Below are 57,671 nucleotides of genomic sequence, written 5' to 3'. Positions count from 1 at the left end.
CCTTGGCGTTCAGCGTATCAAAAATGGTTTCGACCAGAAGCGCATCTGCCCCGCCATCAAGCAAACCCTTGGCGGCTTCCTTGTAGGCGTCTTTGAGCTGATCAAAGGTAATTGCACGGAAGCCGGGATTGTTCACATCCGGTGAGATCGAAGCGGTACGGTTGGTCGGGCCGATGGCACCATTTACAAAGCGCACATCGCCGGGATGGGCGGCTTCCCACTCATCGCACGCCTGTCGCGCAATCTTGGCACTTTCGAAATTGATCTCGTAAGCCAGATGTTCCATGCCGTAATCGGCCTGGGCAATCGTCGTCGCACTAAAGGTATTGGTTCCCTGAAGGTCCGCTCCGGCTGCGATATATTGCAGATGGATGTCCTTGATGATGTCCGGCCGGGTCAGTGACAACAAATCATTGTTACCTTTGACATCCTGCTTCCAGTCGGCAAACCGTTCCCCGCGGTAATCTTCCTCGGTCAGTTTGTGTTTCTGGATCATGGTTCCCATGGCGCCATCAAGGATCAGTATCTTTTCCTCGGCCCGTTTGCGTAACAGGGCGACGCGTTCCTTGCGATCATTCATCTTTTTCATCCAGTCTTTCAGTCATGCATTGCAAAGTGGGTGTTCGGAGCTCAGGCAGCAGCCTTGTCCGTCCCGCGAATACCCAGCGCATGACAGATGGCATAGGTCAGTTCGGCGCGGTTGAGGGTATAAAAATGGAAGTCGCTAACACCTTCCTTCATCAAACCTTCAACCTGCGAGATGGCTTCGTGGAATGCAACCATGCGGCGCGTTTCCGGGTCTTCATCCAGACCATCAAAACGCCAGTGCAACCGTTCGGGAACAGAAGCACCACACATATCGGCGAATTTCAACAAAGATGCGAAGTTTGTAACCGGCAAGATACCCGGAACAATCGGCGCATTGATGCCAGCCGCATCACATTTATCACGGAACCGAAGATAGGTTTCGTTATCAAAGAAAAACTGCGTAATGGCGCGATTGGCACCGGCATCAATCTTGCGTTTCAGATAATCAATCTCGAAATCGGCACTTGGTGCATCGGGATGCATTTCCGGATAGGCCGAAACCGAAATATCAAAATCGGCAATTGCCTTAAGCCCCGCAACCAGATCAACCGCATATGGGTAACCGCCCGGGGTAGGCGTATAGACACCACCGGCATCGGGCAAGTCACCGCGAAGCGCCACAATCGAACGAATGCCTTCGTCCCAGTATTTGCGAGCGATTTCTTCGATCTCTTCTTTGGTATGACCAACACAGGTCAGATGGGCGGCCGCCGGAATACCGGTTTCGCCCTGAATACGGGTGACGCTGCCATGGGTGCGATCACGCGTCGTGCCACCAGCCCCATAGGTTACAGATACGAATGACGGGTTCAACGGCGCAAGCCGATGGATCGAGCGCCACATGGTTTCTTCCATCTTCTCCGTTTTAGGGGGGAAGAATTCGAACGAAACCCGCAGATCGTTGTGTGCTGCCTGTTTTTCTTGAACCGTCATCATATCAATCCTGTCTTCACTTTCCCGTGTATCGGGATGTTCTTATTTAGGTCGGGTAACGCGGACTATTCCGCCGCCTTGTCTGTGCTATTCTTTGGTACCTGTTCGGTCACACGTGCCGCAGCATGTGCAACCCAGATTCTGACAGTCAGTGGTTTGCCGGGCAGGTTTATGACATCGTCAAAGACAAGTTCACATGCGCGAAACCACGTACTGATCGACGAATCCTCAAAACCAAGGCGACGATGAGCATGTTCCTCGCGCAGCTCGTCGCGGTCATGAGGCGCAAAGTCGACCACTACAAGCTTTCCATTTGGCGCAAGAACGCGCGCAGCCTCGGCAATTGCCGCATCCGGCTTTTCTGCGAAATGCAGAACCTGATGCAGGGTCACGACATCAAACATGCCGCCCGGATAAGGCAGTTGATACATATCAGCCTGCCGCACCAGACAATTTGAAAGATCGGCTCGTTGCAAGCGCGCACGCGCAACGGCCAGCATCTCGCGCGACATATCAACGCCAACACCTTCTTCGGCATTCTTGCCAAGAAGTTCAAGGATACGTCCGGTACCGGTACCGATATCAAGTATCCGTCCGCCCCCCAGATCACCGACGGCATCAAGCAATGCCTGTTCGACAACGGCCTCGTCGATATGCAGGGAACGGATTTGATCCCAATCTTCGGCATTGGCGCGAAAATATTCAGTGGCGATTTTCTCGCGCTGGGCTTTGACCTGTTCAAGGCGAGCACGATCAAGCGACAGAATCTCGTCATCAACTGGCAACAACGCCAGAACCGGCTGCACCAGATCGGCCCCAGGACCGGAATGTGGCGTCCGATAGAAAACCCAGGTCCCTTCGCGAAAACGGACCAGAAGGCCTGCTTCGCACAATAACTTCAGATGGCGGGAAACGCGGGGCTGGCTTTGGCCAATGATCTGGGTGATCTCGCTGACGGTCAGTTCGCACTCGGCACAAATGGCAAGCAGGCGAAGCCGTGTCGCTTCAGCCGCCGCGCGCAATCTTGCCAGAACCTGTTCCATATCGATATCTCCCGTCTGATAAAAACAGATATAAAGATATGTTTATATTTAATCAATATCTATTTTCCTACCCAAAGGGGGTATGGTAAAAACATCACACGGCAAAACAGCTTGATCCCTTTCAACTTTTTGTATGCTGGCGTTTAATTTCACCCTATGCTAACCACATAAATATTCGAGACGTACACGATACATGATCGGACTTCGCGAGCAGGAAGTTGATCGGTAACGTTTTTTGGTGTTCCCGCACGAGAAACGTCTTGGGTCAAGGAAGTCTATGTATCGAACATCGGTTGGCTGAAAATAATGAAGTTTCGAGCTCTACTTTCACTCTGTGCTGCTGGTTCGCTGTCCTTGTTGACGGCTTGTGCATCAACAGAACCTGCACAGGACATGAGTGATTTTGACCCGATTGAACCGGTAAACCGTGTTGTTCACGGCGTGAACGGCGCAGTCGATTTCATGGTTCTTTACCCTGCTGCCATGTGGTACCGGGACATCGCACCGGAACCTGTAAAAACCTCGGTCGCAAGCTTTGTGCGCAACATCAATGAGCCGTTGAACTCTCTCAACGCGTTGCTGCAGGGCGACCCGGATCAGGCAGCTGCCTCTTTCCAGCGTTTCATCATGAATACGACGCTGGGCTTCCTCGGATTTAACGACGTCGCTGCCGATTTCGGCATTCCGTATCGTCGTGAAGATTTCGGTCAGACTCTGGCGCATTATGGCGTTGGCGCCGGTCCGTATATCGTGCTTCCGCTGTTGGGCCCGTCCAACCTGCGTGATGGCATTGGTCTTGGTGTAGATTATGTTGCCAACCCGCTGACCTGGGGTTCGCAAAACAGTGACACAGCCGAGGCACTTTACCTTGGCTCGATCGGTCTGAGTGCACTTCACTATCGCTATTCAACGGTCAATCAGCTGAACGAATTGCAGAAGTCGTCCATCGACTACTATGCCGCACTGCGCAGCCTCTATCGTCAGCAGCGTAACACCCTGATCCGCAACGGTGCCCCGGCACCAGCATCCGAGATCGAGGGTGAAAGCGCCGAGTTCAGCTTTGACGATGCCGTTGAAGCTGCCAGCCAGTAAGAGTACGTCATGACCAAGCGCAAGATCATCATCCCCGCAGCAGCCGCTTTCATTGCCGTTGCTGCGGCGTGGTCGGGTCCAGCCGTTGCGACAGGTGCTTCTGCGCCTGTGCTGGCGGAAGTTGCCGTTGATCAAAGTGCCGCAAACGTCATTCAGGCCCTTGCCGATCAGGCGATGACCGAATTGACGGACCAGACTCTTGCAGACGATGTCCGTCGTCAGAAATTCGTTGCCCTGATGGATCGCTATTTCGAGATGGACGTTGTGTCGCGTTTTGTGCTCGGCCGCTACTGGCGCTCCATCTCCAAGGAGGAGATCGGGGAGTTTTCCAAACTTCTCCAGAATTACCTGGCTCTGAACTATGCCAACCAGTTCAAGGCCTTTAACGGTGAACAGTTCGTCGTCGGTAACGAAACCGAGAAGAACAAGGACACATTCGTCAATTCGCAGTTTGTTCGCCCGGATGGCCCGCCTGTGAATATTGTCTGGCGGATGCGCGTCTTTGACGGCCATTACAAGATCATTGATGTCTCCATCGAAGGTCTGAGCATGGGCATCACACAGCGTGACGAATTCACCGCCGTGATCCAGCAGAACAATGACGATGTCGGCGCACTGACCGCAGCCCTTAAGGCAAAAACCGGTCTCTGATCATTCGATCATCGCAATCGCCTTCAAAAGCCACCGCCCCAAGGGCCGGTGGCTTTTTCTTTGTTCGAACACACCCCATCCAAAACAAAAAGGCCACCCGAAGGTGGCCTTTTGCATTTCAAAGCGACGAATACCCGGATTAACGGGTAAGCGGCTTGTACTTGATGCGGTGCGGACGGCTGGCTTCTTCGCCATAGCGACGCTTATAATCCGCTTCATATTCCTGATAGTTACCTTCGAACCATTCGACGTGCGAATTGCCTTCGTAAGCCAGAATATGGGTCGCAATACGGTCAAGGAAGAAGCGATCGTGCGAGATAACCACAGCACAACCGGCAAATTCCAGAAGACCTTCTTCCAGTGCGCGAAGCGTATCAACGTCAAGATCGTTGGTCGGTTCGTCAAGCAGCAGGACGTTCGCGCCGGATTTCAGCATCTTTGCAAGGTGAACGCGGTTACGTTCACCACCTGACAGCTGACCGACTTTCTTCTGTTGATCAGCACCTTTGAAAGCAAATTGCGATACATAGGCACGCGAGCTCATCGGGCGTTTGCCCAGCAGGATTTCGTCAAGGCCGTCGGAAACTTCCTGCCAGACAGTCTTGTTCGGATCAAGCGAGTCACGCGACTGATCGACATAGCCCATCTTGACCGTTTCACCGATCTTGAGCGTTCCGGAATCCGGAGTGTCGCTACCGGTCAGCATTTTAAACAGCGTGGTTTTACCTGCGCCGTTCGGGCCGATAACACCAACGATACCACCCGGCGGCAGACGGAAGTGCAGATCATCAAACAGAAGTTTGTCACCAAATGCCTTGGTCAAACCTTCAGCGGTGATGACTTCGTTCCCGAGACGCTCGGCAATCGGAATAACGATCTTGGTCGAATCCGGTACGGCCTTTGCTGCTTCGGCAACGAGATCGTCATAGGCACGAACACGGGCCTTGGATTTTGCCTGACGACCTTTCGGGTTCTGACGAATCCATTCCAGTTCGGATGCCAGCTGTTTCTGACGGCTACCTTCCTGACGGGCTTCCTGATCCAGACGCTTCTGCTTCTGTTCAAGCCAGGACGAGTAGTTACCTTCATACGGGATGCCCTGACCACGGTCGAGTTCAAGGATCCAGCCCGTAACGTTATCGAGGAAGTAACGATCGTGGGTAACCAGAATAACGGTACCCTGATAATCTTCGAGGTGACGTTCAAGCCAGGCAACCGATTCAGCGTCAAGATGGTTGGTCGGTTCGTCAAGCAGCAGAATGTCGGGCTTCGCCAGAAGCAGACGGCAAAGTGCGACACGGCGGCGCTCACCACCCGAAAGCTTGGTGACGTCCGAATCTTTCGGCGGGCAACGCAGCGCATCCATGGCGATTTCAAGCGTGCGCTCAAGATCCCAGCCATTGGCGGCATCGATTGCTTCCTGAAGTTCACCCTGCTCGGCAAGGAGATCATTCATTTCGTCATCGGTCATCGGTTCGGCAAACTTGGCGCTGATTTCATTGAAGCGCGCCAGATCGTCCACAACCTTGCCACACCCTTCCATGACGTTGCCAAGAACATCCTTTTCCGGGTTCAGCTGTGGTTCCTGTTCAAGGTAACCGACACGAACGCCTTCTGCGGGCCATGCTTCACCGGCGAAATCCTTTTCAATGCCGGCCATGATTTTCAGCAGGGTCGATTTACCTGCGCCGTTGTTCCCGAGAACACCGATCTTCACACCCGGCAGGAAGGACAAGGTGATGCCCTTGAAAAGTTCGCGACCGCCCGGAAGGATCTTGGTCAGGTCCTTCATGACGTAAATATACTGGTAGGATGCCATTAAATTCCCCATCCAAAAATGTCGTTGGGTCCGCCCTGCTTGAGGACGGATCACTACGGCATGCAAGAAACCATGCCTGAAATACTGTGCCCGTTTGTAACCGACGTGCTTACGGTTAACAACTTCAAACCGCACATGGCGCCATGCAGAGCTGTTACTTGCCTCAGACCGTCGAAAACAACTGCAATATCAATCCGTATCCTGCCAGCTGTTTTGGACAGCTTTGATTTTTCCGCCCCGGAGTTAATGCGTGGATCTCATGACTGCAAAAGCTTTATTCTTACGTATAAAATCGATTCAAATCACAACAGAGACATCAAAAACAGAAACTTTGACGATTTTATTGATATCAATCTTCAACTCAAAATACCGCAGCGCACACATGAAAAAGTGGCGGAAATCTTCGATATTTCATGCCTTAAGTTCAAACAAGCCTCTCCTAAGGCCCTGTTTCATACGACTAATGATTAGCTTCTGGGGAATCTCGAAAACTGGTATCGAGCTTAGAAGACAAAAAGTGTGTCATCGCACTCTGTTGTCTTTCATACATGCGGCCGACTGACAAAAACACAACAAGTGGTCGGCAGGGGAAGTTATCAATTCTAGGAAGGAGACGCGCGATGGATGAACAAAGCGCAGCCTACTGGAAGAGAAACGTGAAACTGGTCGCAAGTCTGATTGTGATCTGGTTCATCGTTTCCTACGGTTTCGGCATTTTGTTTGTCGATGCCCTCAACAGTATCGAAATAGCGGGCTTCCAGCTTGGTTTCTGGTTTGCTCAACAAGGGTCCATCTATGTCTTTGTCGCACTGATTTTCGTCTATGTGTCAAAGATGAACAAACTGGACCGCGAGTTCGACGTTCACGAAGACGACGATTGACGCAGGATCTGGGGAGACAGACAAAATGGATCTTACTACCCTTACATATATCGTCGTTGGCTTGAGCTTCGCGCTGTATATCGGCATCGCGATCTGGGCCAAGGCGAGCACCACCGGCGAATTCTATGTCGCTGGCAAAGGTGTTAACCCGGTCGTCAACGGTATGGCGACCGCAGCAGACTGGATGTCTGCTGCTTCCTTCATCTCTATGGCTGGCCTCATTGCCTTCCTTGGCTATGGCGGCTCGGTTTACCTGATGGGCTGGACCGGCGGCTACTGCCTGCTGGCAATGCTTCTGGCACCTTACCTGCGCAAATACGGTAAGTTCACCGTGCCGGAATTCATCGGTGACCGCTATTATTCCAAAGCAGCCCGTATCGTTGCTGTTATCTGCCTGATCTTTATCTCGTTCACTTATGTGGCAGGCCAGATGCGCGGCGTTGGTATCGTGTTCTCGCGCTTCCTTGAAGTCGAAATCCTCACCGGCCTTATCGTTGGCATGGGCATCGTCTTCATCTACGCCGTTCTTGGCGGCATGAAGGGCATTACCTATACCCAGGTTGCTCAGTACTGCGTTCTGATTGTTGCCTATACCATTCCGGCGATCTTCATTGCCTTCCAGCTGACCGGCAATCCGCTGCCGCAGCTGGCATTCGGCTCGACCGTCAATGGTACAGGCGAATATATGCTTGAACGCCTCAATACCGTGGTTACGGAACTCGGCTTCCTCGAATATACCACCACCAACAAATCCACGATTGATGTCTTTGCTATCACCGCGGCTCTGATGGTTGGTACTGCCGGTCTTCCGCACGTTATCGTTCGCTTCTTCACCGTGCCGAAAGTGCGTGACGCACGTTCCTCGGCTGGTTGGGCTCTGGTCTTCATCGCGCTTCTTTACACCACTGCTCCGGCAGTTGGTGCAATGGCACGTCTGAACCTGACCGAAACCATCCAGACCGGCGAAGTTGGTGCCGAAGATGGCAACCTGTCCTTTGAAGAACGTCCAGACTGGATGAAGCGCTGGGAAGCTACCGGCCTTCTGAAGTTCGAAGACAAGAACGGTGATGGTCGCATCCAGTACTATAACGATGCGAACAAGGACTTTGCTGCCAAGGCCACTGAATATGGCTGGGCTGGTAACGAACTGACCGTTGACCGTGACATCATGGTTTTGGCCAACCCGGAAATTGCACAGCTTCCGAACTGGGTCATTGCACTGGTTGCAGCAGGCGGCATTGCTGCTGCGCTGTCGACCGCTGCCGGCCTGTTGCTTGTGATTTCCTCTGGTGTGTCGCATGACCTTCTCAAAGGTACTTTCACACCGGACATGACAGAAGGTCAGGAACTTATGGCCGGTCGTATCGCAGCAGCTGTTGCGATCCTGATCGCAGGCTATCTGGGGTACAACCCGCCAGGCTTTGTGGCACAGGTTGTGGCCTTTGCGTTCGGCCTTGCTGCGTCGTCTCTGTTCCCGGTAATCATCATGGGGATCTTCTCCAAGAAGGTTAACCGCGAAGGTGCGATTGCTGGCATGTTGACCGGCCTGATCTTCACCATGGGCTATATCCTTGCCTATAAAGGTGTGTTCTTTGATCCGATCATTGCCAATACGCCCGACAACTGGCTGTTCGGCATTTCGCCGGAAGGTATTGGTACCGTTGGTATGGTTCTGAACTTCATCGTTGCTTTCGCCGTGTCGAAAGTCACCGCTGAACCGCCAGAGCATATCCAGCACATGGTCGAAGATATCCGCGTTCCGAAAGGGGCCAGCGGCGCGGTTGACCACTAATCGGTCAATCGGTTTACCAAATCTGTTGCAGGCCCCCGGATCATTGATCCGGGGGCTTTTCTTTTTGCGCATTGTCAGGCAACAATGGCCGAGCGGAGGAAATAGGAATGAGCATCGAACTCGAAGAAATTGCTGAATTTTTAAAACAGCATCACCCTTTTGACCTGTTACCCGACGATGAAATCAATACCCTGCCCAAACGGCTGACGGCGCGTTATTTCCGGGCCGGAACCAAGGTCCTTTCCCCCGAACAGCAATGCCTTCACCTGTATATTATCCGAACGGGCGGCACAGAAACCCGCGATCCGGATGGGCTGCTGCTTGCCCGCCTGTCCGAGGGCGAATGCTTTGGCGTGCGTGCGATGTTCCGTAACGGCAAGGCCGCCAACAATATCACGACGCTTGAAGACAGCCTGTGTTACCTGCTACCCGAGAAGGATTTTCACTATCTGGCCGGGAAATATCCCCAGTTTAACTACTTCTTTGCCCAGATGGGCGGGGAGCGGCTGCGCAGTGGTATGCAGCTGATTGAAAGCCGTGATGACGACCAGCTCAAACTGATGAGTGTCAGGGTTGCTGATCTGATTGCACGCAATCTGGTCAGTATCGACAAATCTGCGACCATTCTGGATGCAGGCAAACTGATGAGCAAGGAACGGGTTTCCTGCCTTCTGATCACCGAGGGTGACGCCGAAGTCGTCGGCATCATGACCGATCGCGACTTGCGAAACCGTGTCGTTGCACAAGGTCGAAGCTATGACGATCCGGTTACCGAAATCATGACCGCAAACCCGATATCCATTCACCCCGACGAATATGCATTTGATGCGCTTTTGACCATGACGCGTCACAATGTACGTCATCTGCCGGTGATGAAGGATGGCAAGGCTGTCGGCGTGATCACCACCAACAACCTGCTTGCCCGTCAGTCATTGTCGGCTGTCTATATGGCCGGGCGGATTGGCAAGCTGACCGATCCGGCGGATATGGCCAAGGTCATCAAACAGGTTCCTGAACTGCTCAGTCATCTGATCGAAGCCGGAGCAACATCACAAAATGCCGGACATATCGTAACCACCCTTTCGGATGCCGCGACGGTCCGTCTGTTGCAACTGGCCGAAGAAAGGCTTGGCCCGCCACCGGTTCCCTATGTCTGGATGGCAGGGGGATCACAAGGCCGTCAGGAACAAACAGCCCTGTCCGATCAGGATAACTGCCTGATCATTGATGATGCCTATGATCCGGAACAACACGGAGAATGGTTCAGGGCGCTGGCAGATTTTGTCTGTGATGGTCTCAACACGGTTGGTTATGTTTATTGCCCTGGCGATATGATGGCAAAAACCGACCAGTGGCGCCAACCCGTGCGTGTCTGGCAGCAATATTTCAACAAATGGATCGAACAGCCCGAACCCAAATCTCTGATGCTCTGTTCTGTGTGGTTCGACTTGCGCCCCATCCACGGCACCAAAAGCCTGTTTGACAATCTCCATCGCCTGATTGTCTCCAAGGCGCGCGACAACCGCATTTTCCAGGCCTATATGGTTGGTAATGCCCTGAGCCATCATGTGCCGCTTGGCTTCTTCAAGAACTTTGTGATGATCCGGGGCGGCGAACATGACAGCACCCTTGATCTGAAACATAACGGGGTTGTGCCGATTGTTGATCTGGCCCGTATTCACGCCCTGGCCAACGGGGTTGAAGCTGTCAATACATTTGAACGACTTCATGCCGTCAAATCACTGCCCTCGATCAGCAAACAAGGGGCGTCGGATCTTCTTGATGCCTTTGAATTTATCAGCATCACGCGCCTGAAACATCAGGTACGGCAAATCCGGCGCGGGGATGCCCCGGACAACTTCCTGCATCCCGAAAGCCTGTCTGCCTTTGAACGCAGCCATCTGAAAGACGCCTTTTCGGTGATCAAGAACCTTCAAAATGCGCTCGAAAATGCCTTTGGCAAAAGCGGGACCTGATCAGTATGGGATTGCGTCAAAAAATCGTCGACAGTCGCCTTTACCGGGATTTCATCCAGCGCAAGGCAACGGGCCCCTTGCGGGCCTATTATGATATCCCGCCAGCGGATCCACATCGCCCGGTCGGTGAAACCGAGTTCATCGCCCTTGATCTGGAAACCACCGGTCTTGATCCCAAGCGCGACGAGATCGTCAGTCTGGGCTGGGTGATCATCCGGCAGCTTGGTGTTGATTTCTCAAGCTGTGAACATATTCTGGTCCGCCCGACGCAGGAACTTAGTGAAAGCTCGGTCGTGGTCCATCGCATATTTGATAGCGACGTCGCCAATGCACCCGATATCAAAACCGCACTTGAACATCTGTTACCCCAGATGGCAGGTCGGGTTCTGATATCCCATCACGCCCCGATTGAACTGGGTTTTCTGGGTCAGGCATGCAAACAGTGTTTTGGTGCCCCTTTGCAAATTCCGACGGTCGACACACTGGTTCTTGCCCTTCGCGATCTGCATCGCAGTGGACAGCCGATGAAATCTGGGGCACTGAAACTTGATAGCTTGCGGCGCAGCCACAACCTGCCGCCGTTCCGCGCACATAACGCATTATCGGATGCGATTGCCGCATCGGGGCTGTTTCTGGCCCAGATTGCCAAGCGTGATCCAAAAGGTGAACTTGAGCTCAACCGGATACTGCGCTAATCGGATTACAGGGCATCAAAAGCCCAAACAAATATAACAGGGAACCGGGGGTCACGGCCGCATGTATGTCTTTATTTTCACAACGGTAGTTGTCGGCTTTGCTGCTGCCGGGGTAGTGATGCTGCTGTTCCGTCTTTGGGGCCGCAAAGCACCGAAATATGTCGTTCCCTTTGTCGCCGCCGTTGCGATGTTTGGCTATATGATCTGGGATGAATATAGCTGGTTTGATCGCTATGATGCGCGGCTTCCGCAAAATATCGACGTGATCCAGATCTTTACCGACGAAAACCCGTTTGCGCCCTGGACCCTGATTTCAGCGCCAATCAACCGGTTTACAGCCATTGATCGTGACAAGCTCGTACCCAATCCGGCAAATCCGGATGAAAGGCGCGTTACAACGCTGCTTCTGAAAAAGGGGGCTGAAACATTGGCGCTGACCCATCTGGTTGATTGCACCACTGGCAAGCGTGGCTACATCACGCCCGACAACAATCTTGATGATAACGGCTTTCCGACCGACATGAAGGAATGGTTCGACATGGATGCGGACGATCCGCTGCGCGCTGCTGTGTGCCGGTAAGCATACACTCACCAGTCTTGCTCTCTCCACAGCCCGCCATTGGCGGGCTGTTGTTGTTTGAGCTTGGCCAATGTTACGATCCGAAATTCCCTTCGTCTCGAAACTGCATGGCATCAATTACTTGACCTATCGTTGTATCCATTAAAATATAGCGATAGGTCAATGCCACAAGGATCCCACCATGCGCCGCCTTGCCAGATATCTTGCCCTGCCAGTTTTGCTGTTCACCGCCATTAATGCTCATGCCGAAGACATCACTGTTTTTGCCGCTGCCAGCCTGACCAACGCCGTTACTGCTGCCGCAAAAGCCTATGAACAGCAATCCGGTGATCGCATCGAGATATCATTTGCCAGTTCATCAACCCTTGCCCGCCAGATTGCTGCTGGTGCACCAGCAGACATTTTCATCTCCGCCAATCAGAAATGGATGGACTGGTTATCTGAGCAGGACATGATCGAAGCTGACACCCGCAACAATATGGTCGCCAACGGACTTGTCGTAATAGCCCCCAACGACAGTGCCATTAACGCCATTTCATTGACCAAAGATACCGACATCACAGCACTTCTTGGTAACGATGATCGCATCGCAGTCGGCGATCCGGACCACGTTCCCGCCGGTATCTATGCCCAACAGGCACTGAGTTATCTCGGCCAATGGGAAACACTTGCCCCCCGTCTTGCCCGTGCCGACAATGTGCGCGCAGCACTTGCACTGGTCGAACGGGGTGAGGCCCCGCTTGGCATCGTCTATCGTACGGATGCCGCGATTACACAGGGTGTCAAAATCGTTGGCACGTTCCCTGATGACAGCCATCCGCCAATCACCTATCCAGTCGCCCTGATCAAGGATACCGGTAACGACAGCAATGCCAATTTCCTTACCTGGCTTTTGGGGGATGACGCAGGCAAGATTTTTACCGATTATGGATTTGATCAGATACAGGCAACCAATACAGGCACAGCAAAGTAATGATCAGTTTGACGCCAGCAGAGATCGAAGCCCTGTTGCTGAGTTTGCGCATTTCGGGCGTCGCTGTTGCCTGTGCCCTGCCCTTTGCCATTCTGGTCGCAACCGCATTGGCACTTGGGCGGTTTCCCGGACGCTTCATTCTTGATGCCATAGTGCATCTGCCGCTGATCTTGCCGCCGGTCGTGATGGGCTATTTGCTACTGATCGGCTTTGGCACCCGCGCCCCGCTTGGCGCTTGGCTTTATGAAACCTTTGACATTCGCTTTGTCTTCAGCTGGACGGGGGCGGCACTGGCGTCAGCCATTGTCAGCTTCCCGTTTCAGGTCCGCGCCATCCGGCTCAGTCTTGAAAACGTCAATAGCGGCTTGTATCAGGCGGCTGAAACGCTTGGCGCCGGGCCGATTGACCGGTTCTTTTCGCTAACCTTGCCCTTGGCTTTGCCCGGTATCATTGCCGGTGCGATTACTGCCTTTGCTGCAAGTCTTGGGGAATTCGGGGCCATCATTACCTTTGTTTCGAACATTCCGGGTGAAACGCGGACATTACCCCTTGCGATCTATACCGCAATCCAGACCCCCGGCGGCGAACTTGCCGCAGCACGACTTGCCGCACTCTCCATCGGGCTTGCCTTTGGCGGACTGCTCCTGTCCGAGATTGCCATGCGCCATATCCGCAAAAGGGCCACGGCATGAGCATCCATCTTTCGATCCGACACAAGATTGGCAAGCTTGACCTTGATGCGGATTTCCACATCAAGGAACCCGGTATCACGGCCCTGTTCGGCCCGTCAGGAAGTGGCAAAACCAGTCTGATCAATATCATCGCCGGACTGGAACGCCCCGACACGGGGCGCATCGAGATAAGCGAACATGTTGTTTTCGATCATGCCCGGCAAATCAACCTGCCGGCGCGACACCGGCGCGTTGGTTATGTGTTTCAGGATGCCCGCCTGTTTCCCCACAAGACCGTCAGCGAAAACCTTTATTTCGGGGCACGTCGGAATGCCGACAAACTGAACCGCGAAGAACAGACTGCCATTCTCGAGATGCTCGGCATTTCTCCCTTGATGGGGCGCCGTCCCGCGGCCCTTTCCGGTGGTGAAAAGCAGCGTGTGGCACTTGGCCGCGCCTTGCTTGCAAATCCCGATATCCTGCTTCTGGATGAGCCGTTATCGGCGCTTGATCATGCCCGCAAACAGGAAATCCTTCCCTATTTCGAGTGGCTGCGTGACCACCGCAGAATCCCGATCCTGTATGTCACCCATGCGATCGACGAAGTCGCCCGCCTTGCCGACCATTTGGTGGTGATTGATCAAGGGAAAACACTGGCCAGCGGTTCGGTGTTTGACATGCTGGGCCGTAGCGACCTGCCCCCGCTTGCCGGACAGTTTGACGCCGGAACGGTTCTGCCTGCCCGGATCGTCAGTCGCGATCCCAAGGCCGAGGTAAGCTTCCTTGAATGCGCCGGACAGCGCATTGTCGTCCCGTATCTTGGACGCCCGGCCAGCCATCAGGTACGCCTGCATATCCGCGCCCGTGATGTCATGATTGCGCGGACGGCACCATCGGGAATCAGTGCCAATAACATTATCCCGGTGACCATTACCGACATTAGTGATCTGGACGGGGATACGGTCGATATCAGCCTGTGCTTTGGCCATGATGCCGATGCATCACTTTTCGCCGCCACCAGTGGACGACCGACCTTGCATGCGCGTATCACGCGATGGTCTGCCGGGCGGCTCAATCTTGAACGTCATCAAAAGGTCTTTGCGGTGATAAAATCTGTGACAGTGGATGGTCAGCTGTCTGACCATTCGCTTTGACAGAATTCCGGCCACAATCCCCAATCCGTCAGTCAGCTTGGGGGTTCTCTGCCAATGACGCAGCCAGTTGATCCAGTTCGTCCTTGATGGCGTCCTGCACCTTGTCACGGGCTGTTTGATAAATCTCGATGATCCGGATGCCGGTTGGCGTCAGGGTCGCGCCACCATGCGCACGTCCGCCGATACTGGTTTCGATTACAGGCTCTCTGAAACACTTGTTTAGCTCGTCAATCAGCAGCCATGCCCGGCGATAGGACATCCCCATCGACCGTGCTGCGGCCGAAATCGAACGATGCTCTTCGACCGCGCGCAACAGATCTACCTTGCCATAGCCAAGGCGCACTGCGCCGGGCAGTTCAATTTTCAGTCGGACTTTAAGATCATCACCAGTCATTGCGACACAATATCCCGACCGGCATTTGACCGCCAAGATCAAAGATCGTCATGCGCCGCGCCAAATGGTGAATATGTGTCGTCAGGCAACCGGCGTGATCAGTTCACCGCGATCATCCCAGGCGTTGAGATTATCGACAACAAGCTGTGCCATTGCGTCGCGTGTTTCAACCGTGCCGCTGGCGTGATGCGGATAGAGGACAACATTATCAAGCGCGGCAAAGGCGCGGTCCATATGCGGTTCGTTGTAAAACACATCCAAACCCGCCCCTGCGATCACTTTATTCTGCAAGGCGTCTATCAGTGCCGGCTCATCGACAACCGAACCGCGTGCAATATTAATTACAAAGCCATCTGCCCCCAATGCAGACAGAACATCGGCATTGATGATGCCCTGTGTCGCAGCCCCACCCGGGCAGGACAGCATCAGAATATCTGCCCAACGCGCCAGTTCGACAAGATCGTCAAAGAACTGGTAATCGACCGGCTTGGGGTTGCGGCCAAAATAACCGATCTCAAGCCCGCTTGGTTCTGCCCGCGATGCAATCGCTTGCCCGATCCGGCCAAGCCCGACGATGCCGAGCTTCTTACCCCGCACAGACCGGGTTAGTGCCATCAGCCCGTTGGCAGACCATTTGCCACTGCGTGCCCAATCGTCACCTGCCACCAGATTGCGCAAAGCCGCGTGCATCAGCATGATTGCGGTATCGGCCACATCATCGGTCAGGATATCGGGGGTGGTTGAAACCCGAATACCGCGCGCACGGCAGGCTTCAAGATCAATCAGATCATGTCCAACACCGAAACTTGTGATGACTTCGAGATTGGGAAGCCGGTCCATCAATTCGACAGACAATCCAAACCGCGCCGAAGTCACCACCGCAGTGATCTTGTCCCCCGTCTCATTCAGAAAAGCCTCGGCATCTTTGATAAGATCAAAACGATGCAGATCATACCGCCCGGCAAGCAGGGCGGTATAGGCCGGACGAATGTCGGTGATGGCAAGCACGGATCGGATCATGGTCAGGCTTTCGTTGGGGCAACCAAGGTTCGAAGCTATCCAAATCAACCTTGTGAAACAAGTTGATAAGGAAAACAACAGCACCCCGAAAATGCGTTTAACAATTCTCTCTTAACAAGAAAGTTCCACGCCATCTGATATCCGCCATGACGCGACAGGTTTCTGGCATCCTGATGAAAAGAAGGTTTTCACCTATGGCCATCCTGCACCTTTACGAGTTTGCGAAAGCCCCGACGACCATAGATCAAACATAAAGAAGCCCGACCACCGGACGAAACGGGTGATCGGGCGAGGAATAAGGGAAACTTTTATTGTGGTTTCTTGGGGGAGGTTAACCTTGCTGGCGCACGGCATCGGCGATTGCCTTGCCGCAGGTTACGGTATTTGCCGTACCGCCAAGGTCGCCGGTGCGCAGTTCCTTGGACAACAGAACCTGTTCAATTGCCCGCATGATCCCGTCATGGGCATCGGTATGACCAAGATGATCAAGCATCATTGCCCCGGACCAGATCTGGCCAATCGGGTTGGCAATGCCTTTGCCCGCAATATCCGGTGCCGAACCATGGACCGGCTCGAACAGGGACGGGAATTTGCGTTCCGGATTGATATTGCCCGACGGGGCGATACCAATCGTTCCGGTACAAGCCGGACCAAGGTCAGACAGGATATCGCCAAACAGGTTGGACGCGACAACAACGTCAAAGCGATCCGGATTCATGACAAACTGGGCGGTCAGAATATCGATATGATATTTGTCCCAGCTTACATCCGGATAGGACTTTGCCATTTCGATAACGCGCTCGTCCCAATATGGCATGGTGATCGAAATGCCATTGGACTTGGTCGCCGATGTCAAATGCTTGCGCGGGCGTTTCTGGGCCAGTTCGAACGCGTATTTCAGGATGCGATCAACACCGACACGCGACATGACGGTTTCCTGAATGACAATCTCGCGATCTGTCCCCGGATACATTTTCCCGCCGACCGAAGAATATTCACCTTCGGTGTTTTCGCGAACCACATAGAAATCAATATCACCCGGCTTGCGACCGGCAAGTGGTGAAGGCACACCGGGCATCAATTTGGCCGGACGCAAATTGACATACTGATCAAAATCCCGCCGGAACTGGATTAGCGACCCCCACAGTGAAATGTGATCGGGAACCGTATCAGGCCAGCCCACTGCACCAAAGAAGATGGCGTCATGATTGCCAATCTGACTTTTCCAGTCATCAGGCATCATCTGACCATGTTTAAGATAATAGTCACAGGATCCGAATTCGAACGTATCAAATGTCAGACCAATCCCGTAGACCTCGGCAGCGGCTTCAAGAACGCGCACGCCTTCGGGCATGACTTCCGTGCCGATACCATCACCGGCAATCACCGCGATCTTATGTTTGTTACCAGCCATTTGAACTTTTCCTCCTCTGAATATCGTCAGGTCGTCGGCACGCTTTGACAGGTGGAAACCGGCCTTATTCGTTGGGGCTACCCTGCTGCGCAGTTGTCACCACATCCGAACCTGCGATGTTTTTCCGAACAATATGTGCAGTGTAGATTTTTTAATTATTCAGTATAATTTCTGATTATTTATTTCATTCTGTCGCACAGGTTAATAATGTCATCAGATAGTGATCTCGGGTTTTTCGTCCTTCTGGTTCGCAAGGGAAGCCTGAGTGCCGCAGCCCAGGAGCTTAATCTGTCTCCGCCTGCTGTCAGCAAACGGCTGGCAAAGCTTGAAGACCGGCTGGGCGTGCGATTGCTGAACCGCACGACACGACGGATCAGCATGACCAGCGAGGGCGAAGCCTATTATCAAAGCGCCATCCGGATCATGCACGACATCGAGGAACTCGAAGAACGGGTTTCGCATGCAAGCGAAAACCCCAGCGGTCTTTTGCGCATTAATGCCACCTTCGGCTTTGGTCGCAAATATGTCGCCCCGGTAATCGCCGAGTTTTCCCACCTGTACCCCAATGTCGAAGTACAGCTTCTTTTGACAGACGCCCCGATGAATATGGTCGAAGAAGGCATTGATCTTGGCATCCGTATCGGTGGCTTGCCCAATTCACGTATCCGGGCCCGCAAGCTTCTGGATAACCGGCGCTTTCTATGTGCGGCACCGGCCTATATCGAAAAGCACGGCATGCCGCGTAATCTGACCGATCTGATCAACCACAATTGCATCATCCTGCGTCAGGACAATGATGTTTATGATGTCTGGAAATTACAGCGTGGTCAGCATTCCGAAACCGTCAAGGTTCACGGCACACTCAGCAGCAATGATGGCGAGATCGCGCTTGGCTGGGTGATGGACGGGCTGGGCATCATGCTGCGTTCCGAATGGGATATTGCGCGCCACGTCAATGCCGGTCGCCTGCAACTGGTCTTGCCGCACTATGCTCATGTCGATGCCGATATTTACGCTGTCTATCCGGAACGTCATAACCTGTCGGCAAAGGTCCGTATTTTCATCGACTTCCTGCACCGGAACTTGCGCAGGAATGCGACAGCATCCATTCAATAGATGTGACGCCAAATGGCGGATACCGAACAAAAAACGGGCACCCGCAGACGAAGCTGACGATGCCCGGAGAGTGGGAAGAATGAAAAATCCGACGATTACTTGCTGAGATCCTCAAATAAGCGGGCGACGGCTTCTGCTCCCGGGTCGATGTGACCTTCCAGCTGCTGGGCATTGATATAGGACGCACGCCCTGCCTTGGCCTTCACGATGGTCGAGGTATGAACAGCCCCTTTGCGCGCAGCATAGGCCGCAGCCCCCATGCCCTTGGCCTCAAGTGCATCGAGGGCAGGTTTCAGGGCATCGACCATGGTGCGATCCCCCAATTGCGCACCACCGATTTGCTGCATGCGTTCCAACCCGTCCTTCAGGGCTGATACCATCGAACGGCCGCTTGATGCCGCATCACCGGCAGCGGTAAAGAAAATCGCCAGAAGTACGCCCGATGATCCGCCCATTGTCTGGCTCAACTCCTGCCCGATGGCGCGCAGAAGCTGGGTGTGATCTGCCAGCGGCAAACGATCCAGCGCCCCCATCAGTGCCCTCGCCGCACCGGCCAATGTCGATCCGGTATCGCCATCCCCGGATTTGGCATCAAGAGCATTCAGATCGCTTTCTGCATCAATCAGCACGTGACAGCATTGCGTCAGAAACGCTGCGGTCTGGCGATGTTCCGACGGGATCGGCTGGATCGGCGTAAGACCATCAGGCAGTTCGACAATACTCACCGGCTTGATCGGATGGCATCCGGGCCAGGCCGCAGGCGCGCAGGGGGCAGAAAGCCACGCATGATCCTCGGCACTCAGCGGATAGACCGAAACCGAAAAACCGCGCATATCAAGTGACGTCATCATTGCCGCCGGACCGACAATGAATTTCAGGTTCTTGGCAATGGACGAATTGGCCAGATCATTGGCAAGGATCGCCATTTCAAGCACCGAAGTTCCGCCAAGATTATTGAGCAACACCACATGCGGCTTGTTTTCCACCACTGCCGCAAGTTTCGCCGTGACGGCCGCCATAGCCTGTTCGGCATTGTGATAATCAATCTGCTGAACGCCCGCCTCGCCGTGAATGCCAAGACCAAGTTCGGCCTTACCGGCCTCGATCCGGTTTTCCTTGGGAGACCCCGGCACCGTACATGTATCAAGCGACATACCGATCGACTTTGTTCCGGCGATAACCCGCTCCGCAGCTGCGGTTACATCCTCAAGGGATGCACCACTTTCGGCCATCGCACCGGCGATCTTGTGCACGAACAATGTGCCCGCAACGCCGCGCGGCTGTGGAAGATCGGGCAAGGCAATATCATCATCGACAATGACAATATTGACCTTAAGCCCAAAGGCCCGCGCCCGTTCAGCCGCTAGACCAAAATTAAGCCGGTCACCGGTATAGTTTTTGACAATCAACAGACATCCGGCCGGGCCCGTTACTGACAGAATACCGGCAAGGACGGCGTCAACGGACGGGGATGCAAATACATCACCGCACACAGCAGCTGTCAGCATACCCGCACCGACAAAACCGGCATGGGCGGGTTCATGACCGGAACCACCCCCTGAAACCAGTGCAACCTTGGACTTGTCCCAGTCATTGCGCACCACCACGCGAATATGTGGATAGCCGTCAATTCGGGCCAGTCTGCCACCTGATGCCTTGATTACACCGTCGATGGCCTCGGTTACGATTGCGTCTTTATTGTTTATGAATTGGGCCATATTGAACTCCTTCAGGCCACCCGAGCGCCGTCGGCGCCGAAGTAGAATGGTTTGCTCGGACGAATTTTAACGATGTCACCGTTTTTAAGTTCGGTATGCGCATCTGTGACCGTAATCAGGTCATGCGACTTGAATGTCAGATGAAGCCGGGTCTGATCCCCCAGATGCTCCACCCTTTGAACAAAGCTGTCCTCACCCTCGCCCTGAATGATCTGTTCGGGGCGCAGGCCGATATTGACGGCGCCGGTGGGCGCACCGGCAAAAACGTCAGCTGGCAGAACGTTGATGCGCGGCTGGCCAAGACGACTGGCCGCATAGATGCTGACCGGGTCTTCATAAATCTCGCGCGGGGAGCCGAACTGCACCAGCCGCCCGTGATCTAGCACCCCGACATGGGTTGCCATGGTCATGGCTTCGATCTGATCGTGAGTAACATAAAGCAATGTTGCCCCTGAATCCGCCTGAATGGATTTAAGCTCCACCCTGAGGTCCGCACGCAATTTCGCATCCAGAGAACTCAGTGGTTCATCCATCAGATAGACCGAAGGTTTACGGACCAGTGCACGACCGATTGAGACGCGCTGCATTTCACCACCTGAAAGCTCGGTCGCCTTATTATCAAGCTTGTGCCTGATCTGAAGGATGTCGGCGATTTCATCGACCTTGCGCCTGATCTGATCTTGCGGGGTTTTCAGGATCGGGGATTTCAGCGGGAATTCCAGATTTTCACGCACCGTCATATGCGGATACAGCGAATATTGCTGGAACACCATGGCGACATTGCGCTGGGCGGGTGTCAACCCGGTCATGTCACGCCCGCCGATCATGATGTGGCCGGCATCAGGTACATCAAGCCCCGACACCATTCGAAGTGTCGTTGTCTTGCCCGCCCCGGTCGGCCCAAGAAGAACCACAAACGACCCGTCGGGAATTGTCATTGTGACATTATCAAGTGCCACATCAGCACCAAAACGCTTGGTGACACCGCTTAGACTTACCTCAGCCATGACGAAGTACTCCTTCGTTTCCTTCTGACCGCAATGCTCGTCCCTGCCGGGCGTCAAACAAGGTGATCGTTCTTGGATCAAACCCAAGGCCTACCAATTGTCCGTCATTGACAACTTCATGACTTGCGACCCGTGCCTTGAGCAGCCCGTTGGGCGTATCAAAAGTCACGATCTGGGTCGTTCCAAGATATTCGGTTGCGATCACGCGCCCCCGATAGTCCGCCGTGTCATCAAACTTCACATGTTCTGGCCGCACACCAAATGTCAGTTTGCCATTGGCACCTTCGCGACTTGCGGGCACCTGGATGGCAACATCATTAAGCCGGACTTCCGTACCACCGGTGCCAATCATGCCCTCGAACTCAAGAAAATTCATCGGAGGCGATCCGATAAACTGGGCAACAAACTTGGTTGCGGGCCAGTCATAAATGTCCTGAGGAACACCAAACTGCTCAACAACACCGTGATTCATCACGACAATCTTGTCGCCCATCTGCATCGCTTCGAGCTGGTCATGGGTGACATAAACGGTGGTCGCCCCCATCCGGTCATGCAAGGCACGCAGCTCTTCTGCCATATGTTCACGGAACTCGGCGTCAAGCGCCCCAAGCGGTTCGTCCATAAAGAATGCTTTGGGATCACGCACAATCGCACGCCCCAGCGCCACACGTTGACGGTCACCGCCCGAAAGACCGCCCACTGGACGATCAAGGATGTCGTTGATGCCAAGAATTTCGGCGACCTCGCCGACTTTCTTGTTCACATCCGCAGACTTCATTCCCTGACTTTTAAGCGGATAGCTGATATTGCCCCGTACATTCATGTGCGGATAAAGTGCGAACATCTGAAAGACAAAGGCAATATCACGCTGACTTGCCGGTTTCTGACCGACTTCCTCGCCATCGATATAGATCTGTCCGCTTGTCGGCAGCTCAAGCCCGGCCATCATACGAAGCGTTGTGGTCTTGCCACAGCCTGACGGGCCAAGAAGCATAAAGAATTCGCCATCTTCAATGGTAAAACTCGAAGACTGAACCGCTGTAAATGCCCCGAATTCCTTGCGCACGTTTTCAATTCTTATCTGTGCCATGGGTCACTCCGGGAAGTGGCTGACGACGATGAACATTACAGTTCCCGTCAGCGTGATAATGAAAGAATAGGTATATAGCGTGATCGCAACAGGCTGCATCAGCATGATCACGCCGAGTGCGATCAAAACCGATGCCACCATTTCCCAGGGCCCGCGGCGCATTCTAAATAATCCGTTGATGAAATCATTCATTTGCGTACCGCTCCGAAGGTGATCCCGCGCAACAGATGTTTGCGCAGCAAAATGGTAAAGACCATGACCGGCACAAGGAAGATGGTGGCACCCGCCGCCACCGCGGGCCAATCCTTGCCGCCAACACCAATGATTGTTGGAATAAAGGGAGGTGCGGTCTGTGCTGTGCCTGAGGTCAGCAGAACAGCAAAGGCATATTCGTTCCAGGCAAAGATCAGACAGAAGATTGCCGTTGATGCGATACCGGTTGCCGCCTGTGGCAACACCACCTTGTAGAAGGCCTGAAACCGGGTATAGCCATCAATCAGCGCTGCTTCTTCGTATTCGATGGGGATTTCGTCAATGAAGCCCTTTAACAGCCACACCGACAATGAAAGGTTCACCCCGGTATAAAGCAGGATCATGCCCAGATGGGTGTCATTCAGACCAAGGTTCCTGAACATCAAAAAGATCGGAATAGCGACTGCAATAGGCGGCATCATGCGGGTCGACAGGATAAAGAACAGAAGATCATCCTTGAGCGGCACACGGAACCGGCTGAACGCATAGGCCGCAGCCGTCCCGAGGATCATGCAAAGTGCGGTAGAGCCAAATCCGATGATGACGGAGTTCAGAAACCGTTCGCCATAGCGCGACGGACCACTAATGACAGTCCCCTGATCACGCGCAATCTGTTCGTACCAGTTTTTTGGTTCGCCCTGCGCTTCAAGCATGTCGGGCGTTGCACGGGTCCGCTCGGTAAAGAGGTTCACATAGCCTTCCAGTGATGGCTCGAACACAACTTTGGGCGGATAGGCAATGGAATCAGCGGGGGATTTGAACCCGGTCGCAATGATCCAGAGTAACGGGGCGATCGTGATCAAGGCATAGCCGACAACAAGCACCCCGGCGAACCACTTGGTTCCCTTGTTTGGTTCTGTAACAGAAAAACTCATCTTTCTTTTACCTTGTTCAGCGCTTTGACATAGATCGACGCAAGGCCAAACACAGTCACAAACAGGATCACGGCATAGGCCGACGAATATCCCGTGCGCCACTTTTCAAAGGCTTCGCGTTTCAGATCAATTGAGGTCAAGGTTGTCGTATTGCCCGGTCCGCCACCAGTCAGCTGCACCACAAGATCAAACATCTTGAAGTTCTCAATCCCGCGGAACAGGACTGCCAGCATCAGGAATGGCAATACCATCGGAATGGTAATGGTCCAGAACTGACGCCATTTCGAGGCACGGTCGCATTCGGCGGCTTCATAGATGCTGTTGGGGATGGATCGAAGACCGGCAAGACAGATCAGCATCACAAACGGTGTCCACATCCATGTATCGGCAATAATGATCGCCCAAGGGGCAAGATCGACATCCCCGATCATGGAAAAGCTTGCCGGGTCGGCACCGCTAAAGAAGGCAATGACATAGTTGAACAGGCCAATTTGCGGCTGATACAGGAATGTCCAGAAATTGCCGACAACTGCAGGCGACAGCATCATCGGGAAGACGATGATCGTCGTCCAAAGGTCATTCCCCCTGAATTTCTTGTTGATCAGAAATGCCAGCATGAAGCCGATCAGGACCTGCAAGACGATGGTCCAGATCAGGAAATGCGCTGTTGCCTGCATCGTGTGCCAGATGTCGCTGTCCGTCAGGATACGTTCATAGTTGCGCAGACCAACCCATTCGACAGCTCGATTGGGGCGGTTCACCCGGCTGTTAGTAAAACTGAGCCATACGGTCCAGATCAGCGGAAAGATATTGATCGCCAGCAAAAGGAAAATCGTCGGTGCGACGAATATCCAGGCAATGCTTCGATCTGACAGGCCACGAATATGGCGCGCCACGCTGTCTGGCGTTGCCTTGGCGATTTTCTCGATCGGAATATTGTTCATTGTTGATGCCCTTAGCCGCGTGGTTATCCCACACAGTCTCTACTTGGTCGCAGGATTGGTCCCGGCGTGATCACGCCGCGCCGGGACCGGTCCAGATCCAATCGTCCTGGAAAACCGGGACTTAGAGCTTGCCTTCGTCTTCAAAGACTTCGGTCCAGTCCTTGACCAGACCGTCAAGCGCTTCCTTGGCCGTGCCCTCGCCGGCAACGACATAGTTGTGGACGCGCTCCTGCATTGACAAAAGCAAATCGGCATAGGCAGGTTCAGCCCAGAAATCCTTCACGATCGCCATGCTATCAAGGAAGGTCTGCGCATAGGGCTGGCTGCTTGCAAATCCGGGGTCCTCGACCACAGCACGCAGGGCAGAATAGCCACCAAGTTCCCACCAGCGCGCCTGAATTTCAGGCTGGGCGAACCATTTGATATATTCAAGTGCGGCATCCTGCTTGTCGGAATAAGCGACAACAGAAATCCCCTGACCGCCAAGCTGGGCGAACTGACCTGCCGGTCCTGCAGGGTTGGGAAAATAGCCGGACTTGCCATGGCCCACATTCGGGTCGGCCTCGACGCCCGGCCAGATGAAGGCGAAGTTCATCTGAAGAGCGACCTGACCTGATTTATAAGCATCGATATCTTCGCTCATATACCAGTTCGACGATCCCGGAGGGGTCGCGGTGTCATAGAGGTCCTTGTAATATTCAAGACCGGCAACCGCACCGTCGGAATTCACAAAGCCGTCAAGGTCATATGGCTTGTTGGGGTTTTCGTACTGGAAACCGTAGTTATAAAGGGCGTTGGTGACGCCCATTGTGATCCCTTCCGAACCGCGTTCGGTATAGATCGCGGCACCGTAAACAGTGGTGCCATCAATTTCGCGCCCCTGGAAGAACTGCGCAATGTCCTTAAGCTCTTCAAGGGTTACCGGAACACCAAGGTCACGACCGTACTTGGCCTTGAACTCTTTCTGGATTTCCGGACGCTCGAACCAGTCCTTGCGATAGGTCCAGCCAACCACATCACCAAAGGCCGGAAGCGCATAGTAGTTCGGGGTATTTTTCGGCCATTCGGCGTAACCGGTAACTGTTGCCGGAATAAAATCGGCCATGTCGATATTGTTGGCGGCAAAGAAGTCATTAAGTTTGACGTAGTGACCGTTTTCGGCGCCACCGCCAATCCACTGGCTATCCCCGATCATCAGATCACACAGCTTGCCGCCGGAATTAAGCTCGTTGAGCATGCGATCCGCAAACGACGTCCAAGGCACGAATTCGAAATGCATGGTATTGCCGCTTTTGGCTTCGAAGTCTTTGGACAACTCGACCAAGGCGTTTGCAGGATCCCACGCCGCCCAGCACAGGGTCAGATCTTCTGCCGATGCTACACCCGGTAGCGAACCGGCAACGATTGCCGTTGCGGCAAGCGTCTTCAAACCTACTGATTTCATTTTATTTTTCCTCCCGTTGGAATGTCGCGGCTTTTTAGCGACTGACGCACTTCTACCACAAGTTTTTGAGGTACGCACCTCAAAATGAGCATTTTTTGAGTTACGCACCTCAAATTTCTTGCGGAGACGTGCTCAATGGTTGAGGGTAAGATAAGAAAAACAGAGCGATTTGGGCCTGCAAAATAAATGAGACCAACAACTAAAGACCTCGCCAAAGCGGCCGGTGTGAGCCTTGCAACCATTGATCGCGTACTCAATGGTCGATCCGGCGTTCGGCAAAAGACGATCGATGCCGTTAACGAAGCAATTGCGCGTATTGGTTTCGAACGCAATCAGGTCGCTGCAACGCTGGCCCGCCAAAAGGGATATCGCTTCGGCTTTGTCGTTCCGCGCTCTGGCGACGAATTTCTTGATGTGATTCTCAAGCATATTTCCGAATTTGACCAAGCCAGTCGCGCTGAAATGATCCAGACCAAAATTGTGCGCATAGACGAACACGATCCGCACCGTGCTGCCAAAACCCTGTCGCGCCTGTCTGCTGATGATTATGATGGCATTGCGATCATGGCACCTGAAACCCCGCAGATTCGTGATGCCCTGCATCGTATGCGCGAACGCGGGATCGAGACCGTCGCAATCATTTCCAATCAACAGGAAGAAGACAGCCAGTCATTCGTCGGAATCGATAACGTTGCCGCCGGGGCAACGGCAGGTCGACTGATGGCCCGCTTCCTGGGCAATGTCAGCGGATCAATTCTGGTGCTGGCCGAGACCATGCAGGCACGTGACAGCCTCGAGCGTCGACTGGGCTTTGATCGCGTGTTGACGCCGAACTATCCGCATCTTCACGCCTTGCCTACACTTGAAACACACGGCTATCAGGAGCGGACAGGCGTTGTTCTGAAGAACGCTTTTGCCGCCCATGATGATATTGTCGGGCTTTACATCATGGGATCGGAAGCCCGCGTTGCAATCGATTTTGCCCAACAACTGCGTGGGGGCAGCAAGCTGATCACCATTGCTCATGAACGCACCCCCTCGACCGAACAGGCATTGCGTGACAACAGACTGGATGCTCTGATCAATCAAGACCCGGGACATATCGTTCGCAGCGCTGTTCGGACCTTGCGGGCCAAATGCGAAAATCGCGAAACCCTCGCATCACAGGAACGCATTCGTGTAGAAATCCTGCTTGCCGAAAACCTCTAGTCCGATGGCCGCCCTGCTTCCGATCACCACTCAACAGCACTCTGTGCAGGTGCACACACCGGCACAGAGAACACTTGGTGATGCGAACGATCTTCCTGAAACCGGCTGGTAATCAACAAAACCGATCAACAAAAAAAGCGCGGCATCCTTGCGGGCCGCGCTTTTTTATTTGTCATACAATTAGGATCAGTCGTCGTTCACGCAGACCTGACGCTGGGTCCCCAGACCATCAATGCCGAGTTCAACCACGTCTCCGGCCTTCAGATAGCGCGGCGGGGTGAAGCCAAGACCAACACCCGGGGGCGTACCGGTCGAAATGATATCGCCCGGATGCAGGGTGAAGAACTGCGACAGATAGGAAATCAGGTGTGGCACACGATAGACCATGGTCGCGGTCGAGCCATCCTGAACGCGTTCGCCATTCACTTCCAGCCACATGCCAAGATTGTCGAAATCGCCCACTTCATCCGGCGTCACAAGCCACGGACCGGTCGGACCGAAATTGTCTGATGATTTGCCCTTGGACCACTGACCGGCACGCTCGATCTGATAGGCGCGTTCGGAAACATCGTTGATCAGGCAGAAACCGGCAACGTGATCAAGTGCATCTGCTTCGGAAACATACTTGGCCTTTTTGCCGATCACGAAGCCAAGTTCGACTTCCCAGTCGGTCTTTTCCGAGCCACGCGGGATGATGATCGGATCGTTCGGGCCGCAAATTGCCGAGGTATATTTGGCAAAGATGATCGGCTCTGGCGGCACTTCCAGACCCGATTCTGCGGCGTGGTCGGCATAGTTCAGACCGATGCAGATGAATTTGCCGGTCTGGCCAACACAGGCACCAAGGCGCTGTTCGCCTTCAACCAGCGGCAGACTTTCCGGATCGATTGACTTCAGATCATCAAGGCGGGTCAGAACGTCGCCTGCGATATCATCGACATGGGCCGAAAGGTCGCGCAGATTGCCGTTGGCATCAACCAGTGCGGGTTTTTCTGCACCGCGTTCTCCGTAACGTGCGAACTTCATATTTCGTCCAATCCTTTGTTCAAATTCCGATCAGGCGGTCCAGCCACCATCAACAACATGCCCGGCCCCTGCAACCGAGGCGATATTGATAATTGATCCCTCACCTTTTTCAAGCATTCCCGGCTGGACCGTACGGATCATTCTGAACTGGGATTTGACATTTATTTCAAAGGCCAAAGCCCATTCTTACTCCGTGACCTCAAGGATTGTCCCGTTGTCAACAATCCCTGCACAGTTAACAGGCCATCGACAGCGCCAATATCGTCAATCAATGCCGTAATGGCATTCTTGTTGGTCACATCAAATCTGTGGACCTCGATACCGTCAAGAGCCCCCAGCTCCGCAAGCGCTTCGGACCGGGAATTCCGACCGCAGGATCATTGAAAGACAAGTGCATTATTCACCCCACCGGGCGAGGAGGCCTATGCTGGCTGAAGTCGCCTCTCGAACCTCCAGTCCGGTAAGAGAGTTCACATAACCTGATCAGCCAGAGCCTGATGCCATCCAACAGGAAAGAACGAACCGGGCCTGAAGCCTGAAACCAGGCCCGGTTATAATTTCACAGCCCCATTTCACAGGACAGAAGCTGTTTTCCTATTTCGACAGTTTTTCAGTAATTTGACGAAACAGCTCCAGGTTTTCCTCGTCATGACCGACAGGATCAGGAGTGTGGCTTGCCTTGACGATCACCAGATTGTTTTCCGGGTCGACATAGATGAACTGGTGGAACAAACCGATCGCGGAATATGCATCTGATCCAGGAATCGTCCACCACTGGTACTGGTAACCAAAGGGCTCACCCTCAGCAGTTGGCTCAAACCCTTCGTCGGGGATCGTAGCTTCGTCAACCCAGTCGGCGGGAACAATCTGTTTGCCGTTTGCCTGCCCCTTGTTCAGGAACATCAGGCCAAACCGTGCATGATCACGCGCCGTAGCGTTAAGCCCGGCACCAAAAAACTCGCGCCCGACATCTTCCGGACCATCCATGACCCAATAAGCATCATTCTCCATACCCGCCGGTTTCCACAACTTTTCCGACATATATTCGGCACCGGTCTTGCCAACAGCGCGTTCAAGAACACATCCCAAAACACTGGTATCAAGTGTGGCGTAATTGAACACCTCGCCGGGCTTGTTCGGACTTGCCACAGAGTCATTGGCTGCGTAGTCGCACCAGCGGTATTTGTAGGCGACCAGAGAATTGTCATGAACCTGGGTTAACTGGGTATCGCTGCCAAACTGATAGATTTCCTGCCATTCCACGCCAGAGCGCATATGCAGAAGGTTGCGGATCGTCGGACCGTCATAGCCAGACCCCGCCATTTCGGGCAGATAATCAGTAACCTTGTCATCCAGACTTTTGATGAAACCATCGTCAAGAGCCAAGCCGATCAACGTCGAAACATAAGACTTCGCCACGGAAAAGGTCATGAAGCGCGTGTTGGCATCACTGCCGTTTCGGTAGCTTTCATGGACAATTGCCCCGTCCTTGACCACCACCAATGCATTGGTGGATGTAGCTTCAAGATACGCTGCAAGGGAAACCGTCTCGCCATCCAGCGTATAGCCATCATCAAGCGAAACCGGTTTCTCGGGAAGCACCCAGACATTATTGCCAGCCTTAACTGTACGGGTCGCAAAGATCTGGTCCATATGCTGAAAAGTTAGAACATTCAGCGCGGGTGAAAACATATGAGCACGAGCATTGATCATGGTTGGTGTCAACCAACGTGACGTCTCTTCCTTAGCAAGAGCCGGCGCCGTAATAGTAACGATGCCCGTAGCCACCAACGCGGCTGTCAAAAAACGATTTCGCGACAGCATTAAACAACCTCCCGTTTTCATCTTGATCTTGTTTTAATTCGTTCTGGCGTTTGCCGCCGTCGAACCAATTTCAAGCGCAGGCACTCAGCCCAGTTCGGCGCGTTCGATCAGAACAGCAATGCCCTGACCACCGCCGATGCAGGCGGAGGCGATGCCATAGCGACTGCCCGATCTGGTCAGTTCGCGCGCAAGCGTATTGGTAATACGCACACCGGTTGCGCCAAGCGGATGACCAATCGCGATTGCACCACCATTGACGTTGACCTTGTCCTCGTCCAAGCCAAGTTCGCGAATACATGCAATGATCTGCGCACCAAAGGCTTCGTTGATTTCGATCCGGTCGATCTGATCAAGAGTCAGACCGGTTTGATCAAGAACGGCCTGAATGGCTGGTACCGGGCCGATCCCCATGATTTCCGGCGGAACACCAACAGCCGCGCCCGCAATAATGCGCGCATGCGGTGTCAGACCGTTCCGCCTGGCATATTCGGAACTTCCCAGAACCACACCGGCAGCACCGTCAACCACGGCAGATGAATTACCGCCGGTCTGGACACCACCGAATGCCGGGCGCAACTTGGACAGGATTTCATACGGAGACGGGCGAATGTGACTGTCAGCGTCCACAGCTTCGACCTTGCGCGGGAGTTTGATGGTGCGCGGATTGCCGTTTTCCATTTCAAAGGTTTCGTTGGTCACGGCAACAACTTCACCACCGAGGAAACCGTTCTGCTGCGCACTGACCGCACGCGCAAAACTGCGTTCGGCAAACCGGTCGACTTCTTCGCGAGTAATTGAATATTTCTTTGCCAGATTTTCCGCCGTGTCGCCCATGGTGCAACTGACGGCAGGATCAAGAAGCGCTTCCCACAAGAAGTCCTTGAACTCAACCTGCCCCATCCGGAAACCGCTGCGATGGGTATAGGCAGCAATCGGATTGCGGCTCATGGATTCCGTTCCGACACACAACGCCAGATCGCCGCGCCCAAGAGAAATATGGTCGGCTGCCTGCAAGATGACTTCGATGCCGGTCCCGCAGATACGCTGTACAAGATGCGCTGGCCGGTCATACGGCACGCCCGCATACAACCCGATATGACGTGGCGTCATATAGGCATCGTACGAAGCCTGTGCCATCGAACCGGCAACCGTAAAATCGATATCAGCGGGGTTTACACCGGCATCGGCAATTGCAGCACGCGCAGCCTTGATCCCGAGATCAATCGGGGAAATCAAACCGAATGCGCCGGTATAGTCGACAAAGGGTGTGCGTTTGCCGCCAAGCAACCAAACATCTTCAAACTCGGTCCGCAGACCTTTGGAAATTGTAGCCATCTCAGTTCCCTTTTCTCGCGACCATGACGCTTTCCGGAATTGGCTCCCGGTACAAGTCCGCAACCTTGTCAGCACGCCTGACCTGAACAGCACGTTGATTGATGGAGCCCTTGTCCGTCACTTCATGAGCATCAAGATCCGGAGAACTTTCGAGAAGAATGGCGCGTGCCACAAACTGCGCACTTCCTGTCGCCTTGGCGCCGAGCGCATTAAGACGCTCCTGGAATACAGACCGCACAAGCGGGTGGGACGCGATGTCACGTTCGGATGCATCAGCGGGAAGGTCGCGGCACAACTTTCGGCATGCCGTAAAATCGGCGAACAAAAGCGCCCCGATATGGTTTTCATTCAGTCCGGTCAGGACCGCATCACGCACATAAGGCGCAAAGGTCTCGGCAATCGCGGTACGGATGGAGCCGACATGAACCCACGTACCTGTCGAAAGCTTGAAATCTTCGCTGACGCGGCCGTCAAAAAGGAACCCGCGCTCAATATCATCGGGGTCAACAAATTTCAGCGCGTCGCCGATCATGTAATAGCCTTCTTCATCGAAGGACTCGCGGGTCTTGTCAGGCTGGCGCCAGTAACCCGGCGTGATGCTTGGGCCACGCAGGCGCAGTTCCTGCTTTTCAGCATTGGGGACAAGTTTGACTTCAAGACCCACTGCCGGAAGACCGACACTTCCGGCCTGATCGACAGGCCATGTGGTTGTGAAAGCAAATGGTGCCGTTTCCGTCGAGCCATAACCGGTCACGATCATGACCTTTTCGCCAACGGTATCAACAGCCACTTCCTCAAGACTGTCCCAAACATACTGGGACAACCCTGCCCCGGCATATTGCATCAGTTTCAATCTGGCAAAGAAGCTTTCGCACAGCCGCTTGTTGTCCCGAAGATGGTGGACGAGGGCCTCGTATCCCTTTGGGACGTTGAAATACAATGTCGGGGAAACATCGCAGAGATTTCGGACTGTTTCGACAATCCCATCGGGGGTCGGCTTGCCCTGATCAATATAAAAACTGCCACCGTTATAAAGGGCGATCCCGAAATTATGGTTTCCGCCCGCTGTATGGTTCCAAGGCAACCAGTCAACAAGAACAGGCGGTTCATCCTGAAGAAATGCAAGCGTATGGCGCAGCATCATCTGGTTGAAGCACAGCATGCGCTGGGTATTGATCACCGCCTTTGGCATTCCGGTGGAGCCGGAGGTGAACAGAAACTTTGCAATTGTGTCTTCTGTGATCTTTGCATTGGCATCATCGACAATGTCGGTTGCAACGGTTTTCGCGACATCTTCAAACCGGTCACAGGCATATGCGCTCAGCGGGCTCTCGCAGACAACAAGACGCGCATCTGCGGGCATTACCGCCGCAAGTGCCTTGCTGTATTTTGCACCATTATCAACGAATATCAGGCCCGGCTGAAGCAGCTCGACGATGTGACGTAACTTGGCATAATCTGTTGAAACCAGAGAATAAGCCGGTGATACCGGCGCATAGGGAATACCGGCATACATTGCCCCCAGCGCCAGCAGACCGTGCTCAAGACTATTGCCCGACAAAATAAGAACCGGGCGTTCTTCAGACAGGTTTTGCGTCAGTAAATACTGCGCGATGCTGCGCACCTGGTCACGGGTTTCCCGATAGGTTCGGGATTGCCAGGCACCTTTTACATCCCGGTCAGCAAGAAACAGCCGATCCGGCGCCTGTTCCGCCCAATGATCCAACCGGTCCGTGATGGCCCGTGGATATTCATCGGGCTCCTCGCACGAACGAATATAGATCGCGCCGTTTTCTCCCTTTGATACAGCAACACGTGTATCACCCATGCGAACCGGACGGAGTCCGGGTTCAGCAACCATCGCCATGAGACGAAACCTCCAGTTATCTTTTCTTATTTGTTATAATTCATAACAATCATAAATCATTACATCAAGCGGAATATCGCAAAGGGTGTTCGGGTGCTGAATATACTCGCGTATCGAATGATATAGATCGCGCGCGTGTAGAGATAATTTTTCCCTGATTTTCATCACATTAAACACAATTGACGGCGCTTTTTTGATGTGCAAGTATAATTGTTATAAATCATAACAAACCTAGGTGAGGAAATGCTGCTTAATCAGGTTCCAGCAATCATTACCGGTGGCGGAAGCGGCCTTGGCGCGGCAACTGCACGTACATTTGCGGTTGCCGGGGCACGGGTTGCGATTTTTGATCGCGACCTGAGCGCAGCCAAGCGCATCGCAAGCGAAACTGGCGGCATTGGTCTGGAAGTCGATGTTTCGGATCCGGAGTCGGTAGCCCAGGCCTTCAAAAAGGTTAAGCAAAACTTCGGCATCCCGCGCGCCCTGGTCAATTGTGCAGGTATCGGAACAGCAAGCCGGATCTTGCCGCGCGACGGGACATTACCGATCAGTGATTTTGTCCGGACGCTCAATGTGAACCTGACAGGCAGCTACATCACCATGAGCCATGCAGCGCAACTGATGTCCGAAGCGACACCGCTTAACGACGACGGGGAGCGTGGCGTTATCATCAACACATCTTCGGTCGGCTATGAAGATGGACAGATTGGCCAATGCGCCTATGCCGCATCCAAAGGCGGGATTGCGTCGATGACCCTGCCAGCCGCCCGTGAACTTGCCCGGATCGGAGTCCGTGTAATGGCCATTGCGCCCGGACTGTTTGCAACTGCAATGACAGACACCCTGCCCGATGCAGCACGCGAAGCAATTGCTGCGAACATTCCATTTCCGAAGCGGCTCGGCAAAGCACAGGAATTTGCCGATCTTGCCCGCCATATTGTTGAAAACACAATGCTCAACGGCACCGTTATTCGCCTTGACGGCGCAGTTCGCCTGCAGGCCCGATAAAGACTGACTGATTGCTTAAATTAAGGAACAAGAACATGACGAATGGCGCGAATGACGTATTGGACGTTGCGGTCGATGGTTCGATTGCACGTTTGACCATCACGCGACCTGACAAGCGTAACGCGGTTAGCGATACGCTCATGGAGGCACTCGAAGCCTTTTTCTCCAATCCGCCAAAGGATGTCAGGGTCGTCATTCTGGCTGGCGAAGGGGGGCATTTTTCGGCAGGCCTTGATCTTGCCGAGCATGTTGCACGAAATGCAGCAGAAACGATGCGGCATTCACGTAACTGGCACCGGATCATGGATATGATCCAGTTCGGCGGCTTGCCTGTCATTTCGCTTCTCAAGGGCGCGGTGATCGGGGGGGGGCTTGAACTGGCCAGCGCCACCCATATCCGCATTGCGGACAAGACGGCATTTTATCAGCTTCCCGAAGGCCGCCGCGGCATATTTGTCGGTGGCGGGGCTTCTGTTCGCATTGGCCGGATCCTTGGTGCGGATCGCATGATCGAGATGATGCTGACCGGCCGCAAATATGATGCCGAAGAAGGTTTACGTCTTGGGTTTTCACATTACGTGTGCGACTCAGAAGACGATGCAAAGGAAAAAGCCGCAGAACTGGCGACCACCGTCGCCGAGAATGCGCAGCTTTCCAACTATGTCATGATTCAGGCATTGGCTCGGATCGAAGACATGTCAAAGGCCGATGGATTGTTTACCGAAAGCCTTTGTGCTGCACTGACCCAAACAAGTGAAGATGCCCAGGAAGGGCTTCGCGCCTTTCTGGAAAAGCGTGCCCCAAGCTTCAAGTAATCCTTGAATTTGAGGCACATGAACTTTTCTGCACCTAAAACATCAGGCAAGAAACCGCGCCAAAGCGGTCGCCAGAACACTCAGGTAGGAACAGGGACACCGGAAAAAAAGGTGTATCCAATTTTTGAGGAGACGTTCGATGTCAGGACTTTTATTTAACCGCCGACAAATGCTCGGTATCATGGGCGGCGCCCTTGCCGCTCCGGCCATCATCGGTAAAGCGCGCGCAGCCGAAGTCACACTTCGCCTGCATCACATGCTTCCGCCCGTGGCTCCGATGCACAAGGCGTTCTTTGAGCCATGGACAAAAGCCATCCGCGAACAGTCAGATGGTCGCATTGATATTCAGATTTTCCCGGCCATGCAGCTTGGCGGCAAACCACCACAACTTGCAGAACAGGTGGCCAACAATGTCGTTGATATCGCCTGGACATTGACGGTTTACACACCTGGCCGCTATCCGATTTCGGAAACGCCGAGCCTGCCTTTCATGGTAACAACGGCCGAAGCAACATCGGTTGCGATGCATAAATTCATGGACGAATTCGGCCAGGACGAATATCGCGGCATGAAGCCTCTGGCCTTCCATGTCCATGCAGGCGGCAAGTTCCACATGCGCGACAAACCGATCCAGAATCAGGCCGATCTTAAAGGTTTGCAGATCCGCGCCCCGAACCAGAGCGTCGGCAAAGCCTTGTCCATTCTCGGCGCAGAACCGGTTTTCTTCCCGGTTACCGAGATGGCCGTAGGTCTCGCCAATGGTGTCATTGACGGCACCTGCCTGCCATATGAAGTTGTTCCGGCATTCAAGCTGCATGAACTGACGTCAGTCCATTGCGCACCGGCAGAAGGCGGGCGTGGTCTTTATGCAAACTCGTTTGCCTTGCTGATGGCGGGTTCCTCCTATGACCGCTTGCCTGATGATCTCAAGGCCGTGATTGACGCCAATTCCGGCATCGACCTTTCGCGCCAGATCGGCAAGCAGTTCGACAGCTTTGAGTCCGTCGGTTACAAGATGTGCGCTGATCGTGGCAACAAATTCGTTGAAATTCCCAAAGACGAAATTGAACGCTGGCAGGCCGCCACCCAGCCCGTGATTGATGACTGGATCGAGACCCTCAATGACGCCGGTCATGACGGCAAGGTGATGATTGATCGCCTTAATCAGCTGATCGACGAAGAGACCGCCTGACATGTCAGGATCCACCCGTGATCACAATGGGCGCGGCAATCGCGCTGCGCCCATTCATTTCCTTGCCCGGTTTGTCGATCGTGCCTGTATGGCGTCTGCGGCAATTGCCGGGGCCGTCATTGTTGCGGTCGCCCTTACCGTAACTCTTTCGGTTTCGATGCGATATGTCGGCTTTGGCGGCATTCGTGGTGACTTTGAAATTGTCGAAATGGGATGCGGCATCGCGGCATTTCTGTTTTTGCCGTTGTGCCAGCGCAAGGGCAACCATGTCATGGTCGATATTTTCAGCATGGCTTTCCCTCTGCGGACCCGCAATTTTCTTGATCAGCTGTGGGAAACCCTGTTCTGTCTTGCCTGGGTCATCGTCTCGTGGCGCGTCGCATACGGTCTGATCGATATGTATGAATATAGTGACCGCAGTATGCTTCTGAGAATGCCTACCTGGATCGTCTACGGGTTTGCACTGTTCGGACTTGGACTTTCATCCCTGACTGCGTTGTCGAACGCAATTGAACAGTTTGTGCGACCCGATCCCAATAATTCCCGAACGGAAGCCCCGCAATGAGTCCGGTTGAAATCAGCATTATCATGGTCATCGTCCTGATGATCTTTATCTTCCTGCGCATGCCAATTGCATTGGCGATGGCGATTGTCGGGGCCGGTGGATATGTGGTTCTGTCCGGATGGTTGCCATTATCGGCCTATCTGAAGACCGCCATTGTTGACAAATACGTTTCCTATGATCTCGCCGTCATCCCGCTCTTTATCCTGATGGGACAAATTGCGACGCGCACAGGCATCAGCAGAGCCATCTTCACAGCGTCCAACGCATGGCTTGGGCATTGGAAGGGTGGTCTGGCAATGGCCTCGGTTGCGGGCTGCGCCGCATTCGGGTCGATCTGCGGATCCTCGATTGCCACTGCAACCACCATGGGCAAAGTTGCCCTTCCTGAAATGCGCCGCCATGGCTATTCCGGGGCATTGGGGGCGGGCACCCTTGCGGCGGGCGGAACGCTTGGCATTCTGATCCCGCCATCGGTTGTCCTGATTATCTATGCTCTTCTGACCGAACAGAATATCGTCAAACTGTTCCTCGCAGCGACCATTCCGGGAATCCTTGCAGTATTGGGCTTTATTCTGGCTATCGGGGTTTATGTACGCCTGTTTCCGGAGGAAGGCCCGGCACATGCCGGAATTCCGATGCGTGAACGGATCAAGTCACTTGGTGGTATCTGGCACGTTGCGCTGGTTTTCATCGCTGTTCTTGGCGGTATTTATGGTGGCGTCTTCACCCCGGCCGAAGGCGCATCCGTTGGCGTTGTGCTGATTGCGCTGACCGGATTTCTAATGCGAAGCCTGACATTAAAGGGCCTGTTTGATTGCGTGATTGAAACTGCCGGGTCGACGGCGATGATCTTTGCCATCATCTTTGGCGCGGACCTTTTCAATGTGGCGCTTGCCCTGACCCGCGTTCCGACCATGGCCGCCGAATGGGTTGGCACCGCAGGCATCGCCCCGATGACAGTTTTGCTGACGGTCATTCTGTTTTACATCGTCATGGGCTGCATCATGGACAGCCTCTCGATGATCCTTTTGACTGTTCCGGTTTTCTTCCCGGCGTTTATGGCGATGGATTTTGGTATGGATCCGACCCATCAGGCCATCTGGTTCGGGATCATTTCCCTGATCGTTGTCGAACTGGGTATGATTACGCCACCTGTGGGCTTGAACCTGTTCATGATATCGGCAATGGCACCAGATATTCCGACGCGAAAGATCTTCCGCGGGGCCGTACCGTTCCTGATTGTTGAGTGCTTGCGCATCGCAGTAATTGTGGCGTTTCCTGCTCTGACATTCTGGCTCGTAGATATCGTTACCGGTTAGCAGCCCGACCAAAAGATGGAGACACCCTTGCACGCAAACAAGAAGAAGACTGCAACTCAGGATTCGCAACTTGCCGGCTTGTCAACAGACAGCCCGTTGCGCGGGTTTGTCGGCTATAACCTCAAGCGCGCCTATATGTCGCTCCATAGCGATTTCGTCGCGAGCCTGACTCATCTTGATCTCAAACCGACCACCTTCAGCGCTCTTGCCATCATCAACGAGAACCCTGACATCAGTCAGACGGACCTGGCCCGCGCCCTTGCGATGGAGCGGTCCAATATTGTTGTGATGGTCGACGAGTTACAGTCGCGCGAGTTGATCGTGCGTAACAAGGTTCCGACCGACCGTCGGGTATATGCACTGCGCACAACACCCAAGGGCATCAGCCTGTTTCACGAGGCAAGCCTGGCGGTTCAACGTCACGAAGAAAAACTCCTCGAAGATTTCAGCCCCGAAGAACGCGACCTGCTGGTGCGGATGCTGATCCGTATTCAACAGGTCAGGTAACTCCAGGATCAGGTAAGGTTACATGCTGCGACTGTCTCGTGAAATTCGCATTGAATGGGGTCACTGCGACCCGGCCCGCATTGTCTATAACCCGAACTATTATGACTGGATGGAAGGCGGCCTTCTTGCCTTGCTGTCAGCCGCCGGGTTCGACCTTGCCACAATGATTGCAAAGGATGCGGACTTTCGCGGTACTCCGCTTGTACGCGGCGATGCCAGCTTCATGGCACCGGCGCGGGTGGGCGACCTGATTGTTCATCATGTCGAAGTATCGCGCTGGGGCACCAAGTCCTTTGACCTGAAGCATCAGTTCACATTGGGCGACATCACGCTGCTTGAAGGATCGCAGACCCGTGTCTGGGCCCGTGCCAACCCGGATATTCCTTCAAGTCTGGCCGCCGTTCCTGTGCCCGATGCCGTCAAGGAAGCCCTGTCCGAAAACAGGACCATCCGACTGACCATCCATCAGGAAACCCGGCCCCAAGAGACACAGTCGTGACCCCGTTCAAAGCCCCGATTGACGACATTCTGTTTGCCCTGTCAGTGACTGGCGACCAAAGCACCATTGTCCGACACGACTTTGATGCCGAAATCACCAGCGAAATCCTGAACCACTTTGCCCGCTTTGCCGAAGACGTGATCGCCCCGATTGACGAGCCGGGCGATCAGGAAGGCTGCAAGATCGAAAATGGCCGGGTCAAAATGCCCTCAGGTTTTCGCGAAGCCTATGAAGCCTATGTCGAACAAGGCTGGCCATCGATTTCGCTTCCCGAAGAATTTGGCGGGCAGAACGCGCCGGAATCGGTCTGTGGCGCAATCAGTGAAATTCTGGCCGGTGCGTGCCATTCGTTTCAGATGGTGACCGGACTGGCGCCTGCGGCGGCAAGACTGATTGCCCAATTCGGCACGGACAACCAGCGCCTGAACTGGTTGCCAAAACTGGCATCCGGCAGCCACCTTGCAACGATGTGCCTGACCGAACCGCAGGCCGGGTCGGACCTTTCTGATATCCGCACGGTTGCAACAGAGAACACCGATGGAACCTGGACCCTCCATGGTGAGAAAATCTTCATCTCCGGCGGGGATCAGGACCTTAGTCAGGGTATCTTGCATCTTGTTCTGGCCCGGACCGGCAAACGTGAAGAAGGTGTGCGGGGCTTGACCCTTTTCCTTTGCCCATCGCATGACGAAAATACCGGGCGCAACAAGGTTCATGTAACCCGGATCGAAGAAAAGATGGGCCTGCATGCATCCCCGACCTGTCAGCTGACATTCGATGGCGCACACGCCGTACCGGTCGGTGAGATTGGCAAAGGATTGATGTGCATGTTCACCATGATGAATCATGCACGCCTTGATGTCGCCTTGCAGGGGGTGGCCCATGCCAGTCGCGCGCACCACATCGCAAGAAGCTACGCCACTGAACGTAAACAGGGGCGCGACCGCCGGACAGGACAACTGGTCAGTATCGACCAGCATTACGATGTCGCACGGATGCTCGGTCGTCAGGACATGCTGGCAATGACCAGCCGGATGATGGTCTACAAGACATTCGCCCTGATGCAGGCAGACACCCATGCAGATCTCGTCGAATTCCTGACACCGATCTGCAAATCGTTCTGTACCGATGCCGGGGTCGAGGCCGCCCAGATTGGTATTCAGGTCCTGGGTGGATACGGATATTTGCGCGAGTACCGTATAGAACAAACGCTACGCGATGCGCGTATCTGTCAGATATATGAAGGCACGAACGGCATACATGCCCTTACCCTTGCCAGCAGATTGACCCGCCACAAGGATTGCGCAAGTACCAAGGCATTTGCGGAGTTCATTAGGGGACTGATCGCCCCATCCGATAGCGGTACCGGCCCCGCCGCAGACCTTCTGGATTACTGGTTGCAGATGACCTCGCAAATTATCGCAAGCGATACTCCCCAGCAGTTTGCTCATGACTATATGCAAATCAGCTCCGCAACATACGGGGTGGCACTTTGGACGCATCTGATCAATCAGTCGTCATCCCCCCGGTCTGCCCGCTTTGAGAAGTGTTTTGATCTGGCACGGGAATGGGGACAAAGTACGCTGGCTTGTTCCAAGGCACGCGAGACATTTGCCTGAACTGTCCAACCAGATGCAGCCCCGGACAAGTTCAGTCAACATCGAGGTCATCAAAGGCATCGATCTGACCATCGAAGATGGCGAGTTCTGCGTTTTTCTTGGTCCTTCGGGCTGCGGAAAATCGACCTTGCTTCGCATGATTGCCGGGCTCGAGGACATTACCGACGGAACGTTTGCGATTTACGGCGCAATTGTTGGCCAACCTGAAACCTTCCTTTTCAATGAGCCATTATCGAACCTCGATGCCGAACTTCGGGTCCATATGCGCACCCAGATTTCGGAATTTCACAGTCGCCTGAAACGCACGATGATCTATGTCACCCATGATCAGGTCGAAGCCATGACATTGGCCGATAAAATTGTCCTGTTGCGGGGCGGAAAGATTGAACAAGTCGGATCCCCGCGTGACCTTTATGAACGGCCACAGAACCTTTTTGCAGCACAGTTCATTGGTGCGCCGAAGATGAATATCTTCGAACTGGAGGGTGATTTTTCATCCTTGCGAGAACGCCTGCGTCTGCCGGCTGACGCACATTATTGCGGCATTCGGCCCGACAGCTTCGACATCGTTGCAGATGGTGACGGTATTCTGTCTGCCACCGTGCGACTGGTCGAATATCTGGGCAATGCATGCCTAGTTCATGCAGAGATCAAAGGGCATGACACGATCATTATCGAACAACCCGTTGGCACACACCTTAGCCCCGGCAACCGTATCTCGCTGTCATCGGCACCCGACGCGGTTCACGTATTTTCAAAAGATGGATGCCGTATTGACTAGTCAATCGCGGGATCGCGCCTGACGCAAACGATCAACCGCAAGATACACATAAGGTTGGTAATATTCCTGGCCACAGTAACAGACGCAAAGTCATGTGAGTCCTGCGCGAACAAGAACACTTAACTGCAACACAGGCCTATGGGTTTCCCCATTGGCCTGTGTCTATGTTGACGTGACTTTGCCCGGCCCAAAAAGTTCGATTTAGTCAATCTTTCGCCGGAGTACTGTCGCGCTGGAATATCCAGTCATGATCCGGGTGGTTCTGGAAACGCCATTTGCGCATCGGACCTGCCATGACATTAAGGTAATACATCTCATATCCATACGGACTGCCACATGGGTGGTGGCCTTTGGGCACGAGGACGACATCCCCATCCGAAACCGCCATGGTTTCATCAAGCTCGCCATCTTCGGTAAAGACCCGCTGGAAACCAAAACCCTGACTGGGATTCAGGCGATGGTAATAGGTTTCCTCAAGATAGGTCATGTCGGGATAATTATCCTCGTCATGGCGATGCGGCGGATAGCTTGACCAGTTCCCTTGCGGGGTAAAGACCTCGGTCACCAGAAGGCTGTCGGCGATGTCTTTTTCTTCCATCGCAATCGGATGGATGTAACGGGTATTCGCCCCCTTTCCGCGTTCCACCAGCTCGATATTCTCGATCACACGTGCCGGGTAATTGCCCTTGCCCGGTGCGGTACAGACCCCGATTGTGCAATCGGTGGTCGCCACGGCTTTCCAGTTACTTTCATTCGGCGCGTAAACACAGGCTGGCGGTATGCACTCAAACACGCTCATCCGTTTGCCAAGTTCACCGAAATCCTGATCATCGACCGAAATCTTTGCCTTGCCTTCAACCAGAACCAGAATGACTTCGCGATCACCGGTTACCTCGGCTGCGGTTTCCCCGGCCTTAAGGTGATACAGGCCAAATCCGACATAGTGCCAATTGGCACTTTCGGCTGTGATATCGTGGACCTTGCCCGTGGTGCCGTTGGGTTTTCTGAGCAGATCAGCCATCAGGCGTCTCCTTTATCCAGTCCGGTTTTCCGTGCCATATCCCGAAGCGATTTCAGACCCAATGACTGATAGTCAAACGGATTGCGTATTTTGGGGTCCTGCTCAGCCTCGATCACCAGCCAGCCGGAATATGCGTGTTCGGCCGCAATTTTCAGAACCGGCTCGAACGCAACACCGCCCTCGGCATCGCCGGGCACGGTAAAGACACCACGACGCACGCCTTCAAGGAAACTAAGCCCCTGTTCGCGGACCTGTTTGCTAATCGCCGGACGCACGTTTTTGCAATGGATGTGACCAACGCGATCCATGTAACGCACGGCAAGTTCTTCGGGATCCGCCCCACCAAACCAGGCATGACCGGTATCAAGCAACAGCTTGGTTTTCGGGCCGGTATTATTCATGAAGGCATGAATTTCATCAGCCGTTTCTACAATCGTGCCCATGTGGTGGTGATAGACCAGATCAATGCCCTGATCCGCACAATAAGCGGCGATTTCTTCGACATCGGCTCCAAATTTCGCCCACTGGTCATCGGCCAGAACCGGGCTGTCATTCAATGGCGCTTCGTCATTGCCATGAATGGCGTTTGACGTTTCGCAAACAATACAAACCTTGCAGCCCATGGCCTTAAGCAAATCCAGATGCGGCTGGATGGCTTTTTTCTCATCCTCGACCGAATGGGCCAGAAGATTAAGCGAATGCCAACCAGAAACAAATTTCAAACCATGAGGATCAAGGGCCGCTTTAAGATCCGTCGGCTCGGTCGGCATTTTGTGGCCCTTTTCGATGCCATCAAAACCGATTTTGCCCGCTTCGGACAGGCAGGTTTCAAGGCTGATTTCTGCACCAAGGGTCTGGTCATCATCATTGGACCAGGCAATCGGGTTGGTACCGTAAAGGATCATGTTCTTAATCTCCGGGGCGCTGGTTCTTCAGCGCAGCTTCGTAATTTTTGCGGGCTTCGTTCACAGACGGGCGAACCGATACTTCCGGCACCGCAACATCCCACCAATGGCCACCGGCCTCGGTACTTGGCAATGGATCGGTATCAATCACGATGGCGTATGACCGGTCTGCCTTGCGCGCACGCACCATGGCTTCTTCAAGTTCGGTAATTGAAGACACCTTTTCGGCAATCGCCCCCATCGCACCGGCATGTGCGGTGAAATCGATGGCCGACGGTACGGCGTGGCGTGCGGTATCCAGCAGGTTGTTAAAGCTTTCCCCACCGGTTGCCATCTGCAAACGGTTGATACAGCCAAAGCCGCGATTATCAAGGATCACAGTGATGATCTTGTGGCCGAGCATCACGCTGGTCGCCAGTTCGGAATTCATCATCATGTAGGACCCGTCGCCCACCATAACGACGACTTCGCGATCCGGGCACGCCATCTTGACGCCAAGACCACCGGCAATTTCGTAGCCCATGCAGGAAAAGCCGTATTCCACGTGATAGCCGTTCGGCCGGGCAGCTTTCCAAAGTTTGTGCAACTCGCCAGGAAGACCACCAGCAGCACAAACAATAATCGTATCCTCATCGCTGCTACGCTGGACGGCACCGATAACCTGCGCATCGGTTGGCAGGGCATTTCCTGTCGGCATGGCGGTCACGCCATCAACCGTATCTACCCAGCTTTGCTTAAGGGTGGGGTCAACGGCATCTGCGCGATGCTCACCCAGCTCCCCGGTCAATTCCGCCAAGGTTACCTTGGCATCACCAACGACCGAGATCGCACCATGTTTACGCGCATCATATGCCGCGACGTTAATTGAAAGAATGCGACAGTTCGGTCTTTTAAACAGAGCCCAACTTCCGGTTGTGAAATCCTGAAGACGTGTACCAACCGCAATAATCAGATCGGCATTTTCGGCAATGGCATTGGCGCTGCTTGCCCCGGTCACACCGATCGACCCCAGATTAAGCTCATCATCCCACGGCAGGGCCGATTTCCCGGCCTGGGTTTCTGCCACCGGGATATTGTGACGATGGGCAAAATCACGCAGATCATCACACGCATCGGCATAATGCACACCACCGCCTGCAATGATCAGCGGATTTTTCGCCGATTTGATCGCCGCAATGGCATCTTCAATCTGATCAAGGTCTGCGCGCGGACGTGACTGTTTCCAGGTTTTCGGCGCAAAGAAGCTTTCAGGCCAGTCATAGGCTTCTGCCTGTACATCCTGACAGAAGGCTAGCGTCACCGGACCGCATTCAGCCGGGTCGGTCAGAACCGCCATTGCGCGGGGCAATGCTGTCAAAAGGTGTTCCGGGCGGGTAATGCGATCAAAATACCGGCTGACCGGTTTGAAACAGTCATTGGCCGAAATCGAGCCATCGCCGAAGTCCTCAACCTGTTGCAAAACCGGATCCGGCGCACGATTGGCAAAAACGTCGCCCGGTATCAGAAGAACCGGTAACCGGTTGACATGGGCCAGTGCCGCAGCTGTCACCATATTGGTCGCACCCGGCCCGATAGAGGTCGTGACCGCCATGGCGCGTTTGCGATTTGATGCCTTGGCATAGGCAATCGCGGCAAGGGCCATGCCCTGTTCATTATGGCCTCGCCATGTCGGAAAGCTATCCCCCGCCCCATGCAGGGCCTCACCAATTCCGGCGACATTACCATGACCAAATATGGCCCAGCAGCCCCCGAAAAAGCCTTCGCCGTCATGATTGAGCTGTACGCTCAGATACCGCACCATGGCTTGGGCGGCGGTTAAACGAACGGTTTTCATGCCGCTCCTCCCGATTTCTTGCGCGCCGCGTCCCACGTTTCACAAAGGGCGCGATATTTTTGGGCCATCGATGCAATGGCCTGATCATCATCGATCGTACCTTTAAACCAGTCGCGTGCAACATCGACAAAGATGGTCCGCCCGACAGCAAAGCCTTTGACCATGTTAAAGCGTGCTGCGACTTCGAAACTTTCCACAAGCTCTGCCTCGGGTGCGTCAAGACCCAGCACCACAATGCCCCGACAATAAGGATCATTTTGGGCAATGGCGTCACAGGCATTGCGCCATGCTACATCCGACTTCATTGGCTCAAGCTTCCACCAGTCGGGATAGACACCGATCTCATAGAAACGTTTGATTACCTTTGCCGTTGTCTGATCGTCACAGTCGCGTACTTTTGACGGAATAACTTCAAGCAGGAATTCCAGCCCGTTGCCACGTGCTGCATCGGCAAGCCGTACGATGGTTGCTTCCTGACTGGCCTTGGTCACATCGTCATCATCGGGATGATAGAAGCACAGAACCTTGACCACATGTTCGACCGGCCATTCTGCAAGCTTGCTGCCAAGATCCGGACCAATTTCAAGTTCAAGCGGGCGCGACCCCGGAAGTTCAACCGGTCGCCCGATCCAAAGCCCGGTGCCCGCTGCGGCATAAAGGGCATCCCGCCCCAATCTGCGATCACACAAAATGCCGTAACCTTCGCGCCCACCCGAAACGTCACGGGCCGCACGCAGGCAAAGCTCCTTGAAAGATCCGATACGGTCACGCGAAACGCTGAGCTCATCGGCAAGGTCTTCAAGCTGCATCCGGTGATCAAAGGCAAAAACGCGCATTTCCGGCCAATTGCCTGTCCGGTTGGTCGACCAGTGAATTTGTTCCAGTTCTGCATCGTTGCGCAGTTCTGGTGTTTTCATCCCGCGATCAAAGAAGAATTGCAATTCTTCCCAGCTGGGATAAGCCGGTGTGCAGCCATGGCGTGACACCGCAAACGCCCCGCATGCATTGGCGTATTTAAGCGACGTTTCCCAATCCTCGTCACTCAGCCAGCCTTTCAACAGGCCTGACATGAAACCGTCACCAGCACCAAGCACGTTAAACACATCAACCGCAAATCCCGGACCGGAGATTCCGTCATCAAGGTTCGCGCCAATCCTGTCGGTAAATGCCACCGCCCCCATCGGACCACGCTTGCAAACAAGCGTCGCATCCGAGATCACCCGAACATTTTCCAATGCCTCGAGGGTATCGGTTGTCCCCCCGGCAATGTGGAATTCTTCCTCGGTGCCGACGATCAGATCAAACAGATGCAAGGTCGCCTGCAATTCCCTGGTCACCGCATCCGAGGCAATGAAACGGTTTTCACCATCCCCGTGCCCGGACACCCCCCAAAGATTAGGACGGTAATCAATATCAAGTGCGGTTTTGGCACCATGATCACGTGCCAGTCTCACCGCTTTAATGACCGCAGCACGGGTTTTCGGATGCGACAGATGCGTACCAGTCACCGTCACACAGCGTGCACTTGCGATGAAATCGGGATCGATATCCTCCTCGCATAGCGCCATGTCAGCACAGTTTTCGCGATAGAAAATCAACGGAAACTGTTCCTGATCACGCACGCCCAGCAAGACAAGCGCGGTCAGACGTTCAGGGTCGGTAATGACGCCCTGCACATCAACGCCTTCGGCAACAAGCTTTTCACGGATAAAACGCCCCATATGCTCGTCACCGACCCGGGTGATCAGGGCTGATTTAAGCCCCAGCCGCGCTGTCCCGCAGGCCATATTGGTCGGGGACCCGCCGATATATTTATTGAACGACGCCATGTCCTCGAGGCGCCCGCCAATCTGCGCGCCATAAAGGTCAACCGACGATCGTCCGATCGTTATGACATCCAGCCGCTTCATTAAATCGTCCCCCCGAGAGACCCTTCTAGCTCGGCCAGTTCCTGACCACCTGCCATCAGGTCTTGCAACTCTTCCGGTTTGATTTCACCGCGCTTCGCCGTGCCGTGGGTCTGCCCACGGTTCAGGACCGTGAACCTGTCACCCACGGCCATCGCATGACGCACATTATGGGTAATAAAGATGACGCCAATCCCGGCCTTGCGTACCCGGTCAATGGTCGCCAGCACATTCGATGTCTGACGCACACCAAGGGCCGAGGTCGGTTCATCAAGGATCAGGACCTTGGCTCCGAAATAAACCGCACGCGCAATTGCCACCGTTTGGCGTTCACCGCCCGACAACGTACCCACCGCCTGTTCGGGTTCGCGCAGGTTAATCCCCATTGATGACATTTCATCCATGGTCACCTGATTGGCATGTTTGAAATCAATCCATTTGAACGGACCGAAACTTTTGCGCGGTTCACGTCCCATCCAGAAATTGCGGGTAACCGACATCAGCGGGATCATCGCCAGATCCTGATACACCGTTGCAATTCCGGCTTCCATCGCATCACGCGGACTGTCAAAAACGACATCCTGACCGCTTATCCGCATCACACCCTTGGTTGGTTTGTGAACCCCGGACATGGTTTTGATGAAGGTTGACTTACCCGCACCGTTGTCGCCCAGAAGACAGTGACATTCCCCTTCCATAACACTGAAGGAAACACCGCCAAGCGCGATGACAGGACCGAAATGCTTTTCGATATTGTCCATTTCAATCAGAGGCGTGCTCATCACCGTTCTCCCGTAATCATGCGGCGGATATATGTGTTCATGATGACAGCAAAGATCAGAATCCCGCCAAGGAAGACGCGGAAGAGCGAGCTTTCCGCACCGGCAAAGAACAGGCCCTGCTGAACCACACCAAAGATCAGCGCCCCAAGAGCAGCACCGATCACAGATCCATAGCCACCGGTCAGCAATGCGCCACCAATGACCACGCAAATGATTGCTTCAAATTCTTTAAGCAATCCACGGTCTGCCGCCGCAGAACCAAATTCCATCACCTGACAGGTGGCAAACACGGTCGCGCAAAATGCGGTAAACATGAACATCAATATTTTAACGCGATTGACCGGAACACCGACATAACGTGCGGCCTGCGCATCACCACCGGACGCAAAAATCCAGTTTCCGAACCTCGTCTTGGTCAAAAGCCAGTGACCGAAAATAATCAGCGCGAACGCCCAGAGAACCAGCATCGGTACGCCTTCGACCACCGGCTGCCCCATGCGCGATCCACGGGTGAATGTATCAATGACGCCAATGTCACCCAACCACTGGAACAGATCTTTCAGGATCACGCCACCAAACAACCAGGCCAGCGGATCTCCTTGGGCCACTTCCTTGACGCCACCGATAATGGTCTGGCGCGTCGTCAGGATTGACAGCCAGATGGTCAGGCCGCGCAAAATGTAAAGAAATGCCAGGGTAACGATAAAACTCGGCAGACCGGTCTTGATAACAAGGAACCCGTTCAGCGCGCCAAGGGCGACACATATAATGAAGGCCGAAATGATCGAAAGCCAGACCGGCAAGCCCCACTGGACAGACAGGATGGCAATCACCACCCCGGCAAAACCGATCATGGAACCGACGGAAAGATCAAACTCGCCTGCAATCATCAACAGGCAGGCCCCCACGGCAATGATCGCAAACTGGGCGGAAACCACCCCCCAGTTCTGAATGCCTTCCGGAGAAAACATGCCGCTGTCGCCAGCAATCATGAAGAAGAAAACAAAGACCAGGATCGTACCGCAGATCGCACCGAGTTCGGGCCTGATCATGGCACGGCGAATGGCTGAGACTTGCTTGAGCCGCTCGTCCGACATGGCATCACTCTTTTAGCTGATAGTTTGGGGTGCCAAGGGCGGCCAAGTTGCGCGCCCTTGGCAGGGAGGAAGATTAACGGTATTCGCCAGCGTATTTTTCGACCTGGGCGATATTCTCTTTGGTGATAAAGCCAGGACCTGAATTGATATGACCGGACGGCAGAACGCTGTAACGGGCATAGTTGGTCAGGATTACAACCGGCAGATACCCTTGAAGGTAAGGCTGCTGATCAATCGCGAAATTGATTTCACCGGCCTTGATTGCTTCGGCAATTTCTGACGACAGATCAAACGTGCCAAACATCATTTCACCGGCAAGACCGGCGTCACGAAGGGCAGCAAGGGTCGGATGGGCCGAGTTTGGACCAAGGGTCAGGATCGCATCAACATCCTGATGGGAGTTCAGATACGCACTGACCTTGTTTTTGACTTCCGACGGGTCCTGTCCGCTATCGATCATCTGGCTGCCCAGTTCGACACCAAGGGCGTCAGCAAAGCCACGGCAACGCTCAACAGATGCCGGGTTGGTGATGTAGTGGTTTACACAGACAAAACTTTTTGCGCCTGCTGCTGCAGCACGTTTACCAGCACCGAAACCGGCATCATATTCCGGCTGCCCAACATGCATCAACGCGCCAAGCTCTTCGGACTGTTCCTGCGTACCGGAGTTAATCGTGATCACCGGAATGCCCTTGTCCACCGCATCGGTGATCGGACCTTTAAGAACGTTAAAGTCCGCGATAGTGACAATGATGCCATCCGGATTTGTTGCAGCGGCCTGTTCAACAATACGGGCCATATCGGCGAGATCGCCGGTCGGCGGGTTACGGTATTCGACTTCTGCACCCATCTGGCCACCCGCGACCTTGATCGCATTCTTGATCACGTTCCACCAGCTATCGGAATCCGGTGCATGGCTGATCAGAACGAATTTTTCATTTTCCGCAGATGCCGCACCGGTCATGCCGGTCAATGCAAATGCTGCTGCCGCAATGGCAGTAAGCGCCTTTTTCATCAGTTGCCTCCCTAGTCGGCTGAGAATGTTGGGGTTGTCCCATTCGGATTATGTGATTTCCGGGCAATCGGTCGTCTTCATGCGGCCTTCTTGCCAAGTATGAGGGAACGTAGAACCGTCCCTTTGAAATCCTTGAATAGAATTTTTGTTCTATTTTCAGATAAAATCAACATTTTTTTTCTATTGCACTGCGAGATAGCCCTTTATGGTACATCACTGAATCATCAGGACTCCCGTAAAACAGGCCCAGACAGCCTGTGAGACGCAAGGGAGCATCCTCTTGCGAAGCTCCCTTTAAAACCCGCAAAAAATCCGGTTCCATCAATCATGTGCACGACTCGCACAATCCCCTGACAGACCAACATTCCAAAACAAAACCGGCGCAGCCTTTTGACTGCGCCGGCGCAAACTCAACCCGCAAAAGTCGCTGATCCCGTCAGGACTTGATTTCCCTTGCGACATCCACTGTCCGCCCCTCGCGTGCGGACAGTGCTGCGGCCTCGGCAACCACAAGGGCATTGATCCCGTCTTTCAGGGGCACAGGAAGATCCCCTTTCCCTTGAACACCCTGAACAAAACTGTCCCATTCGATCTGATAGGCCTTGGCATAGCGTTCAAGGAAGAAATGTTCCGGCTTGGCTTTGGTTGCGCCTGCGCTCGTGATTTTCTCAACGGTATTTTCCAGAACGTTATGGGCAACAAGCAATCCTTCTGCGCCCAGAAACTCGATCCGCTGATCATAACCATAAGCCGCACGGCGGCTGTTCTTGATGACAGCCATGCGCCCGCCCGAAAATTCAAGCGTGGTGATCGCCGTATCAAAGTCACCGGCCTCGCCAATCGCCGGATCAACGATGCTTGACCCGATTGCCGTCACCTTTTCCGGCACGGAACCATAAATCCAGCACGCCATATCAAAATCATGGATCGCCATATCGCGGAAAATTCCACCCGATACCTTGACGTAGCTGACTGGCGGCGGGGCCGGATCGAAGGATGTAATCGACAGCAATTCACCCTTGCCGATTTCACCCTGATCAAATGCGGTCTTCAGGCTGGCAAAGTTCGGATCAAACCGACGGTTAAAGCCAACCATTACCGGCCTGCCATACGGCTCGCATCTGGCAAGGCAATCCACCGCGCGTTTTAGATCAAGATCAACCGGCTTTTCACAAAGAACCGCTTTGCCTGCTGCTGTTGCCGCCTCCATCAGGTCGGCATGGGTATCGGTCGAGGTTGCAATCAGGACCGCATCAATCGCAGGGTCAGCAATGATTTCCTCGGTCGTACGCGCGGCTGCACCATGAGCCTGCGCAAGACTCCGGGCTGCTTCCGGAAACTTGTCCGATACAGCAACCAGTTCACTTTGCGGATGAGCAACAATGTTGACCGCATGGACCTGGCCGATACGCCCTGCACCCAGCAGACCAATTTTAAGCATTCCGATATTCCTTCCCTTTGGCTTTTTCGCCGTCCTTGCGACAACCATCCCTCACCATCATGCCATGCGCCCGCAAGGTGCCGGCAACCATTGAGCATTTTGGCGATTTCGGGCTGGTCCTGCGGATGTCTTGTGCATCCATTTGTGGTGACACGTGCGCCGTCCACAGACCGCACGAATGGAATATTTATTCCATTAATGTTATTTTTCAATAATTATTTTCCATTCCCCAGCTTGTCGCGCTTGGCCCCGACCGAAACGGCAAGCGCAATAGCCAGTGAAATGGTGGCAGACAATGCCCTGAAGGCTCCGACATCAACCTCGGAAACAGACAACATCAAGGCATCCGTCTTGCGCATCGGCCCGCTTGGTGCATCACTGATTGCGATCACCTTGTTGCCATTTGCATGGGCATAAGCAGCCAGATCGATCGTTTCCTGCGAATAGGGAGCAAAGGTAATCGCGATAACCACATCCCCGTTGCGGATCGCATGACGGGGATTAAGATTTCCCACACCGTCATGCAGCACAGCGGCGATGTCCATTTTCTCAAAGGCATAGGACAGATAGCTTGCCACCGGGAAGGCACGACGAAATCCGACGACATGGATCATCGGGGCTGCGGCAAGAACATTTACCGCAGTTTCAAGCGTTTCAAGATCAACGGTTGTCGCCAAGTTCTCAAGTGACAGGCGCCCGGCCTCGACAAACTCTGCCAGAAGGGCACTTGGGCTGTCGTCGCCAGTTGCCCGCAAATTTTCAAGGCGCGTCGCGTAGTCAGGCCATTTCTGCGCATAGGTTTCCCGAAACATTCTTTGCATGTCAGAGAAACCGGCAAACCCCATCAGCTGACAAAACCGCATAAACGCAGATGGTTGCACACCGGCCCCGGCAGAAAGCTCGGCCACGGTCGATACCGCAATCCGGTCAGTGTTTTGCGCGACAAATTCGGCACATTGCCGCAGCCGTTTGGGCATGGTTTCCGATATTTCGGCCAAGCGATGATTGAATTCCTCAAGCGAAACAGGTGCGGTCTGATCACTCATGGCGTTTGTTCTTCCTTTTTTGTTTCTGCTTGACGCAATGTTCGTTCCATGATCATCCATATGAATAGAACAAAAATTCTATTTTGACTAGGCGAGGAGTTCCAATAAATGAAATCTCTTGGGATTGGCCTGATTGGTACGGGCTTCATGGGCAAGGCACACGCACTGGCATTTGGCGCTGCCCGGGCGGTTATGGGCGATGTTCCGGAGTCTCACCTTGCCGTTTTATGCGATACTCCGAAAGAGAAAGCCAAACAGATGGCTGACCAGTTTGGTTTTGCCAAATGCACAGACGACTGGACGGCTTTGGTTTCAGACCCCGACGTTGATATCGTTTCGATTACCACACCAAACACGCTTCACTTCGACATGGCAATTGCTGCGATCAAGGCAGGCAAGCATGTCTATTGCGAGAAACCACTCGCTTTGACGCTTGATCAGGCGCGCGAGATGCGTGACACCGCCCGCAAAGCAGGCGTAAAGACCATGGTGGGCTATAACTATATTAAAAACCCTGCCTTCTCACATGCGTGTCGACTTGTCCAAAATGGCGAAATCGGTGATATCGTCCATTTCCGTGGTTGGGTAGACGAGGATTATCAGGCCGATCCGGCGTTACCCTGGACCTGGCGCGCCAAACTCGCCGATGCCGGGCTCGGGGCCCTGGGTGACATGGGATGTCATCTTGTTTCAATGGCATACGGCCTCGCCGGACCAATCGACAGCTTGATTGCCGATATGCAAACCATTCACACCACACGCCCGCTTGCAGATGGAACAGGCCGCGCAAAGGTTGAGAACGAGGATACCGCATCAGCATTGGTCAGGTTTACCAATGGCGCTCACGGCAGCCTCTCTACATCGCGTTCCGCCTGGGGACGCAAGAATCGTTTGGCGTGGGAAGTTCACGGCACCAAGGGCATGCTCTGTTTCGATCAGGAGCGCATGAACGAATTGCATCTCTATCGCAACTCAGGTGACAAGGCTCAGCAAGGTTTCACGACCATCCTGACCGGCCCCGCTCACCCGCCTTATGGAGAATTCTGTCCGGCACCAGGCCATCAGTTGGGCTTTAACGATCTTAAAGTGATCGAGGCCTCTGCATTGCTTCGTTCTATCCGGGATGACAGCACGCCACACCCAGATTTTGAACATGCTTACGAATTTGAAAAAGCAATTCACGCAATCGCCATCTCTGCGAAAAACGGGACCAGAGTCTCGCTCTCCGAGGTATGACCCAATACTACTTTAAACGTGTTTTGCCACTCGGGAATGAGAGGATATCGATACGTGCACCGGGCATGCTGGCGCATAACTGCACAATCGCAGTGCGGCCAAGCCGAGAAGTATTGCCGATCCCTTCTCCTAAGTGCTCAAGCCCCTAAGTGCTCAAGCGCCAATAATTGCTTCGAAAATCGGGTTCTTGTACAGAGACTGCGAAATGCGCGATGCCGCCAGGCGCAATTCTTGAAGTCGCTCTTCGACAAGCTGGTCGGCAGTCACCATGCCAGAATATCCCGATGAATTAAGAGCCGCGATAGTACGCCCACTACTGCCCCGGATTGGAACTGACAAGGCAGTGATGCCGTAATCAAGCTGGTCTACAGTTGTCGACCAGGCTTGTTCGCGGACCTTCTCTATTGCATCGCGCAGCGCTTCCTTATCGATAACTGTCTTGCTGGTCAAAGCCACGGGGGTCATTTCCGCAAGCCACGTCTCGAACTTGTCTGGCTCCATACCAGCCAGCAGCACCCTGCCCATTGAAGTTGCATGTGCCGGGTATCGTGCACCGACAACTGCAGAAGCCCGTCGCGCCCGCTGTGTCGAGAAATGAGCGATATAAATCACATCAAATCCATCAAGCGTGGCTACCGATGACGCATCGCCAAATGTCTCGACAATATGGCGCAATTCATGCTGCAGCATTTCGTCGATATGCGCCGAGAAATAGAAAGCGGAACCCAGGCTCATGACCTTGGGGCGCAGATGGAAGCGCTTGTTTGTCTGACCGACATAGCCAAGATGCGACAACGTGATCAGACTGCGCCGTGCTGCTGCCGGAGACAGGTCAACGCGTCGCGCGATTTCGCTGAGTGTCATCTCATTGTGGTTGGCATCAAAGCTCTCGAGAACAGCAAGTCCCTTTGCAAGAGCCTCGACAAACTCTGATGGCCGTTCGACTTCGTCAGTCATACAATTCTCCTGTTCCAACCTGAGCATATGTTGCCATCATTTCGGCGGGCCTGACCTCTTGCGGGCCATGTCAGCGCACTCACGTATCTATCAAATTTTTCGGCTAGCGAAAACACATTGCAGTTGGTCTTGAGCTCTCGCTCTTGACTCTGAATTGTTTACCACGTTATCTTCGCTGTGAGAAATAATTTTCGCTATACGAAAAAGGCTACCAAAATGAGAATAGGTAAGCAAGACCAGCCATTCACAGCGATTGCCACCTCAGATGCAGACAGCATCACTGTCCGTGGCTTCGATCTGTGTGATGAGCTGATCGGGAACGTCGACCTCACAGAATATTTCTGGCTGCTGGTGACCGGTGAACAACCAAATCAGTTTCAAAAGGCGATGATGAATGCCTGCCTCATCGCGATCGCCGAACACGGACTGGTCCCGAGCGTTCAGGCGGCAAGAATGACATTGGCCGCTGCCCCGGAAGCATGGCAGGGCGCAATGGCCGCCGGAATTCTTGGTATGGGCAGTGTGGTTGCCGGAAGCTCCGAGATCGCGGGCAACTATATCGTTTCGGTTCTTGCAGATAGCAAAGAGCCGGGTCAGACAATCGAAACTGCTGCGACCTCGAGCCTGAATGAACTAAAGAGTGCACGCAAAAAAGTACCGGGCCTTGGCCATCCGCAGCACAGTTCTGGCGATCCACGCGCAAACAAATTGCTGGCACTTGCAGAAGAGTACGGTTTGGTTGGCGATCACATCAAAACACTCAGAACAATTGCAGCAATCGCGCCCGATGTGATGGGCCGTCCACTGCCGATCAACGTGTCCGGGGCCATTCCAGCCTGCATGCTTGACGCAGGCTGGCCAGCCGAGGCGATGAAGGCCGTGCCGTTGCTGGCGCGCACAGCAGGCCTCGCGGCTCATCTGTTTGAAGAATCCGCCCGGTCAATCGGCTTTGTAATGTCGCATCACGCCGACCTTGCCATTTCTTATGACGGCCCATCATCGGCAGCCAAGCAGGAGACAAAATAGCATGGCAAAGATGCTGGAACACATCCGTGTCGTCGAAATGGGAACCTATATCACCGGTCCGGCAGCAAGCATGCATCTTGCAGACCTGGGGGCTGATGTCATCAAGGTCGAAAGGCCGGAAACCGGCGATCCGTTCCGCGCTTTCAAGGGCGGGCTGTATTCACCACATTTCCAGACCTATAACCGCAACAAACGCTCAATCGCGCTTGATACCAGAACACCAGATGATCTGGAGACATTCTATAAACTGATCGAAAGCGCGGATGTTTTCATTCAGAACTTCCGCCCGGGCGTTGCTGAAAAACTTGGTGCCGGTGAAGACGCTTTGCGCAAACGCAACCCGGGCCTGATCTATTGTGCGATTTCGGGGTTTGGGCAAGATGGCCCGGCACGCGACCGCCCTGCATTCGATACTGTTGCACAGGCTGCCAGTGGCTTTTTACGTCTGGTAACACCGCCCAAAAACCCGCGCGTCATTGGTCCGGCGATTGCCGATGCCATCACGGGGCAATATGCCTCCCTGGGTATTCTCGCGGCACTTTTGGCCCGCAAGCCTGGCGTAGATGGTGCGCGCCTTGATATCTCGATGCTTGAGGCAATGAGCCATTTCAACCTTGATAGCTTCACCCACTATTTCAGTGAAGGCGAGGTTATGGGGCCGCTGTCACGCCCGGTCGTCTCACAGTCCTACACCTTTGAATGTGCCGACGGGAAATGGGTTGCGATCCACCTGTCATCTCCAACCAAGTTCTGGGACGGGTTGCTTGCTGCAACCGGAATGGAACAGCTCAATGACGATCCGCGCTTCAGCGAGCGAATGGCGCGCATTGCTCATCAGGATGACCTGATCGACGTCTTCACACCTGTATTCAAAGGCCGGGAACGTGATTTCTGGTGCGATCAGCTGCGTGACAATGAAGTTCCGCATTCACCAGCCTATGACGCAGACGAAGCCCTTGATGACCCGCAGGCCATTCATCTAAATCTGTCGGTCTCAGCCACCCATCCGACAATGGGCAACTTCACGACTGTCCGCGCCCCCTACAACTTCAATCGAACACCCGATCTTGATGTTCTGCCGCCACCTGTCCTTGACGAGCACGGGGACGCAATTCGCACTGAACTGAAAAACAGCTAATCCCGCACAGAACGGGAAAACGCAATAACAGAACGCCCAATCAGAGGAGGCAACACATGACTGAAGCAGCAGAGCAGGATGCCCTCCTGCGCGCAGATGTCGAGGCCGCAAGCAGCGCCATGCTGCAAAAACAGCTTTTTGTTGTTTTTACCGAACCGGTCAATGGCATGGGTCCGGTGATGGAAAATCTCGAAGACCATCTTGCATTTCAGATGTCCCTGGAAAATGAAGGCATCCTTTGGTCCGCGGCTCCGCTCTGGACGGATGATGAAACCAGGTGGGCCGGGGAAGGCATGGTCGTAATCCGCGCAGAGAACCTCAAACACGCAACCGAGATTGCAAAGCGTGATCCGATGCATCAGCGCGGCGCAAGACGTTTTCGCATTCGCCCCTGGATGATCAATGAAGGTCGCCTCACGGTGAAGCTGGACATGTCCAGCCAGACTTTTTCCCTCGTTTAATCGGGGGATGGGCAAACCTGTCATCTGTGACCGGCCTGCCGGAACTACATTGCCAGACATAACCATAAAGGGAGGAAAACTATGAAAGGCATGTTTAACGCACTGAAAGTGGCCGGG

56 protein-coding genes (2 of these 56 only partly in view) are annotated in these 57,671 nt (G+C 53.9%); 27 read left to right on the top strand and 29 right to left on the bottom strand.

Going from position 1 to position 57,671, the window contains the following annotated elements; translation table 11 throughout:
* The 3 genes from ACTU44_RS06265 to ACTU44_RS06255 form a co-directional block, all read right to left on the bottom strand.
* Positions 1-580, bottom strand: the 5' portion of a protein-coding gene (locus ACTU44_RS06265; RefSeq protein ID WP_258548791.1) for a homocysteine S-methyltransferase family protein. Its footprint begins 485 nt before the window's first position; only the first 580 of its 1,065 coding nucleotides appear in the window; it begins with the start codon at positions 578-580; the stop codon falls past the left edge of the window.
* A gap of 50 nt (positions 581-630) precedes the next feature.
* Positions 631-1,524 (bottom strand): methylenetetrahydrofolate reductase, encoded by an 894-nt coding sequence (metF, locus tag ACTU44_RS06260; protein WP_404969466.1) that lies wholly within the window; start codon positions 1,522-1,524, stop codon positions 631-633.
* Positions 1,525-1,586: 62 nt separating this feature from the next.
* The gene (locus ACTU44_RS06255; protein ID WP_114099599.1) at positions 1,587-2,564 is read right to left on the bottom strand and encodes an ArsR/SmtB family transcription factor; all 978 of its coding nucleotides are present in this window, start codon (positions 2,562-2,564) and stop codon (positions 1,587-1,589) included.
* Positions 2,565-2,957: 393 nt separating this feature from the next.
* Between ACTU44_RS06255 and ACTU44_RS06250 the strand changes: the two genes are divergently transcribed.
* Together ACTU44_RS06250 and ACTU44_RS06245 are read left to right on the top strand one after the other, a co-directional pair.
* On the top strand, positions 2,958-3,656 hold the full coding sequence (locus tag ACTU44_RS06250) for an MlaA family lipoprotein (RefSeq protein WP_258548792.1): 699 nt from the start codon (positions 2,958-2,960) through the stop codon (positions 3,654-3,656).
* 9 nt (positions 3,657-3,665) lie between these two features.
* Positions 3,666-4,307: an MlaC/ttg2D family ABC transporter substrate-binding protein gene (locus ACTU44_RS06245; RefSeq protein WP_114099601.1), complete on the top strand. Its 642-nt coding sequence runs from the start codon at positions 3,666-3,668 to the stop codon at positions 4,305-4,307.
* A 139-nt stretch (positions 4,308-4,446) separates the two neighbouring features.
* Here ACTU44_RS06245 and ettA read toward each other — a convergent pair whose 3' ends face one another.
* Complete coding sequence (gene ettA, locus ACTU44_RS06240; RefSeq protein WP_114099602.1) at positions 4,447-6,126, bottom strand: energy-dependent translational throttle protein EttA; 1,680 nt, start codon at positions 6,124-6,126, stop codon at positions 4,447-4,449.
* Positions 6,127-6,186: 60 nt separating this feature from the next.
* On the opposite strand from ettA, the gene ACTU44_RS06235 reads away from it, so the two are divergent.
* From ACTU44_RS06235 to modC, 9 genes are all read left to right on the top strand, one after another.
* On the top strand, positions 6,187-6,597 hold the full coding sequence (locus ACTU44_RS06235) for a hypothetical protein (protein ID WP_147252055.1): 411 nt from the start codon (positions 6,187-6,189) through the stop codon (positions 6,595-6,597).
* A 149-nt stretch (positions 6,598-6,746) separates the two neighbouring features.
* Positions 6,747-7,007 carry a DUF4212 domain-containing protein gene (locus ACTU44_RS06230; RefSeq protein WP_114099604.1) on the top strand — a complete coding sequence of 87 codons (261 nt, stop codon included), beginning with the start codon at positions 6,747-6,749 and terminating at the stop codon, positions 7,005-7,007.
* 25 nt (positions 7,008-7,032) lie between these two features.
* The gene (locus ACTU44_RS06225; RefSeq protein WP_114099605.1) at positions 7,033-8,799 is read left to right on the top strand and encodes a sodium:solute symporter family protein; all 1,767 of its coding nucleotides are present in this window, start codon (positions 7,033-7,035) and stop codon (positions 8,797-8,799) included.
* 107 nt (positions 8,800-8,906) lie between these two features.
* Positions 8,907-10,775, top strand: coding sequence for a DUF294 nucleotidyltransferase-like domain-containing protein (locus tag ACTU44_RS06220; RefSeq protein WP_462096964.1), 1,869 nt, complete (start codon positions 8,907-8,909; stop codon positions 10,773-10,775).
* A 5-nt stretch (positions 10,776-10,780) separates the two neighbouring features.
* Positions 10,781-11,470: an exonuclease domain-containing protein gene (locus ACTU44_RS06215; RefSeq protein ID WP_114099607.1), complete on the top strand. Its 690-nt coding sequence runs from the start codon at positions 10,781-10,783 to the stop codon at positions 11,468-11,470.
* 61 nt (positions 11,471-11,531) lie between these two features.
* Complete coding sequence (locus ACTU44_RS06210) at positions 11,532-12,050, top strand: hypothetical protein (RefSeq protein ID WP_336080271.1); 519 nt, start codon at positions 11,532-11,534, stop codon at positions 12,048-12,050.
* A 181-nt stretch (positions 12,051-12,231) separates the two neighbouring features.
* Positions 12,232-13,023, top strand: coding sequence for a molybdate ABC transporter substrate-binding protein (gene modA, locus ACTU44_RS06205; protein ID WP_462096963.1), 792 nt, complete (start codon positions 12,232-12,234; stop codon positions 13,021-13,023).
* Positions 13,023-13,715, top strand: a complete 693-nt coding sequence (modB, locus tag ACTU44_RS06200; RefSeq protein WP_462096962.1) for a molybdate ABC transporter permease subunit — start codon at positions 13,023-13,025, stop codon at positions 13,713-13,715. Before modA ends, modB begins: the two co-directional genes overlap by 1 nt.
* Positions 13,712-14,848, top strand: a complete 1,137-nt coding sequence (gene modC / locus ACTU44_RS06195; protein WP_336080268.1) for a molybdenum ABC transporter ATP-binding protein — start codon at positions 13,712-13,714, stop codon at positions 14,846-14,848. Before modB ends, modC begins: the two co-directional genes overlap by 4 nt.
* A gap of 28 nt (positions 14,849-14,876) precedes the next feature.
* On the opposite strand, the gene ACTU44_RS06190 is transcribed toward modC, so the two are convergent.
* The 3 genes from ACTU44_RS06190 to ACTU44_RS06180 all read right to left on the bottom strand — a co-directional run bounded on the left by ACTU44_RS06190 (position 14,877) and on the right by ACTU44_RS06180 (position 17,676).
* Positions 14,877-15,242 carry a winged helix-turn-helix domain-containing protein gene (locus tag ACTU44_RS06190; RefSeq protein WP_462096961.1) on the bottom strand — a complete coding sequence of 122 codons (366 nt, stop codon included), beginning with the start codon at positions 15,240-15,242 and terminating at the stop codon, positions 14,877-14,879.
* Between the two features lie 81 nt (positions 15,243-15,323).
* Positions 15,324-16,262, bottom strand: coding sequence for a 2-hydroxyacid dehydrogenase (locus ACTU44_RS06185; RefSeq protein WP_462096960.1), 939 nt, complete (start codon positions 16,260-16,262; stop codon positions 15,324-15,326).
* 331 nt (positions 16,263-16,593) lie between these two features.
* Positions 16,594-17,676, bottom strand: coding sequence for a tartrate dehydrogenase (locus tag ACTU44_RS06180; RefSeq protein WP_462096959.1), 1,083 nt, complete (start codon positions 17,674-17,676; stop codon positions 16,594-16,596).
* 207 nt (positions 17,677-17,883) lie between these two features.
* On the opposite strand from ACTU44_RS06180, the gene ACTU44_RS06175 reads away from it, so the two are divergent.
* Complete coding sequence (locus ACTU44_RS06175; protein ID WP_114099614.1) at positions 17,884-18,792, top strand: LysR family transcriptional regulator; 909 nt, start codon at positions 17,884-17,886, stop codon at positions 18,790-18,792.
* A gap of 95 nt (positions 18,793-18,887) precedes the next feature.
* Here ACTU44_RS06175 and ACTU44_RS06170 read toward each other — a convergent pair whose 3' ends face one another.
* From ACTU44_RS06170 to ACTU44_RS06140, 7 genes are all read right to left on the bottom strand, one after another.
* On the bottom strand, positions 18,888-20,510 hold the full coding sequence (locus tag ACTU44_RS06170) for a dihydroxyacetone kinase subunit DhaK (RefSeq protein WP_462096958.1): 1,623 nt from the start codon (positions 20,508-20,510) through the stop codon (positions 18,888-18,890).
* Between the two features lie 11 nt (positions 20,511-20,521).
* The gene (locus tag ACTU44_RS06165; protein ID WP_462096957.1) at positions 20,522-21,517 is read right to left on the bottom strand and encodes an ABC transporter ATP-binding protein; all 996 of its coding nucleotides are present in this window, start codon (positions 21,515-21,517) and stop codon (positions 20,522-20,524) included.
* Positions 21,510-22,607 (bottom strand): ABC transporter ATP-binding protein, encoded by a 1,098-nt coding sequence (locus tag ACTU44_RS06160; RefSeq protein ID WP_462096956.1) that lies wholly within the window; start codon positions 22,605-22,607, stop codon positions 21,510-21,512. The genes ACTU44_RS06165 and ACTU44_RS06160 overlap by 8 nt, the downstream gene beginning before the upstream one ends.
* Positions 22,608-22,610: 3 nt before the next feature.
* Positions 22,611-22,799 carry a hypothetical protein gene (locus ACTU44_RS06155; RefSeq protein ID WP_462096955.1) on the bottom strand — a complete coding sequence of 63 codons (189 nt, stop codon included), beginning with the start codon at positions 22,797-22,799 and terminating at the stop codon, positions 22,611-22,613.
* On the bottom strand, positions 22,796-23,734 hold the full coding sequence (locus ACTU44_RS06150) for a carbohydrate ABC transporter permease (RefSeq protein ID WP_114099619.1): 939 nt from the start codon (positions 23,732-23,734) through the stop codon (positions 22,796-22,798). The genes ACTU44_RS06155 and ACTU44_RS06150 overlap by 4 nt, the downstream gene beginning before the upstream one ends.
* A complete protein-coding gene (locus ACTU44_RS06145) occupies positions 23,731-24,678 on the bottom strand; it encodes a carbohydrate ABC transporter permease (RefSeq protein ID WP_336080263.1) in 948 nt (315 codons plus the stop codon). The genes ACTU44_RS06150 and ACTU44_RS06145 overlap by 4 nt, the downstream gene beginning before the upstream one ends.
* Positions 24,679-24,799: 121 nt before the next feature.
* Entirely contained in the window at positions 24,800-26,122 is a 1,323-nt protein-coding gene (locus ACTU44_RS06140; RefSeq protein WP_114099621.1) for an ABC transporter substrate-binding protein, read from the bottom strand.
* A 186-nt stretch (positions 26,123-26,308) separates the two neighbouring features.
* On the opposite strand from ACTU44_RS06140, the gene ACTU44_RS06135 reads away from it, so the two are divergent.
* Positions 26,309-27,331: a LacI family DNA-binding transcriptional regulator gene (locus tag ACTU44_RS06135; protein WP_114099622.1), complete on the top strand. Its 1,023-nt coding sequence runs from the start codon at positions 26,309-26,311 to the stop codon at positions 27,329-27,331.
* 186 nt (positions 27,332-27,517) lie between these two features.
* Here the strand turns inward: ACTU44_RS06135 and ACTU44_RS06130 are convergent, their stop codons facing one another.
* The 5 genes from ACTU44_RS06130 to ACTU44_RS06110 all read right to left on the bottom strand — a co-directional run bounded on the left by ACTU44_RS06130 (position 27,518) and on the right by ACTU44_RS06110 (position 33,383).
* Positions 27,518-28,357 (bottom strand): fumarylacetoacetate hydrolase family protein, encoded by an 840-nt coding sequence (locus tag ACTU44_RS06130; RefSeq protein ID WP_462096954.1) that lies wholly within the window; start codon positions 28,355-28,357, stop codon positions 27,518-27,520.
* Positions 28,358-28,387: 30 nt separating this feature from the next.
* Positions 28,388-28,534, bottom strand: a complete 147-nt coding sequence (locus ACTU44_RS06125) for an SDR family NAD(P)-dependent oxidoreductase (protein ID WP_114100079.1) — start codon at positions 28,532-28,534, stop codon at positions 28,388-28,390.
* A gap of 417 nt (positions 28,535-28,951) precedes the next feature.
* On the bottom strand, positions 28,952-30,070 hold the full coding sequence (locus ACTU44_RS06120) for a serine hydrolase domain-containing protein (RefSeq protein ID WP_462096953.1): 1,119 nt from the start codon (positions 30,068-30,070) through the stop codon (positions 28,952-28,954).
* 195 nt (positions 30,071-30,265) lie between these two features.
* Positions 30,266-31,516 (bottom strand): thiolase family protein, encoded by a 1,251-nt coding sequence (locus ACTU44_RS06115; RefSeq protein ID WP_462096952.1) that lies wholly within the window; start codon positions 31,514-31,516, stop codon positions 30,266-30,268.
* A 1-nt stretch (position 31,517) separates the two neighbouring features.
* Positions 31,518-33,383, bottom strand: coding sequence for a feruloyl-CoA synthase (locus ACTU44_RS06110; protein WP_462096951.1), 1,866 nt, complete (start codon positions 33,381-33,383; stop codon positions 31,518-31,520).
* A 243-nt stretch (positions 33,384-33,626) separates the two neighbouring features.
* Here ACTU44_RS06110 and ACTU44_RS06105 point away from each other — a divergent pair, with 243 nt between their 5' ends.
* The 9 genes from ACTU44_RS06105 to ACTU44_RS06065 all read left to right on the top strand — a co-directional run bounded on the left by ACTU44_RS06105 (position 33,627) and on the right by ACTU44_RS06065 (position 41,688).
* The gene (locus ACTU44_RS06105) at positions 33,627-34,391 is read left to right on the top strand and encodes an SDR family NAD(P)-dependent oxidoreductase (RefSeq protein ID WP_462096950.1); all 765 of its coding nucleotides are present in this window, start codon (positions 33,627-33,629) and stop codon (positions 34,389-34,391) included.
* A 35-nt stretch (positions 34,392-34,426) separates the two neighbouring features.
* Positions 34,427-35,206 (top strand): crotonase/enoyl-CoA hydratase family protein, encoded by a 780-nt coding sequence (locus tag ACTU44_RS06100; RefSeq protein WP_114100083.1) that lies wholly within the window; start codon positions 34,427-34,429, stop codon positions 35,204-35,206.
* A 139-nt stretch (positions 35,207-35,345) separates the two neighbouring features.
* Complete coding sequence (locus tag ACTU44_RS06095) at positions 35,346-36,398, top strand: TRAP transporter substrate-binding protein (RefSeq protein WP_462096949.1); 1,053 nt, start codon at positions 35,346-35,348, stop codon at positions 36,396-36,398.
* A gap of 1 nt (position 36,399) precedes the next feature.
* Positions 36,400-36,963 (top strand): TRAP transporter small permease, encoded by a 564-nt coding sequence (locus tag ACTU44_RS06090; RefSeq protein WP_114100085.1) that lies wholly within the window; start codon positions 36,400-36,402, stop codon positions 36,961-36,963.
* Positions 36,960-38,282: a TRAP transporter large permease gene (locus ACTU44_RS06085; protein WP_336080253.1), complete on the top strand. Its 1,323-nt coding sequence runs from the start codon at positions 36,960-36,962 to the stop codon at positions 38,280-38,282. The genes ACTU44_RS06090 and ACTU44_RS06085 overlap by 4 nt, the downstream gene beginning before the upstream one ends.
* 78 nt (positions 38,283-38,360) lie before the next feature.
* Positions 38,361-38,789 carry a MarR family winged helix-turn-helix transcriptional regulator gene (locus ACTU44_RS06080; protein ID WP_462096948.1) on the top strand — a complete coding sequence of 143 codons (429 nt, stop codon included), beginning with the start codon at positions 38,361-38,363 and terminating at the stop codon, positions 38,787-38,789.
* Positions 38,790-38,811: 22 nt separating this feature from the next.
* The gene (locus tag ACTU44_RS06075; RefSeq protein WP_336080251.1) at positions 38,812-39,288 is read left to right on the top strand and encodes an acyl-CoA thioesterase; all 477 of its coding nucleotides are present in this window, start codon (positions 38,812-38,814) and stop codon (positions 39,286-39,288) included.
* Positions 39,285-40,907: an acyl-CoA dehydrogenase family protein gene (locus tag ACTU44_RS06070; protein ID WP_462096947.1), complete on the top strand. Its 1,623-nt coding sequence runs from the start codon at positions 39,285-39,287 to the stop codon at positions 40,905-40,907. Before ACTU44_RS06075 ends, ACTU44_RS06070 begins: the two co-directional genes overlap by 4 nt.
* Positions 40,900-41,688 (top strand): ABC transporter ATP-binding protein, encoded by a 789-nt coding sequence (locus tag ACTU44_RS06065; RefSeq protein WP_462096946.1) that lies wholly within the window; start codon positions 40,900-40,902, stop codon positions 41,686-41,688. The genes ACTU44_RS06070 and ACTU44_RS06065 overlap by 8 nt, the downstream gene beginning before the upstream one ends.
* 205 nt (positions 41,689-41,893) lie before the next feature.
* On the opposite strand, the gene iolB is transcribed toward ACTU44_RS06065, so the two are convergent.
* From iolB to ACTU44_RS06020, 9 genes are all read right to left on the bottom strand, one after another.
* Complete coding sequence (gene iolB, locus ACTU44_RS06060) at positions 41,894-42,709, bottom strand: 5-deoxy-glucuronate isomerase (RefSeq protein WP_462096945.1); 816 nt, start codon at positions 42,707-42,709, stop codon at positions 41,894-41,896.
* Positions 42,709-43,614 carry a myo-inosose-2 dehydratase gene (gene iolE / locus ACTU44_RS06055; protein ID WP_462096944.1) on the bottom strand — a complete coding sequence of 302 codons (906 nt, stop codon included), beginning with the start codon at positions 43,612-43,614 and terminating at the stop codon, positions 42,709-42,711. Before iolE ends, iolB begins: the two co-directional genes overlap by 1 nt.
* A 4-nt stretch (positions 43,615-43,618) precedes the next feature.
* Entirely contained in the window at positions 43,619-45,448 is a 1,830-nt protein-coding gene (gene iolD / locus ACTU44_RS06050) for a 3D-(3,5/4)-trihydroxycyclohexane-1,2-dione acylhydrolase (decyclizing) (protein WP_462096943.1), read from the bottom strand.
* Positions 45,445-47,358, bottom strand: coding sequence for a bifunctional 5-dehydro-2-deoxygluconokinase/5-dehydro-2-deoxyphosphogluconate aldolase (locus ACTU44_RS06045; RefSeq protein ID WP_462096942.1), 1,914 nt, complete (start codon positions 47,356-47,358; stop codon positions 45,445-45,447). The genes iolD and ACTU44_RS06045 overlap by 4 nt, the downstream gene beginning before the upstream one ends.
* A complete protein-coding gene (locus tag ACTU44_RS06040) occupies positions 47,358-48,137 on the bottom strand; it encodes an ATP-binding cassette domain-containing protein (RefSeq protein WP_114100095.1) in 780 nt (259 codons plus the stop codon). Before ACTU44_RS06040 ends, ACTU44_RS06045 begins: the two co-directional genes overlap by 1 nt.
* Positions 48,137-49,234, bottom strand: coding sequence for an ABC transporter permease (locus tag ACTU44_RS06035; RefSeq protein ID WP_114100096.1), 1,098 nt, complete (start codon positions 49,232-49,234; stop codon positions 48,137-48,139). The genes ACTU44_RS06040 and ACTU44_RS06035 overlap by 1 nt, the downstream gene beginning before the upstream one ends.
* Positions 49,235-49,307: 73 nt before the next feature.
* Positions 49,308-50,249: a sugar ABC transporter substrate-binding protein gene (locus ACTU44_RS06030; protein WP_462096941.1), complete on the bottom strand. Its 942-nt coding sequence runs from the start codon at positions 50,247-50,249 to the stop codon at positions 49,308-49,310.
* Positions 50,250-50,685: 436 nt separating this feature from the next.
* A complete protein-coding gene (iolG, locus tag ACTU44_RS06025; RefSeq protein WP_462096940.1) occupies positions 50,686-51,690 on the bottom strand; it encodes an inositol 2-dehydrogenase in 1,005 nt (334 codons plus the stop codon).
* Positions 51,691-51,905: 215 nt separating this feature from the next.
* Positions 51,906-52,736, bottom strand: a complete 831-nt coding sequence (locus tag ACTU44_RS06020) for a MurR/RpiR family transcriptional regulator (RefSeq protein ID WP_336080236.1) — start codon at positions 52,734-52,736, stop codon at positions 51,906-51,908.
* A gap of 108 nt (positions 52,737-52,844) precedes the next feature.
* On the opposite strand from ACTU44_RS06020, the gene ACTU44_RS06015 reads away from it, so the two are divergent.
* Positions 52,845-53,972: a Gfo/Idh/MocA family protein gene (locus ACTU44_RS06015; protein ID WP_462096939.1), complete on the top strand. Its 1,128-nt coding sequence runs from the start codon at positions 52,845-52,847 to the stop codon at positions 53,970-53,972.
* A 153-nt stretch (positions 53,973-54,125) separates the two neighbouring features.
* Here ACTU44_RS06015 and ACTU44_RS06010 read toward each other — a convergent pair whose 3' ends face one another.
* A complete protein-coding gene (locus ACTU44_RS06010; RefSeq protein ID WP_114100100.1) occupies positions 54,126-54,929 on the bottom strand; it encodes an IclR family transcriptional regulator domain-containing protein in 804 nt (267 codons plus the stop codon).
* 216 nt (positions 54,930-55,145) lie between these two features.
* Here ACTU44_RS06010 and ACTU44_RS06005 point away from each other — a divergent pair, with 216 nt between their 5' ends.
* The 4 genes from ACTU44_RS06005 to ACTU44_RS05990 form a co-directional block, all read left to right on the top strand.
* Entirely contained in the window at positions 55,146-55,955 is an 810-nt protein-coding gene (locus ACTU44_RS06005) for a citryl-CoA lyase (RefSeq protein WP_336080234.1), read from the top strand.
* Position 55,956: 1 nt separating this feature from the next.
* A complete protein-coding gene (locus tag ACTU44_RS06000; RefSeq protein ID WP_462096938.1) occupies positions 55,957-57,093 on the top strand; it encodes a CaiB/BaiF CoA transferase family protein in 1,137 nt (378 codons plus the stop codon).
* Between the two features lie 56 nt (positions 57,094-57,149).
* A complete protein-coding gene (locus tag ACTU44_RS05995; protein ID WP_462096937.1) occupies positions 57,150-57,554 on the top strand; it encodes a YciI family protein in 405 nt (134 codons plus the stop codon).
* A gap of 81 nt (positions 57,555-57,635) precedes the next feature.
* Positions 57,636-57,671: the 5' end (the start) of a C4-dicarboxylate TRAP transporter substrate-binding protein gene (locus ACTU44_RS05990; protein WP_114100104.1), read on the top strand. The gene runs 1,059 nt beyond the window's last position; only the first 36 of its 1,095 coding nucleotides appear in the window; the start codon lies at positions 57,636-57,638; the stop codon falls past the right edge of the window.

The organism is Thalassospira sp. SM2505, from assembly GCF_054901115.1.
This window is presented reverse-complemented; position numbering and strand designations above follow the sequence as displayed.

Excerpts from the sequence above, each read along its gene's own strand:
- ACTU44_RS06075 (WP_336080251.1), top strand. The coding sequence starts at position 38,812 with ATGCTGCGACTGTCTCGTGAAATTCGCATTGAATGGGGTCACTGCGAC.
- ACTU44_RS06030 (WP_462096941.1), bottom strand. The coding sequence starts at position 50,249 with ATGAAAAAGGCGCTTACTGCCATTGCGGCAGCAGCATTTGCATTGACC.
- modA (WP_462096963.1), top strand. The coding sequence starts at position 12,232 with ATGCGCCGCCTTGCCAGATATCTTGCCCTGCCAGTTTTGCTGTTCACC.
- ACTU44_RS06095 (WP_462096949.1), top strand. The coding sequence starts at position 35,346 with ATGTCAGGACTTTTATTTAACCGCCGACAAATGCTCGGTATCATGGGC.
- ACTU44_RS06000 (WP_462096938.1), top strand. The coding sequence starts at position 55,957 with ATGGCAAAGATGCTGGAACACATCCGTGTCGTCGAAATGGGAACCTAT.
- ACTU44_RS06225 (WP_114099605.1), top strand. The coding sequence starts at position 7,033 with ATGGATCTTACTACCCTTACATATATCGTCGTTGGCTTGAGCTTCGCG.
- ACTU44_RS06005 (WP_336080234.1), top strand. The coding sequence starts at position 55,146 with ATGAGAATAGGTAAGCAAGACCAGCCATTCACAGCGATTGCCACCTCA.
- ACTU44_RS06155 (WP_462096955.1), bottom strand. The coding sequence starts at position 22,799 with ATGAATGATTTCATCAACGGATTATTTAGAATGCGCCGCGGGCCCTGG.
- ACTU44_RS06100 (WP_114100083.1), top strand. The coding sequence starts at position 34,427 with ATGACGAATGGCGCGAATGACGTATTGGACGTTGCGGTCGATGGTTCG.
- ACTU44_RS06185 (WP_462096960.1), bottom strand. The coding sequence starts at position 16,262 with ATGATCCGATCCGTGCTTGCCATCACCGACATTCGTCCGGCCTATACC.
- ACTU44_RS05995 (WP_462096937.1), top strand. The coding sequence starts at position 57,150 with ATGACTGAAGCAGCAGAGCAGGATGCCCTCCTGCGCGCAGATGTCGAG.
- ACTU44_RS06220 (WP_462096964.1), top strand. The coding sequence starts at position 8,907 with ATGAGCATCGAACTCGAAGAAATTGCTGAATTTTTAAAACAGCATCAC.
- ettA (WP_114099602.1), bottom strand. The coding sequence starts at position 6,126 with ATGGCATCCTACCAGTATATTTACGTCATGAAGGACCTGACCAAGATC.
- ACTU44_RS06160 (WP_462096956.1), bottom strand. The coding sequence starts at position 22,607 with ATGGCACAGATAAGAATTGAAAACGTGCGCAAGGAATTCGGGGCATTT.
- ACTU44_RS06165 (WP_462096957.1), bottom strand. The coding sequence starts at position 21,517 with ATGGCTGAGGTAAGTCTAAGCGGTGTCACCAAGCGTTTTGGTGCTGAT.
- ACTU44_RS06245 (WP_114099601.1), top strand. The coding sequence starts at position 3,666 with ATGACCAAGCGCAAGATCATCATCCCCGCAGCAGCCGCTTTCATTGCC.
- modC (WP_336080268.1), top strand. The coding sequence starts at position 13,712 with ATGAGCATCCATCTTTCGATCCGACACAAGATTGGCAAGCTTGACCTT.
- ACTU44_RS06010 (WP_114100100.1), bottom strand. The coding sequence starts at position 54,929 with ATGACTGACGAAGTCGAACGGCCATCAGAGTTTGTCGAGGCTCTTGCA.
- ACTU44_RS06120 (WP_462096953.1), bottom strand. The coding sequence starts at position 30,070 with ATGATCAATGCTCGTGCTCATATGTTTTCACCCGCGCTGAATGTTCTA.
- ACTU44_RS06150 (WP_114099619.1), bottom strand. The coding sequence starts at position 23,734 with ATGAGTTTTTCTGTTACAGAACCAAACAAGGGAACCAAGTGGTTCGCC.
- ACTU44_RS06180 (WP_462096959.1), bottom strand. The coding sequence starts at position 17,676 with ATGGCTGGTAACAAACATAAGATCGCGGTGATTGCCGGTGATGGTATC.
- ACTU44_RS06020 (WP_336080236.1), bottom strand. The coding sequence starts at position 52,736 with ATGAGTGATCAGACCGCACCTGTTTCGCTTGAGGAATTCAATCATCGC.
- ACTU44_RS06235 (WP_147252055.1), top strand. The coding sequence starts at position 6,187 with ATGCAAGAAACCATGCCTGAAATACTGTGCCCGTTTGTAACCGACGTG.
- ACTU44_RS06170 (WP_462096958.1), bottom strand. The coding sequence starts at position 20,510 with ATGGCCCAATTCATAAACAATAAAGACGCAATCGTAACCGAGGCCATC.
- iolE (WP_462096944.1), bottom strand. The coding sequence starts at position 43,614 with ATGATCCTTTACGGTACCAACCCGATTGCCTGGTCCAATGATGATGAC.
- ACTU44_RS06035 (WP_114100096.1), bottom strand. The coding sequence starts at position 49,234 with ATGTCGGACGAGCGGCTCAAGCAAGTCTCAGCCATTCGCCGTGCCATG.
- ACTU44_RS06255 (WP_114099599.1), bottom strand. The coding sequence starts at position 2,564 with ATGGAACAGGTTCTGGCAAGATTGCGCGCGGCGGCTGAAGCGACACGG.
- iolD (WP_462096943.1), bottom strand. The coding sequence starts at position 45,448 with ATGAAAACCGTTCGTTTAACCGCCGCCCAAGCCATGGTGCGGTATCTG.
- ACTU44_RS06045 (WP_462096942.1), bottom strand. The coding sequence starts at position 47,358 with ATGAAGCGGCTGGATGTCATAACGATCGGACGATCGTCGGTTGACCTT.
- ACTU44_RS06040 (WP_114100095.1), bottom strand. The coding sequence starts at position 48,137 with ATGAGCACGCCTCTGATTGAAATGGACAATATCGAAAAGCATTTCGGT.
- ACTU44_RS06145 (WP_336080263.1), bottom strand. The coding sequence starts at position 24,678 with ATGAACAATATTCCGATCGAGAAAATCGCCAAGGCAACGCCAGACAGC.
- ACTU44_RS06215 (WP_114099607.1), top strand. The coding sequence starts at position 10,781 with ATGGGATTGCGTCAAAAAATCGTCGACAGTCGCCTTTACCGGGATTTC.
- ACTU44_RS06085 (WP_336080253.1), top strand. The coding sequence starts at position 36,960 with ATGAGTCCGGTTGAAATCAGCATTATCATGGTCATCGTCCTGATGATC.
- iolG (WP_462096940.1), bottom strand. The coding sequence starts at position 51,690 with ATGCTTAAAATTGGTCTGCTGGGTGCAGGGCGTATCGGCCAGGTCCAT.
- modB (WP_462096962.1), top strand. The coding sequence starts at position 13,023 with ATGATCAGTTTGACGCCAGCAGAGATCGAAGCCCTGTTGCTGAGTTTG.
- ACTU44_RS06110 (WP_462096951.1), bottom strand. The coding sequence starts at position 33,383 with ATGGCGATGGTTGCTGAACCCGGACTCCGTCCGGTTCGCATGGGTGAT.
- ACTU44_RS06140 (WP_114099621.1), bottom strand. The coding sequence starts at position 26,122 with ATGAAATCAGTAGGTTTGAAGACGCTTGCCGCAACGGCAATCGTTGCC.
- ACTU44_RS06115 (WP_462096952.1), bottom strand. The coding sequence starts at position 31,516 with ATGGCTACAATTTCCAAAGGTCTGCGGACCGAGTTTGAAGATGTTTGG.
- ACTU44_RS06130 (WP_462096954.1), bottom strand. The coding sequence starts at position 28,357 with ATGAAGTTCGCACGTTACGGAGAACGCGGTGCAGAAAAACCCGCACTG.
- ACTU44_RS06135 (WP_114099622.1), top strand. The coding sequence starts at position 26,309 with ATGAGACCAACAACTAAAGACCTCGCCAAAGCGGCCGGTGTGAGCCTT.
- ACTU44_RS06210 (WP_336080271.1), top strand. The coding sequence starts at position 11,532 with ATGTATGTCTTTATTTTCACAACGGTAGTTGTCGGCTTTGCTGCTGCC.
- metF (WP_404969466.1), bottom strand. The coding sequence starts at position 1,524 with ATGATGACGGTTCAAGAAAAACAGGCAGCACACAACGATCTGCGGGTT.
- ACTU44_RS06175 (WP_114099614.1), top strand. The coding sequence starts at position 17,884 with ATGTCATCAGATAGTGATCTCGGGTTTTTCGTCCTTCTGGTTCGCAAG.
- ACTU44_RS06105 (WP_462096950.1), top strand. The coding sequence starts at position 33,627 with ATGCTGCTTAATCAGGTTCCAGCAATCATTACCGGTGGCGGAAGCGGC.
- ACTU44_RS06190 (WP_462096961.1), bottom strand. The coding sequence starts at position 15,242 with ATGACTGGTGATGATCTTAAAGTCCGACTGAAAATTGAACTGCCCGGC.
- ACTU44_RS06250 (WP_258548792.1), top strand. The coding sequence starts at position 2,958 with ATGAGTGATTTTGACCCGATTGAACCGGTAAACCGTGTTGTTCACGGC.
- ACTU44_RS06230 (WP_114099604.1), top strand. The coding sequence starts at position 6,747 with ATGGATGAACAAAGCGCAGCCTACTGGAAGAGAAACGTGAAACTGGTC.
- ACTU44_RS06090 (WP_114100085.1), top strand. The coding sequence starts at position 36,400 with ATGTCAGGATCCACCCGTGATCACAATGGGCGCGGCAATCGCGCTGCG.
- iolB (WP_462096945.1), bottom strand. The coding sequence starts at position 42,709 with ATGGCTGATCTGCTCAGAAAACCCAACGGCACCACGGGCAAGGTCCAC.
- ACTU44_RS06015 (WP_462096939.1), top strand. The coding sequence starts at position 52,845 with ATGAAATCTCTTGGGATTGGCCTGATTGGTACGGGCTTCATGGGCAAG.